Origin of the sequence: Cedecea neteri NBRC 105707 = ATCC 33855 (assembly GCF_001571265.1) — a bacterium.
In the GTDB taxonomy this organism is placed as follows: Bacteria; Pseudomonadota; Gammaproteobacteria; order Enterobacterales; family Enterobacteriaceae; genus Cedecea; species Cedecea neteri.
The window spans coordinates 56,987-110,509 of the sequence record NZ_BCTL01000026.1; the positions used below are offsets into that span (position 1 = coordinate 56,987).

Annotated in this window: 49 protein-coding genes and 1 riboswitch (1 of these 50 running past the window's edge); of the genes, 25 read left to right on the top strand and 24 right to left on the bottom strand. The window is 54.2% G+C overall.

All coding sequences use genetic code 11. From position 1 onward, the window contains the following. Nucleotides 1-685, bottom strand: the 5' portion of a protein-coding gene (gene envC, locus CNE01S_RS12190; protein ID WP_061276309.1) for a murein hydrolase activator EnvC. It extends 578 nt beyond the left edge of the window; the window shows 685 of its 1,263 coding nt (coding positions 1-685); the start codon lies at nucleotides 683-685; the stop codon falls past the left edge of the window. A gap of 9 nt (nucleotides 686-694) precedes the next feature. Beyond that, on the bottom strand, nucleotides 695-2,242 hold the full coding sequence (gpmM, locus tag CNE01S_RS12195) for a 2,3-bisphosphoglycerate-independent phosphoglycerate mutase (protein WP_061276311.1): 1,548 nt from the start codon (nucleotides 2,240-2,242) through the stop codon (nucleotides 695-697). Nucleotides 2,243-2,489: 247 nt separating this feature from the next. Here gpmM and CNE01S_RS12200 point away from each other — a divergent pair, with 247 nt between their 5' ends. The 5 genes from CNE01S_RS12200 to cysE all read left to right on the top strand — a co-directional run bounded on the left by CNE01S_RS12200 (nucleotide 2,490) and on the right by cysE (nucleotide 5,631). Beyond that, complete coding sequence (locus CNE01S_RS12200) at nucleotides 2,490-2,921, top strand: rhodanese-like domain-containing protein (protein WP_061276313.1); 432 nt, start codon at nucleotides 2,490-2,492, stop codon at nucleotides 2,919-2,921. Nucleotides 2,922-2,942: 21 nt separating this feature from the next. Further along, nucleotides 2,943-3,194 carry a glutaredoxin 3 gene (gene grxC / locus CNE01S_RS12205; protein WP_008457480.1) on the top strand — a complete coding sequence of 84 codons (252 nt, stop codon included), beginning with the start codon at nucleotides 2,943-2,945 and terminating at the stop codon, nucleotides 3,192-3,194. A 56-nt stretch (nucleotides 3,195-3,250) separates the two neighbouring features. Continuing rightward, nucleotides 3,251-3,718, top strand: a complete 468-nt coding sequence (gene secB, locus CNE01S_RS12210; RefSeq protein WP_008457481.1) for a protein-export chaperone SecB — start codon at nucleotides 3,251-3,253, stop codon at nucleotides 3,716-3,718. Beyond that, nucleotides 3,718-4,737, top strand: coding sequence for an NAD(P)H-dependent glycerol-3-phosphate dehydrogenase (gpsA, locus tag CNE01S_RS12215; protein WP_061276315.1), 1,020 nt, complete (start codon nucleotides 3,718-3,720; stop codon nucleotides 4,735-4,737). The genes secB and gpsA overlap by 1 nt, the downstream gene beginning before the upstream one ends. Before the next feature lie 78 nt (nucleotides 4,738-4,815). Then, nucleotides 4,816-5,631, top strand: a complete 816-nt coding sequence (cysE, locus tag CNE01S_RS12220) for a serine O-acetyltransferase (protein ID WP_061276317.1) — start codon at nucleotides 4,816-4,818, stop codon at nucleotides 5,629-5,631. Here the strand turns inward: cysE and trmL are convergent. The 3 genes from trmL to cpxR all read right to left on the bottom strand — a co-directional run bounded on the left by trmL (nucleotide 5,628) and on the right by cpxR (nucleotide 8,269). Next, complete coding sequence (trmL, locus tag CNE01S_RS12225) at nucleotides 5,628-6,101, bottom strand: tRNA (uridine(34)/cytosine(34)/5-carboxymethylaminomethyluridine(34)-2'-O)-methyltransferase TrmL (RefSeq protein WP_061276319.1); 474 nt, start codon at nucleotides 6,099-6,101, stop codon at nucleotides 5,628-5,630. The two genes, cysE and trmL, sit on opposite strands and share 4 nt — an antisense overlap. 102 nt (nucleotides 6,102-6,203) lie before the next feature. Further along, on the bottom strand, nucleotides 6,204-7,574 hold the full coding sequence (gene cpxA, locus CNE01S_RS12230) for an envelope stress sensor histidine kinase CpxA (RefSeq protein ID WP_061276321.1): 1,371 nt from the start codon (nucleotides 7,572-7,574) through the stop codon (nucleotides 6,204-6,206). Then, the gene (gene cpxR / locus CNE01S_RS12235) at nucleotides 7,571-8,269 is read right to left on the bottom strand and encodes an envelope stress response regulator transcription factor CpxR (protein WP_039289169.1); all 699 of its coding nucleotides are present in this window, start codon (nucleotides 8,267-8,269) and stop codon (nucleotides 7,571-7,573) included. Before cpxR ends, cpxA begins: the two co-directional genes overlap by 4 nt. Before the next feature lie 151 nt (nucleotides 8,270-8,420). Between cpxR and cpxP the strand changes: the two genes are divergently transcribed. The 5 genes from cpxP to CNE01S_RS12260 all read left to right on the top strand — a co-directional run bounded on the left by cpxP (nucleotide 8,421) and on the right by CNE01S_RS12260 (nucleotide 13,647). Then, the gene (gene cpxP, locus CNE01S_RS12240) at nucleotides 8,421-8,930 is read left to right on the top strand and encodes a cell-envelope stress modulator CpxP (RefSeq protein WP_061276323.1); all 510 of its coding nucleotides are present in this window, start codon (nucleotides 8,421-8,423) and stop codon (nucleotides 8,928-8,930) included. 123 nt (nucleotides 8,931-9,053) lie between these two features. Continuing rightward, nucleotides 9,054-9,956 carry a CDF family cation-efflux transporter FieF gene (fieF, locus tag CNE01S_RS12245; protein ID WP_061276325.1) on the top strand — a complete coding sequence of 301 codons (903 nt, stop codon included), beginning with the start codon at nucleotides 9,054-9,056 and terminating at the stop codon, nucleotides 9,954-9,956. A gap of 182 nt (nucleotides 9,957-10,138) precedes the next feature. Further along, nucleotides 10,139-11,101, top strand: coding sequence for a 6-phosphofructokinase (gene pfkA, locus CNE01S_RS12250; RefSeq protein ID WP_008457500.1), 963 nt, complete (start codon nucleotides 10,139-10,141; stop codon nucleotides 11,099-11,101). Between the two features lie 151 nt (nucleotides 11,102-11,252). Next, on the top strand, nucleotides 11,253-12,242 hold the full coding sequence (locus CNE01S_RS12255; RefSeq protein WP_061276327.1) for a sulfate ABC transporter substrate-binding protein: 990 nt from the start codon (nucleotides 11,253-11,255) through the stop codon (nucleotides 12,240-12,242). Nucleotides 12,243-12,342: 100 nt separating this feature from the next. Beyond that, complete coding sequence (locus tag CNE01S_RS12260) at nucleotides 12,343-13,647, top strand: SLC13 family permease (RefSeq protein WP_061276329.1); 1,305 nt, start codon at nucleotides 12,343-12,345, stop codon at nucleotides 13,645-13,647. Between the two features lie 48 nt (nucleotides 13,648-13,695). Here the strand turns inward: CNE01S_RS12260 and tpiA are convergent, their stop codons facing one another. Both tpiA and CNE01S_RS12270 read right to left on the bottom strand, forming a co-directional pair. After that, the gene (tpiA, locus tag CNE01S_RS12265) at nucleotides 13,696-14,463 is read right to left on the bottom strand and encodes a triose-phosphate isomerase (RefSeq protein WP_038477074.1); all 768 of its coding nucleotides are present in this window, start codon (nucleotides 14,461-14,463) and stop codon (nucleotides 13,696-13,698) included. A 108-nt stretch (nucleotides 14,464-14,571) separates the two neighbouring features. Then, entirely contained in the window at nucleotides 14,572-15,171 is a 600-nt protein-coding gene (locus tag CNE01S_RS12270; RefSeq protein WP_061276332.1) for a DUF1454 family protein, read from the bottom strand. A 117-nt stretch (nucleotides 15,172-15,288) separates the two neighbouring features. Here CNE01S_RS12270 and CNE01S_RS12275 point away from each other — a divergent pair, with 117 nt between their 5' ends. Beyond that, nucleotides 15,289-15,708 carry a DUF805 domain-containing protein gene (locus CNE01S_RS12275; RefSeq protein WP_061276333.1) on the top strand — a complete coding sequence of 140 codons (420 nt, stop codon included), beginning with the start codon at nucleotides 15,289-15,291 and terminating at the stop codon, nucleotides 15,706-15,708. A gap of 1 nt (nucleotide 15,709) precedes the next feature. On the opposite strand, the gene fpr is transcribed toward CNE01S_RS12275, so the two are convergent. The 4 genes from fpr to CNE01S_RS12295 all read right to left on the bottom strand — a co-directional run bounded on the left by fpr (nucleotide 15,710) and on the right by CNE01S_RS12295 (nucleotide 20,063). Continuing rightward, the gene (fpr, locus tag CNE01S_RS12280; RefSeq protein WP_061276335.1) at nucleotides 15,710-16,456 is read right to left on the bottom strand and encodes a ferredoxin--NADP(+) reductase; all 747 of its coding nucleotides are present in this window, start codon (nucleotides 16,454-16,456) and stop codon (nucleotides 15,710-15,712) included. A 99-nt stretch (nucleotides 16,457-16,555) separates the two neighbouring features. Next, the gene (gene glpX / locus CNE01S_RS12285; protein WP_061276337.1) at nucleotides 16,556-17,566 is read right to left on the bottom strand and encodes a class II fructose-bisphosphatase; all 1,011 of its coding nucleotides are present in this window, start codon (nucleotides 17,564-17,566) and stop codon (nucleotides 16,556-16,558) included. Nucleotides 17,567-17,672: 106 nt separating this feature from the next. Next, on the bottom strand, nucleotides 17,673-19,187 hold the full coding sequence (glpK, locus tag CNE01S_RS12290) for a glycerol kinase GlpK (RefSeq protein ID WP_008457520.1): 1,515 nt from the start codon (nucleotides 19,185-19,187) through the stop codon (nucleotides 17,673-17,675). Nucleotides 19,188-19,208: 21 nt separating this feature from the next. Continuing rightward, the gene (locus tag CNE01S_RS12295; protein ID WP_061276339.1) at nucleotides 19,209-20,063 is read right to left on the bottom strand and encodes an MIP/aquaporin family protein; all 855 of its coding nucleotides are present in this window, start codon (nucleotides 20,061-20,063) and stop codon (nucleotides 19,209-19,211) included. 435 nt (nucleotides 20,064-20,498) lie between these two features. Here CNE01S_RS12295 and zapB point away from each other — a divergent pair, with 435 nt between their 5' ends. Then, on the top strand, nucleotides 20,499-20,738 hold the full coding sequence (zapB, locus tag CNE01S_RS12300; RefSeq protein WP_008457532.1) for a septal ring assembly protein ZapB: 240 nt from the start codon (nucleotides 20,499-20,501) through the stop codon (nucleotides 20,736-20,738). Between the two features lie 62 nt (nucleotides 20,739-20,800). Here the strand turns inward: zapB and rraA are convergent, their stop codons facing one another. From rraA to priA, 7 genes are all read right to left on the bottom strand, one after another. Further along, nucleotides 20,801-21,286, bottom strand: coding sequence for a ribonuclease E activity regulator RraA (gene rraA / locus CNE01S_RS12305; RefSeq protein WP_008457535.1), 486 nt, complete (start codon nucleotides 21,284-21,286; stop codon nucleotides 20,801-20,803). Nucleotides 21,287-21,381: 95 nt separating this feature from the next. After that, complete coding sequence (gene menA / locus CNE01S_RS12310; RefSeq protein WP_061276341.1) at nucleotides 21,382-22,308, bottom strand: 1,4-dihydroxy-2-naphthoate polyprenyltransferase; 927 nt, start codon at nucleotides 22,306-22,308, stop codon at nucleotides 21,382-21,384. Nucleotides 22,309-22,385: 77 nt separating this feature from the next. After that, the gene (gene hslU / locus CNE01S_RS12315) at nucleotides 22,386-23,720 is read right to left on the bottom strand and encodes an ATP-dependent protease ATPase subunit HslU (RefSeq protein ID WP_038477050.1); all 1,335 of its coding nucleotides are present in this window, start codon (nucleotides 23,718-23,720) and stop codon (nucleotides 22,386-22,388) included. 9 nt (nucleotides 23,721-23,729) lie between these two features. Beyond that, the gene (hslV, locus tag CNE01S_RS12320; RefSeq protein ID WP_038477047.1) at nucleotides 23,730-24,260 is read right to left on the bottom strand and encodes an ATP-dependent protease subunit HslV; all 531 of its coding nucleotides are present in this window, start codon (nucleotides 24,258-24,260) and stop codon (nucleotides 23,730-23,732) included. Between the two features lie 89 nt (nucleotides 24,261-24,349). After that, nucleotides 24,350-25,390: a cell division protein FtsN gene (gene ftsN, locus CNE01S_RS12325; protein WP_061276343.1), complete on the bottom strand. Its 1,041-nt coding sequence runs from the start codon at nucleotides 25,388-25,390 to the stop codon at nucleotides 24,350-24,352. 89 nt (nucleotides 25,391-25,479) lie between these two features. Beyond that, nucleotides 25,480-26,514, bottom strand: coding sequence for a DNA-binding transcriptional regulator CytR (cytR, locus tag CNE01S_RS12330; RefSeq protein WP_061276345.1), 1,035 nt, complete (start codon nucleotides 26,512-26,514; stop codon nucleotides 25,480-25,482). 161 nt (nucleotides 26,515-26,675) lie between these two features. Then, nucleotides 26,676-28,874 carry a primosomal protein N' gene (priA, locus tag CNE01S_RS12335; RefSeq protein ID WP_061276346.1) on the bottom strand — a complete coding sequence of 733 codons (2,199 nt, stop codon included), beginning with the start codon at nucleotides 28,872-28,874 and terminating at the stop codon, nucleotides 26,676-26,678. Between the two features lie 206 nt (nucleotides 28,875-29,080). Here priA and rpmE point away from each other — a divergent pair, with 206 nt between their 5' ends. Further along, entirely contained in the window at nucleotides 29,081-29,296 is a 216-nt protein-coding gene (gene rpmE / locus CNE01S_RS12340; protein WP_008457552.1) for a 50S ribosomal protein L31, read from the top strand. Between the two features lie 105 nt (nucleotides 29,297-29,401). Here the strand turns inward: rpmE and metJ are convergent, their stop codons facing one another. Then, the gene (gene metJ, locus CNE01S_RS12345) at nucleotides 29,402-29,719 is read right to left on the bottom strand and encodes a met regulon transcriptional regulator MetJ (protein ID WP_008457553.1); all 318 of its coding nucleotides are present in this window, start codon (nucleotides 29,717-29,719) and stop codon (nucleotides 29,402-29,404) included. A gap of 276 nt (nucleotides 29,720-29,995) precedes the next feature. Between metJ and metB the strand changes: the two genes are divergently transcribed. From metB to metF, 3 genes are all read left to right on the top strand, one after another. Further along, nucleotides 29,996-31,156, top strand: coding sequence for a cystathionine gamma-synthase (gene metB, locus CNE01S_RS12350; RefSeq protein ID WP_061276348.1), 1,161 nt, complete (start codon nucleotides 29,996-29,998; stop codon nucleotides 31,154-31,156). Between the two features lie 2 nt (nucleotides 31,157-31,158). Next, the gene (locus tag CNE01S_RS12355; protein ID WP_061276351.1) at nucleotides 31,159-33,591 is read left to right on the top strand and encodes a bifunctional aspartate kinase/homoserine dehydrogenase II; all 2,433 of its coding nucleotides are present in this window, start codon (nucleotides 31,159-31,161) and stop codon (nucleotides 33,589-33,591) included. 228 nt (nucleotides 33,592-33,819) lie between these two features. Next, nucleotides 33,820-34,710, top strand: a complete 891-nt coding sequence (gene metF / locus CNE01S_RS12360) for a methylenetetrahydrofolate reductase (RefSeq protein WP_061276353.1) — start codon at nucleotides 33,820-33,822, stop codon at nucleotides 34,708-34,710. Between the two features lie 70 nt (nucleotides 34,711-34,780). Here the strand turns inward: metF and CNE01S_RS12365 are convergent, their stop codons facing one another. The 3 genes from CNE01S_RS12365 to argE all read right to left on the bottom strand — a co-directional run bounded on the left by CNE01S_RS12365 (nucleotide 34,781) and on the right by argE (nucleotide 40,891). Then, a complete protein-coding gene (locus tag CNE01S_RS12365; protein WP_061276354.1) occupies nucleotides 34,781-36,514 on the bottom strand; it encodes a phosphoethanolamine transferase CptA in 1,734 nt (577 codons plus the stop codon). A 338-nt stretch (nucleotides 36,515-36,852) separates the two neighbouring features. Beyond that, nucleotides 36,853-39,504 (bottom strand): phosphoenolpyruvate carboxylase, encoded by a 2,652-nt coding sequence (ppc, locus tag CNE01S_RS12370; RefSeq protein ID WP_061276356.1) that lies wholly within the window; start codon nucleotides 39,502-39,504, stop codon nucleotides 36,853-36,855. A 235-nt stretch (nucleotides 39,505-39,739) separates the two neighbouring features. Next, entirely contained in the window at nucleotides 39,740-40,891 is a 1,152-nt protein-coding gene (gene argE / locus CNE01S_RS12375) for an acetylornithine deacetylase (protein ID WP_061276357.1), read from the bottom strand. A 186-nt stretch (nucleotides 40,892-41,077) separates the two neighbouring features. On the opposite strand from argE, the gene argC reads away from it, so the two are divergent. From argC to oxyR, 5 genes are all read left to right on the top strand, one after another. Continuing rightward, complete coding sequence (gene argC / locus CNE01S_RS12380; protein WP_061276359.1) at nucleotides 41,078-42,082, top strand: N-acetyl-gamma-glutamyl-phosphate reductase; 1,005 nt, start codon at nucleotides 41,078-41,080, stop codon at nucleotides 42,080-42,082. 16 nt (nucleotides 42,083-42,098) lie between these two features. Beyond that, the gene (gene argB / locus CNE01S_RS12385; protein WP_096754164.1) at nucleotides 42,099-42,875 is read left to right on the top strand and encodes an acetylglutamate kinase; all 777 of its coding nucleotides are present in this window, start codon (nucleotides 42,099-42,101) and stop codon (nucleotides 42,873-42,875) included. A 30-nt stretch (nucleotides 42,876-42,905) separates the two neighbouring features. Beyond that, a complete protein-coding gene (locus CNE01S_RS12390; protein WP_061276363.1) occupies nucleotides 42,906-44,123 on the top strand; it encodes an argininosuccinate synthase in 1,218 nt (405 codons plus the stop codon). A 77-nt stretch (nucleotides 44,124-44,200) separates the two neighbouring features. After that, nucleotides 44,201-45,574 (top strand): argininosuccinate lyase, encoded by a 1,374-nt coding sequence (argH, locus tag CNE01S_RS12395; protein WP_061276365.1) that lies wholly within the window; start codon nucleotides 44,201-44,203, stop codon nucleotides 45,572-45,574. A 242-nt stretch (nucleotides 45,575-45,816) separates the two neighbouring features. Beyond that, entirely contained in the window at nucleotides 45,817-46,734 is a 918-nt protein-coding gene (oxyR, locus tag CNE01S_RS12400) for a DNA-binding transcriptional regulator OxyR (RefSeq protein ID WP_061276366.1), read from the top strand. On the opposite strand, the gene sthA is transcribed toward oxyR, so the two are convergent. Beyond that, nucleotides 46,717-48,117, bottom strand: coding sequence for a Si-specific NAD(P)(+) transhydrogenase (gene sthA, locus CNE01S_RS12405; protein ID WP_061276369.1), 1,401 nt, complete (start codon nucleotides 48,115-48,117; stop codon nucleotides 46,717-46,719). The genes oxyR and sthA overlap by 18 nt on opposite strands. 196 nt (nucleotides 48,118-48,313) lie before the next feature. On the opposite strand from sthA, the gene fabR reads away from it, so the two are divergent. Next, nucleotides 48,314-48,955 carry an HTH-type transcriptional repressor FabR gene (gene fabR, locus CNE01S_RS12410; RefSeq protein WP_039289193.1) on the top strand — a complete coding sequence of 214 codons (642 nt, stop codon included), beginning with the start codon at nucleotides 48,314-48,316 and terminating at the stop codon, nucleotides 48,953-48,955. An 11-nt stretch (nucleotides 48,956-48,966) separates the two neighbouring features. Next, the gene (locus tag CNE01S_RS12415; RefSeq protein WP_061276371.1) at nucleotides 48,967-49,323 is read left to right on the top strand and encodes a YijD family membrane protein; all 357 of its coding nucleotides are present in this window, start codon (nucleotides 48,967-48,969) and stop codon (nucleotides 49,321-49,323) included. Between the two features lie 40 nt (nucleotides 49,324-49,363). On the opposite strand, the gene trmA is transcribed toward CNE01S_RS12415, so the two are convergent. Next, complete coding sequence (gene trmA / locus CNE01S_RS12420; RefSeq protein WP_061276373.1) at nucleotides 49,364-50,464, bottom strand: tRNA (uridine(54)-C5)-methyltransferase TrmA; 1,101 nt, start codon at nucleotides 50,462-50,464, stop codon at nucleotides 49,364-49,366. 124 nt (nucleotides 50,465-50,588) lie between these two features. Next, nucleotides 50,589-50,776, top strand: a riboswitch (cobalamin riboswitch). A 69-nt stretch (nucleotides 50,777-50,845) separates the two neighbouring features. Between trmA and btuB the strand changes: the two genes are divergently transcribed. Both btuB and murI read left to right on the top strand, forming a co-directional pair. After that, nucleotides 50,846-52,687, top strand: coding sequence for a TonB-dependent vitamin B12 receptor BtuB (gene btuB / locus CNE01S_RS12425; protein ID WP_061276386.1), 1,842 nt, complete (start codon nucleotides 50,846-50,848; stop codon nucleotides 52,685-52,687). After that, nucleotides 52,632-53,483: a glutamate racemase gene (gene murI, locus CNE01S_RS12430; RefSeq protein ID WP_072279136.1), complete on the top strand. Its 852-nt coding sequence runs from the start codon at nucleotides 52,632-52,634 to the stop codon at nucleotides 53,481-53,483. The genes btuB and murI overlap by 56 nt, the downstream gene beginning before the upstream one ends. The last annotated feature ends 40 nt before the right edge of the window (nucleotides 53,484-53,523 follow it).

Sequence of the window (53,523 nt, forward strand, 5' to 3'; positions counted from 1 at the left end):
CACTCAGCTTCTGCTGATCCTGCTGAATGGAGGATTCCAGGCCTGCCAGCGTCTTTTTGCGTTCGTTGCGGGCGCTCTCCAGCTTGGCCTGCTGCGCCTGCTGGTCGTACAGCAACGTTTGCTGCTCGCTTTGCTTACTTTCCAGCTCGGTTTTCTGCTGCGCAGCTTCCGCTTTGGTCTGCTTTAACTCTTCGATAGTCTGCTGACGGGCGGTGTTAAGGTAGCCGAAATAGGCCTGCAGCCGCTGGCCTCGTTGGCTTTCTTCACCGCTGAGAATCAGCTGAATACCGGTATGCTGACCCTGACGAAACGCTGCATCCAGCTGAGCGGCCAGGTTACGTTCCTGAGTCGCTTGCTGTTTTTGAAGTTTTGCAAGTGAGTTGTTCAGCGTCGCGATTTGATTGTTTAAATCCGCGAGAGTGTTCTGGGTTTCACGCAGCTTGCGGCTGGCCGCAGAAATTGCTTCTTCCTGCGCTTTTAGCTGAGCGAGTAAAACGGAACGCTGCTGCTGTTGCTGACGCACCGCGCGCTCTTTAGCGGCGATATCCTGTTGAATGGATTGCAGCTGCTGCTTGTCGTCAGCGTGGCTGGAAAAAGGCAATAACAAGACGCCAGCGCTAAACACGCTGGCGTAGATAACGGGCTTCACAGCCCATGTCTTTGAAAAAATCGCCTTTCCCCTCATGGGGAGGGATTATTCCACGATGAACAGCGGCTTGCCAGTCATCTCGTGCGGGATTTCCATTCCCATCAGGCTCAACATGGTTGGCGCGATGTCAGAGAGCTTGCCGCCAGCGACAGCTTTCAGGTTTTTCTCACCTACGTAAATCAGCGGAACTGGCAGGCTGGTATGCGCAGTATGTGCCTGGCCGGTAGCCGGGTCGCGCATTTGCTCTGCGTTACCGTGGTCTGCGGTGATCAACAGCTCGCCGCCAACGGCCTCAACGGCTTTAACCACCTGGGCAACGCAGTTATCCAGTGCCTCAACGGCGGAAATCGCAGCATCATAGACGCCGGTATGACCAACCATGTCACCGTTCGGGTAGTTGCAGATGATGGTATCGTACTTGCCGCTGTTGATGGCGCTTAGCAGCTTATCGGTCAATTCAGCGGAGCTCATTTCAGGCTGCAAATCGTAGGTCGCGACTTTGGGAGAATTTACCAGAATGCGGTCTTCGCCCGCGAACGGCTCTTCAACCCCGCCGTTATAGAAGAAGGTCACGTGGGCGTATTTTTCTGTTTCGGAGATGCGCAGCTGGGTTTTGTTGTGTTTCGCCATCCACTCGCCGAAGGTATTGGTCAGTGAAGCTGGTGGGTAAGCGCAGGCTGTTTTGATATCGGCTGCATATTCGGTCAGCATCACGAAGTCGCCAAACTGCACCACTTTTTTACGGCTGAAACCGTCGAAATTGGCGTTAACAAAGGCTCGGGTAATCTGGCGGGCACGGTCAGCGCGGAAATTCATGAAGATCAGCGCATCGCCGTCGTTCATGATTGATTCGGCTTCGCCTGCGGCACGAATCACGGTTGGTTTAACGAATTCATCGTTTTCGTCGCGGGCGTAAGCGGCTTCCAAACCGGCAACCGCATTGTCTGCCTGGAATTCACCTTTGGCCTGAGTCATCAGGTCGTAAGCCAGCTCAACGCGATCCCAGCGGTTGTCACGGTCCATTGCGTAATAGCGGCCAATCAGCGTTGCTACACGGCCTTTGCCCAGAGCAGCAAACTTGTCGGCAAATTTCTTCAGGGAAGACTCTGCGCTGCGTGGCGGCGTGTCGCGGCCATCAAGGAAAGCATGCAGATAGATAGCTTCTGCCCCGCGTTCGGCTGCCAGCTCGATCATCGCCAAAATATGGTCTTCATGGCTGTGAACACCGCCAGCGGAAACCAGGCCCATGATATGTACCGCTTTACCGGCGGCAACGGCTTTGTCGACTGCACCAGTCAATACCGGGTTAGCAAAGAAAGTACGTTCTTTAATTTCAACATCCAGGCGAGTCAGATCCTGGTAGACGATGCGGCCAGCACCGAGGTTGACGTGGCCGACTTCGGAGTTACCCATTTGCCCGTCAGGTAGGCCGACTTCCAGCCCTGATGCGTTGATCAAAGTATGTGGACGCTGGGCCCACAGGCTATCCATCACCGGCGTTTTAGCATTAACAATCGCGTTATCCTGTTGCTCTTCGCGGTGGCCATAGCCATCGAGAATCACCAGGACCATAGGTTTTTTAGTAACCGACATTGCAACAACCTCTGAGTCTAAGACAAAATTTGCGTAATTTTACTACAGCCGATCCGGGCGAATAGCCGCAGAAGATCAAAGAAAGGGGCTGGATGGCGATCGGATTTCATCAGTCTGGTTCTTTTTTTTCGTAACAGCCCGCAGAATCCACATAACATTATTCAGACTGGCTGTAATTGCCACAACGCGAAGGTATACTCCCCACCTGGTTTTCTCATCATTACTTAGTCGGGAGTTACTACCCCCCATGCAAGAAATTATGCAATTCGTTGGCCGCCACCCCATACTTAGTCTGGCGTGGGTTGGCCTGCTGGCCGCGGTACTTTTCATGACCTTTAAAGGTCTGGCTTCTAAAGTCAAAGTGATCACCCGTGGTGAGGCCACTCGCTTAATTAACAAAGAAGATGCGGTGGTTGTTGATGTACGCCAGCGTGATGATTTCCGTAAGGGCCACATTGCGAATTCACTGAACGTGCTACCAACTGAAATCAAAAGCGGCAACTTTGGTGAACTTGAAAAACACAAAGCCAAACCCATTATTGTGGTATGCGCTAACGGTGTTTCTTCACAAGAATCAGCGGCTTTGTTGAACAAAGCTGGTTTTGAGCAGGTTGCGCTGTTAAAAGAAGGTATTGCTGGCTGGAGCGGGGAAAACCTGCCGCTGGTTCGCGGTAAATAATCTGGAAAACTGAGGTAAACCATGGCGAATATTGAGATCTACACCAAAGCGACTTGTCCTTTTTGCCACCGTGCAAAGGCCCTGCTGAATGAAAAAGGCGTGGCGTTCCAGGAATTACCTATTGATGGTGATGCCGCTAAGCGGGAAGAGATGATCAAACGCAGTGGGCGTACCACGGTACCGCAGATTTTTATTGACGCACAGCACATTGGCGGTTGCGATGACTTGTACGCACTGGACGCGCGTGGTGGACTCGATCCCCTGCTGAGCTAGTGCGGTTTGTCTGCCGTGTATCGCAGAGTAAGGACGTTTAAATTTAAGGGTTAACAATGTCAGAACAAAACAATACAGAAATGGGTTTCCAGATTCAGCGTGTTTACACCAAGGATGTCTCTTTCGAAGCACCTAACGCACCGCACGTTTTCCAGAAAGACTGGCAGCCAGAAGTAAAACTGGATCTGGATACTGCGTCCAGTCAACTGGCTGAAAATGTTTATGAAGTTGTGCTGCGCGTAACCGTGACCGCTACGCTGGGCGAAGACACCGCTTTCCTGTGCGAAGTTCAGCAGGCGGGTATCTTCTCCGTTGACGGTATCGAAGGCACGCAGCTGGCGCATTGCCTGGGCGCATACTGCCCGAACATTCTGTTCCCATATGCGCGTGAATGTATCACTAGCCTGGTTTCTCGCGGTACTTTCCCTCAGCTGAACCTTGCACCGGTTAACTTCGATGCACTGTTCATGAACTATCTGCAGCAGCAAGCTGGCGAAGGTGCTGAAAACCATCAGGATGCCTGATGAACAGCCTTAATGCTTCAATGACTGTTATCGGTGCCGGCTCTTACGGCACCGCTCTCGCTATTACTCTTGCGAGGAATGGCCACCACGTTGTGTTGTGGGGCCATGATGCCAAACATATCGCTACGCTGCAGGCCGATCGTTGCAACGTAGCTTTCCTGCCCGATGTTCCTTTTCCCGATACACTGCATCTTGAGAGTGATTTAGCCGTCGCGCTGTCTGCCAGCCGCAATATTCTGGTGGTCGTACCGAGCCATGTGTTCGGGCAAGTGTTACGCCAAATCAAGCCGCTGATGCGCCCGGATGCACGTATTGTGTGGGCGACAAAAGGGCTGGAAGCTGAAACGGGGCGATTACTGCAGGATGTGGCTCGCGAGGCTCTGGGGGATGATGTTCCTCTGGCAGTCATTTCTGGCCCGACATTCGCGAAAGAGCTGGCAGCAGGCTTACCGACGGCGATTGCTCTTGCGGCGACCGACGAGCAGTTTGCAGAGGATCTCCAGCATCTGCTGCACTGCGGCAAAAGCTTCCGCGTATACAGCAATCCCGATTTCATCGGCGTTCAGCTGGGCGGGGCGGTTAAAAACGTTATCGCTATTGGCGCAGGGATGTCGGATGGCATCGGGTTTGGTGCTAACGCACGTACCGCGCTTATCACGCGTGGCCTTGCAGAGATGACGCGTCTGGGTAGTGCGCTCGGTGCTTCACCGGAAACCTTTATGGGCATGGCCGGTTTGGGCGATCTGGTGCTGACCTGTACCGACAATCAGTCTCGTAACCGTCGCTTCGGCATGATGCTCGGTCAGGGGATGGATGTGGACGGCGCGCAGCAGAAGATTGGCCAGGTGGTTGAAGGTTATCGCAATACCAAAGAAGTTCGCGAGCTGGCGGCTCGGGTAGGCGTCGAAATGCCAATAACCGAGGAAATTTATCAGGTATTGTATTGCGGAAAAAATGCGCGCGAGGCAGCATTAACGTTGCTTGGTCGTACTCGTAAGGATGAACGAAGCGGCAATTGAGGGATCGCTTAATACACCGCAATAACTTAAACGTCCCGACCCTGGTGTCGGGCGTTGTTTTTATGTCTGGAGAGAGCAATGTCGTCAGAAGAACTGGATTTGGTGTGGAGCAATATTAAAGCCGAAGCGCGAGCGCTTGCGGATTGTGAACCCATGTTGGCCAGTTTTTATCATGCGACGCTCCTCAAGCACGATAACCTTGGTAACGCGCTCAGCTACATGCTGGCCAATAAGTTAGCTTCGCCGATTATGCCGGCTATCGCGATTCGCGAAGTTGTCGAAGAGGCCTACGCAGCCGATCCGCAGATGATTGCCTCTGCAGCTTGCGACATCCAGGCGGTGCGCACGCGTGATCCTGCGGTAGACAAGTATTCAACGCCGCTGCTTTATCTCAAAGGTTTTCATGCGCTCCAGGCATATCGAATTGGCCACTGGCTCTGGTTACAAGGGCGGCAGGCGCTGGCCATCTTCCTGCAGAACCAGGTTTCAGTCTCTTTTCAGGTAGATATTCACCCGGCGGCAAAAATCGGCTGTGGCATCATGCTCGATCATGCCACGGGGATTGTTATCGGTGAGACTGCGGTCGTTGAAAACGATGTTTCTATTCTGCAGTCGGTCACGCTGGGCGGTACCGGTAAAACCAGCGGCGATCGCCACCCGAAAATTCGCGAAGGCGTGATGATTGGCGCGGGTGCCAAGATCCTCGGCAATATTGAGGTCGGAATCGGTGCGAAAATTGGCGCAGGCTCCGTCGTACTACAGCCTGTTCCGCCTCATACCACGGCTGCTGGCGTACCGGCACGCATCGTGGGCACGCCTGGAAGTGATAAGCCAGCGATAGATATGGATCAGCACTTCAACGGCGCTGGCTTTGAGTACGGCGACGGCATTTAACTTCTGAGAACGGCGCCCTGATACCCTAGCTGTCGCCAGGCCTCATAGACCACCACGGACACCGAGTTAGAGAGGTTCATGCTGCGGCTGTCCGGCATCATGGGTATACGGATCTTTTGCTCGGGCGGCATCGCGTTCAGTATCTCCGCTGGCAGCCCGCGAGTTTCCGGGCCAAACATCAAATAATCCCCTGCCTGATAGCTCACAGCACTGTGGGCGGGTGTTCCTTTGGTCGTTAAGGCAAACAGACGTTGAGGCTTCTCAGCCTCCAGAAAGGCGTTGTAGTCGGTATGGCGCAGAACTGTCGTAAATTCGTGATAATCCAGCCCGGCGCGGCGCAGGCGCTTATCGTCCCAGGGAAAGCCCATCGGCTCAATAATGTGCAGACGAAAACCGGTGTTGGCGCACAGGCGGATAATGTTCCCGGTATTGGGCGGAATTTCTGGCTCAAACAAAACGATATTTAACATACAACCCCCATCAACTAGGGGCGCAGAATAGCAAAATTGCTATTGGGCAGAAACGAAAACAGGCTCCGTAGAGCCTGTTATTGCTAATGTCGATTCTGTTTGTCAGCGGTGATAGAGCGGCAGCCAGAGCGTCAGGCGAAGACCACCTAGCGGACTGTCGTCGGCTTTTACCCAGCCACGATGCTGCTGCACGGCGGTTTCAACGATGGCCAGGCCGAGCCCTGTGCCGCCCGACTCGCGATCGCGCGCTTCATCCGTACGATAGAACGGACGGAAAATCTGCTCTCTGTCCTCAGGGCTAACGCCCGGGCCATCATCGTCAACGGTGACGGTAATACCTTGATTATCGACTGAGAAATTCACCGCTATTTTGGTGTGCGAGTAGCGCAGGGCGTTACGGACAATGTTCTCTAGCGCGCTTTCCAGCGCATTCGGGTTACCGTACATTAGCCACGGGCCTGGTGGGTAGGTGACCTCCAGCGATTTGCCCATTTGCTCGGCTTCGAAGGCGGCGTTATCCAGCATCTCTGTCCAGATTTGGTTGGCTTTCATCGTCTCGCTAACCAGCGCATTTTTTTGCTGGTTGCGCGACATGACCAGCAGGTCATTAATCATGCCGTCCAGGCGCTGGGCTTCCGTTTCAATGCGTGCCAGCTCTTTGCTCTCACCGCTGCGGCGACGCAGTAGCGCGGTGCCAAGCTGCAGGCGGGTCAGCGGCGTGCGGAGTTCATGAGAGATATCAGACAGCAATCTTTGCTGTGCCGTCATCATTCGTTCCAGCGCCGTCACCATTTGGTTAAAGCTCGCACCCGCGGCCTGGAATTCCTGTGGCCCCGCCTCGAGTTCCGGATGTTGGCGCAGGTTACCCTGGGCTACTTCATCTGCCGCGTTTTTCAGCTTACGAGCCGGTTTGGCAAGGCTCCATGCCAGCCAGAGTAACAGCGGAGAACTCACCAACATGGTGACAATCAGCAGCAACAAAGGGCGGTCGAACAGCAGGTTGATGAAGTCAGATTGCGAACTGCTGGCCGGGCGAATCAGGTAAAGTTGGTAGTTATCTTCACCGTCTCGCACCGAAAATGGCCCAACTAGTTCAACCCGGCCATATTTCTTTTTCTGGGGATGGTCGGCGTTATCGGACTGGCCGATAAAGTTTCGGATGATCTGCATTTCGTTGCGTTGGGCGCCAATGACGCGCCCTTCGCTGGTGACCAGCAGCAGACGCTGGCCAGGAGGTGCCCATTTGTCGATTGCACGGAACAAGCGCCGCCACCACATCAAATCATTCGGTGGATCGGTTGCCAGCTCAGCTTCGACGTGTTGCTCAATCATGTAGCCCTGACGTTGCTCATTTTCCATCAGCTCGGTCATCTGGCGTGAATCCAGCTTTGGCAGCATCAAAACTAACATCAGTACCAGAGCCAGCGTCAGCCAGAAGATGGCAAAAATGCGCGCGGTAAGGCTACTTATCATGAAGCGGAAACCATCAGATAGCCACGGCCACGTAAGGTTTTAAACCACGGATGGCCGTCTTTGCGATCCGGCAATTTACGACGCAGATTGGAAATATGCATGTCAATTGCACGGTCGAACGGCGTCAAGCGTTTACCCAGGACTTCCTGGCTCAGGTGTTCACGAGAAACCACCTGACCCAGATGCTGGGCAAGGAGATACAGCAGCGTGAACTCGGTACCGGTTAAGTCTAACGCCTGCCCATCGAAGCTGGCTTCCTGGCGGCCTGGATTGAGGCTCAGCCCATCGACTTCTACCGTCGGTGAACTGCTGTCGCTGTTTTGTTGCTGCTCGCTCCAGTGTGAACGACGCAGGATGGCGCGAATACGGGCGACCAACTCACGATCGTTAAAAGGTTTTGGTAAGTAGTCATCGGCACCCAGCTCAAGGCCGAGTACGCGGTCAAGTTCGCTACCGCGTGCGGTAAGCATAATGACGGGTGTCTGGTGTGTCTGGCGAAGCTCTTTCAAAGTATCAATGCCGTTTTTCTTGGGCATCATTACGTCAAGCAATAACAGGTCGATGCTGTCGTCCAGAAGCGTCAACGCTTGCTCACCATCGTGAGCAACAACCACGTCAAAACCTTCCATGTCGAGCAATTCCTTTAGCAGGGAAGTCAGCTCTCGGTCATCATCAACTAACAGGATTTTATTCATTGTGAAATTACCTCCGAGGCAGAAATTACGTCATCAAGGCGCGCTAATCCATGACTTTACGTTGTTTTACACCCCCTGACGCTAGTTTGCAGCGGGAATCGTAGACTGGCTCTCGTTGAATCGCAGCACACACAGATTTTGGGAGCAAGTGATGCGCAATGTTACCGCTGTCGTCATGGCCTCAACACTGGCAGTTATCTCGTTAGCCAGCCAGGCCGCTGATTTGCCGACCGGCGTTAACTGGCCACAAAGCGACAATCTGGCGAAACGAAACAACGCTCAGAATCACATGTTTGACGGCATAAATTTGACTGAGCAACAACGCCAACAGATGCGAGATCTTATGCACCGGGCAAGGCATGATAGCCCACCCGTTAATGTTAGCGAAATGGAGATCATGCATCGCCTGATCACCGCAGATAAATTTGATGAAGTGGCAGTGAAAGCTCAGGCTGAAAAAATGGCACAAGAACAGGTTGCCCGCCAGGTCGAGATGGCAAAAGTACGCAACCAAATGTACCACTTACTCAGTCCGGAACAGCAGGCCGCTTTAAATGAGAAACACCAGCAGCGCATGGATAATCTCCGTGAACTGTCGGAACTGCAGCAGGGTGCTTCGCTGCAGGCCATGAGTAGTAGCAGTACCCGTAGTAACCAGTAACAAACCCTGTTTTCCTTGCCATAGACACCATCCCTGTCTTCCCCGCCTCACCAGGCGGGTTTTTTTTGCCCGATGCTCAGGTCTGATCCGCTATACTAGCGGCATTCACCTGCGGGAGCCCCCATGAATCAACAATATGGGCAGCTGGTTAGCCGGGCTGCAATCGCGGCGACCGTCATGGCGTCGTTGCTACTTTTAATAAAAATTTTCGCCTGGTGGTATACCGGTTCGGTCAGTATTCTGGCGGCACTGGTGGACTCACTGGTCGATATCGCTGCTTCATTGACGAACTTGCTTGTGGTGCGTTATTCACTCCAGCCCGCAGATGAAGAACATACATTCGGCCACGGCAAAGCGGAATCGCTGGCCGCTCTCGCACAAAGCATGTTCATCTCAGGCTCGGCCCTGTTCCTGTTTTTAACCGGTATTCAGCATCTGGCTGACCCTTCCCCGATGAAAGATCCTGGCATTGGCGTGGCGGTGACGGTTGTGGCACTGATAAGCACCTTAATTTTGGTGACGTTCCAGCGTTGGGTGGTGAGAAAAACGCAAAGCCAGGCCGTCCGGGCCGATATGCTTCATTATCAGTCTGATGTTATGATGAATGGCGCAATTCTTATTGCGCTAGGCTTATCCTGGTATGGCTGGCATCGTGCTGATTCGCTGTTTGCTTTGGGTATTGGCGTGTACATTTTGTATAGCGCGCTGCAAATGGGCTATGAAGCGGTGCAATCGCTGCTTGATCGGGCGTTACCAGACGAGGAACGTCAGGCTATTATTGATATCGTGAATGCGTGGCCTGGCGTTAGAGGAGCCCACGATCTCCGAACGCGGCAGTCAGGGCCGACCCGCTTTATACAGCTTCATATTGAGATGGAAGATAATTTACCGCTGGTTCAGGCGCATGTTGTTGCCGAACAGGTGGAGCAGGCGATTCTGCATCGTTTCCCAGGATCGGATGTGATTATCCACCAGGATCCTTGCTCTGTTGTTCCGACGGGACGGCAGGGGCATTTCGAGCTTTAGTTTTACGTTGGAAAGTTGGCGCTGACTGGCAGTTTTTGCATAATGTACCGCCATTTGGCCTGACCTGAATCAATTCAGCTGGGAGCCGTTGTTATACTATTTGGGCAGCGTCGAAGCTTCGGATTGCCCGCAGCGTTTTCCGGCAACAGGATTAATTTTGCTTTCAAAGTTCAGAGGTAGTCATGATCAAAAAAATTGGTGTGTTGACGAGTGGCGGTGATGCGCCGGGCATGAACGCGGCGATCCGCGGTGTGGTGCGTGCAGCGCTGTCAGAAGGTCTGGAAGTCATGGGGGTCTATGATGGCTACCTGGGTCTGTACGAAGATCGCATGGTGCAGCTGGACCGCTACAGCGTGTCCGACATGATCAACCGTGGCGGTACATTCCTTGGTTCTGCTCGCTTCCCTGAGTTCCGCGATGAAAACATTCGCGCCGTGGCTATCGAAAACCTGAAAAAACGCGGCATTGATGCGCTGGTGGTGATCGGCGGTGACGGTTCTTACATGGGGGCGATGCGCCTGACCGAAATGGGCTTCCCTTGCATCGGTCTGCCAGGCACGATTGATAACGATATCAAAGGCACCGACTACACCATCGGTTACTTCACCGCACTGGAAACCGTGGTTGAAGCGATTGACCGCCTGCGTGATACCTCCTCTTCACACCAGCGTATCTCCATCGTTGAAGTGATGGGGCGTTACTGCGGTGACCTGACCCTGGCTGCGGCTATCGCCGGCGGCTGTGAGTTTGTGGTTCTGCCGGAAGTTGAATTCAGCCGCGAAGATCTGGTGGCAGAAATTAAAGCCGGGATCGCCAAAGGTAAAAAACACGCCATTGTTGCTATTACCGAGCACATTTGCGATGTCGACGAACTGGCTAAATACATCGAAACCGAAACCAAGCGCGAAACCCGTGCTACCGTTCTGGGCCATATCCAGCGCGGCGGCTCCCCGGTAGCGTATGACCGTATCCTGGCGTCCCGCATGGGGGCTTACTCCATTGAGCTGCTGCTGCAGGGCTTTGGCGGCCGCTGCGTCGGCATCCAGAACGAAAAACTGGTTCACCATGACATCATCGACGCGATTGAAAACATGAAGCGTCCGTTCAAAGGTGACTGGCTGGATTGCGCTAAAAAGCTGTACTAAGCCAAGCTGCAGTCAGCAAAAACCGGGCATGGCCCGGTTTTTTATTGCCGGTTATATCGCCAAAAGTTATAGCCAATCTTTTTTTATTCTTTAATCCTTGAAATAGTTTCTGGCACGCTGGCTTCATCAAACTTCATAAAGAGAGCGAGCGATGAACAAGTGGGGCGTGGGTTTAACATTACTTTTGGCTTCTGGTGGCGTACTGGCGAAGGATATTCAGTTACTCAACGTGTCTTACGATCCGACTCGTGAACTGTATGAAGAGTACAACAAAGCATTCAGCGCACACTGGAAGCAGCAAACCGGTGATACGGTCACCGTGCGCCAGTCTCACGGCGGCTCCGGGAAACAGGCAACCTCGGTCATCAACGGTATTGAAGCCGATGTCGTGACCCTGGCTCTGGCCTATGACGTTGATGCCATCGCCGAGCGCGGGCGCATTGATAAAAACTGGATCAAGCGTTTGCCGGACAACTCCGCGCCATACACCTCCACCATTGTGTTCCTGGTGCGTAAAGGCAACCCTAAACAAATTCATGACTGGAACGACCTGATTAAACCCGGCGTTTCCGTCATCACGCCAAACCCGAAAAGCTCCGGCGGGGCACGCTGGAATTACTTAGCCGCATGGGGTTATGCGCTCCACCATAACAATAACGATCAGGCTAAAGCGCAGGACTTCGTTAAAGCCTTATTCAAAAACGTCGAGGTGCTGGACTCCGGTGCCCGTGGCTCGACTAACACCTTTGTTGAACGCGGTATTGGCGATGTGCTGATTGCGTGGGAAAACGAGGCCTTACTGGCTACCAACGAGCTGGGCAAAGACAAATTCGAGATTGTGACCCCGAGCGAATCTATCCTTGCGGAACCGACTGTGTCTGTAGTGGATAAAGTTGTTGAGAAGAAAGGGACTCAGGCGGTGGCGGAAGCTTACCTGAAGTATCTCTACTCGCCTGAAGGTCAGGAAATTGCGGCGAAAAATTACTATCGTCCACGTAACCCTGACGTTGCGAAAAAGTATGAAAAAGAGTTCCCGAAACTGAAGCTCTACACGATTGATGAAGAGTTTGGCGGCTGGACCAAAGCGCAGAAAGATCACTTCTCTAACGGCGGCAGCTTCGACCAAATCAGCAAGCGTTGATCTTAAGTGGCCCTACGGGGCCATTTTTGTTTCCGCTGTCTGACATTTACTCGCTGGATATCTTCCCGTAGAGTGCTGAAAAACTCTACAGGAGACAGGTATGTCGCTCTGGATGTCAGATCCGTTTTTCCTGCCCGGCATTATTATCCTCATCACCATTGTCCTTTGGGCCACGTCTGCGCTCCCGGAATACCTGACTGCACTGTTATTTTTCGCCGCGGCGATGGTAGCTAAGATAGCCCCGGCCGAAGTGATTTTTAGCGGTTTCGCCTCGTCGGCTTTCTGGCTGGTATTCAGCGGTTTTGTGCTGGGAATTGCGATTCGCAAAACAGGTCTGGCCGATCGGGTTGCGCGGGCGCTTTCCGCCCGGCTGACGGACTCCTGGATCCACATGGTAGGCAGCGTCGTACTGTTAAGCTATGCGCTGGCATTTGTCATGCCTTCAAATATGGGGCGTATTGCCCTGCTGATGCCGATTGTTGCGGCGATGGCGAAAAGAGCGTCCGTCGGCGAAGGCACTCGAGCCTGGTACGGTCTGGCGCTGGCCGTGGGGTTTGGCACTTTCCAGCTCTCGGCCACGATTTTACCCGCTAACGTGCCGAATCTGGTGATGAGCGGGGCGGCTGAAGGGTCTTATGGCCTGCACCTTAACTATTTGCCTTATTTGCTGCTGCATACTCCGGTGCTCGGTCTTCTGAAGGGATTAGTGCTGATAGGCCTGATTGCCTGGTTATTTCCCGGCAAGCCGTTGCCGCCGAAGCAAATTGAGACTCCAGGGCCGATGAGCATCGAAGAAAAACGGCTGGCGTGGCTGCTGGTTGTTGTGCTCGGGCTGTGGATCACCGAGAGCTGGCATGGGATTGGCCCCGCATGGATTGGGCTGATTGCCGCCTGCGTGACGCTGTTGCCGCGTATTGGATTTATTAGCGGCGAGGAGTTTGCGAGTGGCGTAAATGTGCGCACCTGTTTTTATGTGGCGGGCATTCTGGCTCTGGCCACGACCGTGACCCATATCGGCCTTGGAGCACTCGTGGGCGAGAAACTGATGGCTATTATGCCGCTGGATGCCAGCAGTCCCTTTACCAGCTTTGTCGCGCTCACCGGCATCACCAGTTTGCTTAACTTTATTGTCACCGCAAACGGCGTGCCCGCACTTTATACCACCTTCGCGGAAAGTTTCTCGCAGGCGACCGGTTTCCCACTTTTGTCGGTAATTATGATTCAGGTGCTGGGGTACTCAACGCCACTCCTGCCGTATATGGCGTCGCCAATTGTGGTGGCTATGGGGCTGGGAAAAGTCCCAGCGAGGGAGGGGATGAAGCTTTGCCTGGCACTGGCCGTGGTGACGTTTTTGATTTTGCTGCCGCTGGACTATGGCTGGTTTCAGTTGCTGCACAAAATCTAAAAAAAACGGCTCCGCAAGCGGAGCCGTTCATCAATATTGTTCGCGTAATTACGCTTTTTTCGCTTCAGCTGCTGCTTTAACGATAACCGCAAAAGCGTCCGCTTTCAGGGATGCACCGCCAACCAGCGCGCCGTCGATGTCCGGCTGAGCAAACAGCTCTGCTGCGTTTTTATCGTTAACGGAACCGCCGTACTGGATGATCACTTGCTCTGCTACTTTAGCGTCAGCTTTAGCAATGTGGTCACGGATAAATTTGTGTACTGCCTGAGCCTGAGCTGGGGTTGCAGATTTACCAGTGCCGATAGCCCAAATTGGTTCGTACGCGATTACCGCACCTTCGAATGCTGCTGCGCCCTGAGTTTTCAGTACGGCGTCGATCTGGCGTGCGCAAACTTCTTCAGTTTTGCCCGCTTCGTTTTCAGCTTCGCTTTCACCGATGCACAGAACCGGCACCAGGCCTGCTGCTTTCAGCACGGCAAATTTCTTCGCGATGAATTCGTCAGACTCTGCGTGATAGGTACGACGCTCAGAGTGGCCGATGATGATGTATTTAGCACCGATATCTTTCAGCATGTCTGCAGAAACTTCACCGGTGAACGCGCCGGACAGGTTAACGTCTACGTTCTGCGCGCCAAGAATGATGTGGCTACCGGAAGCAGCGTGTTTGGCCAGGTCCAGGTACATGGTTGGTGGGGCGATGGCAACGCCGCAGCCGTCCACGCCAGACAGCTCTTTACGCAGGTTAGCGATAAGCTCGTTAACCATGTGTTTGCTGCCGTTCAGTTTCCAGTTACCCATCACTAAAGGATGTCGCATTTTAATTCTCCACGCGGTAAGCAATAAAAAGAATCACTGCCCGTTGGGCAGCTTGGTCTGTGAAACAGTATAGAGAGTCAGCGGGTGAAAGGCTTTGCTTTTTGTCATTTATTCGCCGCTGTTTAACGTCTCGGATAGCGTTAGCTTAATCGGTTCAACGGCGAAAGTTAGCCCTTTTTCGCCGTTATCTGCCACTACATAGCGAATGGCACCGTCGTTTTGAGCGAAATAGCGTTTATTTTTGCCGTCGCTGAGTAGTTTGGTCAGTTTCTGCTGGCTTTGCGCTTTTGAAAGCGTTGGCGTGAAGCTGCGGATAATCGCGGCCATATACTCCAGCGCCTTGCCACGGGCGGCCTTTTGCTCTGGCCCCTGAATGGGTAGCCACGTTATCTGCATCGATTTAATTTTTAAGGTACCGAGTTCCAGGGCTGCAGATGCATAAAGGTTTTCGTTGATCTTGGTGGCGGCGCGGGTCAGATTGGCTTTGTCGCGGCTCTTTTCTACGGCACGAAATTCATTCAGCGGCAGCGACGGATTATCGATATCAAATTTACCGCGAAACTGGGTAATGGTCAGATCGAAAGTGGGTGCGCCGGGCAGCAGATAGGGCGCCGCCGGAAGCTGAGAAGCTGCGTCTGACGCAGGATCTGCCCAGCTCACCGCCAAAGGCAGCGCCAGCAGCACAAGGGCAGGCAGCAGGTATTTCATCGACACACTTCTCCTGATGGATTCATCATCCCGATTAAATCGGCAATCCGTTGGCTTGTCAAAACGGGCGGTGACCAGGGTACACTACGCCGTGATAAAATAATAAGGACCTTACCCATGACCATACAGCAATGGTTGTTCTCTTTTAAAGGGCGTATTGGACGCCGCGATTTTTGGATTTGGATCGGCGCGTGGATAGTCGGGCTGATAATTCTGTTTACCCTGGCCGGAGCCGAAATCATGCCGTATTCCACGGCGGGCTTCTTCCTCTCCGGCTCGCTGATTCCTACTGCGGCGGTGATTGTGAAGCGCCTGCACGACAGGGATAAAAAAGGCTGGTGGGCGCTGCTGTTTATTCCTGCCTGGCTGCTGGTGGCGGGAAACTGGGAAACATTTGGCACCCTGTGGCAGTGGGGATTAGGGCGTTTTATCCCGACGCTTATTTTCGTCATGGTGCTGATGGACCTGGGCGCTTTTGTGGGCACCCAGGGCGAAAACCGTTTCGGGAAAGAGACCAGCGAAGTTAAATTCCGCTGATTTACCAGTAATGTTCGGCGGTCATATGGCCAGGTCTGCGGCGCAGATGTTTGGCCATTTGCCGGGTATCTTTCAGAAGCTGTTGCGTGTCGCGCACCATTTGCGGGTTACCGCACAGCATCACATGGCTGGTGTCGATATCCATCGGTAAACCAACGGCCGCCTCAAGCTCGCCGCTTTCAATCAGTGCCGGAACGCGCCCGGTAAGCGAACCTGGTACGGTTTCGCGGCTGACCACGGTTTGAATACGCAGTTTCCCCTGATAGCGCTCCTGTAACTCAAGCATGAGCGGGAGATAGCTCAAGTCGCCGGCGTAGCGCACCGCGTGAAGCAGAACGATATTCTCAAAACGCTCAAGGTCTTTACCTTCCTGCAGAATAGACAGATAAGGCCCCAGCGCGGTGCCGGTTGCCAGCATCCAGAGCGTCTTGCATTCGGGGATTTCCTCGAGCACGAAGAACCCGGCAGCTTCGCTTACCAGCTGTACTTCATCGCCTGGCTGGAGCGCATGCAGGCGAGGGCTGAGTTTGCCTTCGGGAACGGTAACCAGATAGAACTCAAGATCGGGATTACTTGGGGCGTTAACGTAGGAGTAGGCGCGCTGAACGCGTTCGCCGTCTATCTCAAGCCCAAGCTTGGTAAATTGCCCGGCGGTAAACGCATGTACCGGCGCGTGAACCGTCAGGCTGAAGAGAGAATCCGTCCAGTTTTGAACCCTGGTAACTTTACCTGTAACCCACTCCGCCATGTTGTACTCCCGTCGTTGCTTTTTACCTATCTTCACCAGAATGTGAGGGCATTTCCAGCCCAAACGAGCCGGAAAGCTCGAACCAACAAACGAGAAACGTTACAGAATATGCTTCTGTACCTCGGTATCTTTACGATCGAGATAGTGAATAGACTGAATGCGGCGAATCGTGCGGGATTTACCCCGAATCAGCAGGGTTTCCGTGGTGGCCATGTTGCCCTTACGGGTGATGCCTTCCAGCAGGTCACCTTTGGTGATGCCTGTCGCGGAGAAAATAACGTTGTCATTACGCGCCATTTCATCAAGCTTTAACACCAGCCCGGCCTCGATGCCCATCGCTTTGCAGCGCGCCAGTTCTTGCTCACCAATGCGACGATTCTCTTCGCTGTCGCCTTTTACGTGGTGACGAGCCAGCAGTCGACCCTGCATATCGCCGTCCAGCGCGCGGATAACTGCTGCTGAAACCACGCCTTCCGGTGCGCCACCGATCCCATAGAGAACGTCAACTTCGCTGTCCGGCATGCAGGTCAGGATAGAGGCGGCAACATCGCCGTCAGGAATGGCGAACACGCGCACGCCAAGCTTTTGCATCTCTTTAATCGTTTCGTCGTGGCGTGGTTTTGCCAGAATGGTGACTGTCAGCTCGCTAAGCGGCTTTTCCAGCGCAGATGCGATGTTGCGGAGATTATCTTCAAGGCTGAGATTAAGGTCGATCGCGCCTTTGGCTCCCGGCCCAACAATCAGTTTCTCCATATACATATCGGGCGCATTCAGAAACGTGCCTTTATCACCCACTGCGAGAACCGCCAGGGCGTTGGCCTGACCCATCGCCGTCATACGCGTGCCTTCAATCGGATCAACGGCAATATCCACCGCATCGCCTTTGCCGGTCCCGACCTTTTCACCAATGTAGAGCATCGGTGCTTCGTCGATTTCACCTTCACCGATGACGATTTCTCCGTCGATATTGATTTGGTTAAGGACGATACGCATGGCGTTTACCGCCGCGCCATCGGCCACATTCTTATCGCCACGGCCAAGCCATTTATAGCCAGCAAGGGCGGCAGCTTCGGTCACGCGGGAAAATTCGATGGCAAGTTCTCGTTTCATAGCAGACTCATTTAGCAAACAGAATTGCCGGGGAGTTTAGCACAGGCGGGGAAGATGACGGGTAAGGCAGAAACTGAAAGGCCCCTTTTCAGGGGCCTTGAAACGATTACTTCTCTTCGTGATCTTCCCAGGCAAGGGCGCGTTTAACCGCCTTTTGCCAGCCAGCGTAGCGGTAATTACGCTCGGTGGTTTCGATACCCGGGCGGAACTCTTTCTCGATGACGGATTTCTCCTGCAGCTCGTCGAGGTTCTGCCAGAAGCCCACGGCCAGGCCGGCCAGGTAGGCGGCACCCAGCGCGGTGACTTCGCGAACTTCAGGGCGCTCAACGCGAGTGCCCAGAATGTCGGACTGGAACTGCATCAGGAAGTTATTGGCTACCGCACCACCGTCCACGCGTAGCGCATGCAGGCGAATACCGGAGTCTGCCTGCATTGCTTCCAGTACGTCACGAGTCTGGTAGGCGATGGATTCCAGCGTGGCGCGAATAATATGGTTTGAGTTCACGCCGCGGGTCAGGCCGAAAATAGCCCCGCGTGCATACGGGTCCCAGTAAGGTGCGCCGAGACCGGTGAACGCAGGCACAACGTACACGCCGTTGGTATCCTTCACCTTGTTGGCAAAGTACTCGGAGTCGAACGCATCGCCAATCAGCTTCATTTCGTCGCGCAGCCACTGAATGGATGCGCCCGCCATGAACACCGCACCTTCCAGCGCGTAGTTCACTTCACCTTTCGGGCCGCAGGCGATGGTCGTCAGCAGACCATTCGTGGAGGCAACGGCTTTCTCACCGGTGTTCATCAGCATAAAGCAGCCGGTACCGTAGGTGTTCTTCGCCATCCCTTCTTTCACGCACAGCTGACCAAACAGCGCGGCTTGTTGGTCACCGGCGATCCCGGCAATAGGAATACGTGTGCCGCCCTTACCGCCGATGTTGGTCTGACCATAGACTTCGGAAGACTTGCGCACTTCCGGCAGCATGGCGCGAGGAATATCCAGCGCTTCCAGCATGCGGTCATCCCAGTCCAGCTCGTGGATGTTAAACAGCATGGTACGAGAGGCGTTGGTGTAGTCGGTGACGTGTACACGGCCCTGAGTCATCTTCCAGATGAGCCAGGTATCGACGGTACCGAACAATAGTTCGCCACGGCGAGCACGCTCGCGGGAACCTTCGACGTGGTCGAGGATCCATTTTACTTTAGTGCCGGAGAAGTACGGGTCCACCACCAGGCCGGTGTTGTGACGCACATACTCTTCCATACCGTTGCGCTTCAGCTCTTCGCAGATATCAGCGGTACGGCGGCACTGCCAGACGATTGCGTTGTAAATTGGCTTACCGGTTTCTCGCTCCCACACCACGGTGGTTTCACGCTGGTTGGTGATGCCGATGGCCGCGATTTCGTCGGAGTTGATGTCGGCTTTCGCCAGCACTTCTACCAGCGTGGAGCTTTGGGTGGCCCAGATTTCCATCGGGTCGTGCTCTACCCAGCCTGGCTTAGGATAGATTTGCTCGAATTCACGCTGCGCGACGCTGATGATGTTGGCGTCATGATCCAGGACAACGGCACGCGAGCTGGTTGTTCCCTGGTCGAGAGCGACGATGTATTTTTTTTCTGTAGTCATAATCATGTCCTGAAGTCAGTATTACAGTGCTTTTTGCTGAGAGGTCACCTTGCTGTCCGGCTTGTCTTCTTCGACAACGCAGACATCGCATGGCAGGTGGCGACCAATCAATTTACGGTAGCCGAATGCGCCGAGGGATGCGCCGACAATAGGCGCAAACAGCGGCACCAGGAAGTAAGGAATGTCTTTCCCACCGGTGAAGGCGACGTCGCCCCAGCCAGCCAGCCACGCGAAGGTCTTCGGTCCCAGGTCACGAGCAGGGTTCATCGCAAACCCGGTCAACGGCCCCATTGATGCGCCGATAACCGCGATCAGCAGGCCAATCAGCAGCGGAGCCAGCGGGCCACGCGGCACGCCATTGCCATCGTCGGTCAGCGCCAGAATGACGCCCATCAGGATGGCAGTGATCACCATTTCTACGGCGAATGCCTGAACGAAGTTAATGTGTGGGTTCGGATAAGTGGAAAATATACCGGCCAAATCCAAACTTTCTACGCTGCCGCGCACCATATGATGCGTTTGTTCGTAGTCGAGGAACAGATTGTAATATAAGCCATAAACCAACGCGGCGGCGCAGAATGCGCCAAGGAACTGTGAAATAATAAACGGCACGACTTTGCGTCCGTCAAAACAAGCGAACAGCCAGAGTGCGATCGTTACTGCCGGATTAAGATGTGCGCCGGAAACCCCTGCGGTCATATAGATGGCCATCGCCACCCCTAAGCCCCAGATGATACTGATCTCCCACTGCCCGAAGGTGGCACCGGCCACTTTCAATGCAGCAACACATCCCACACCGAAGAAGATCAACAACGCGGTACCCATGAATTCGGCGATGCACTGGCCTTTTAAGGTTGTTGTAGCGGTCTGACTCATAGTGGGGTCCTGAAGGCAAATTGATGATTATTGTTGTCGAGCATCCTTGTCACCTTTATGCCATGTAGGCATGGTGTTAATTTATCGTTAACGAGCACAAACGAGAAATATCGAACTTTAAATGTGCGTGGTGCGTCAAGAAAATGAGCGTTTTCGCGCTAAAAAATGAGCGGTGCTTCATGGGAACGCAGGGAGGATTACGTGTTTTGTTAACGTGCTTTTTAACAATTAGAGCCGGTCTCGACGCGTGGCTTTCAGCATAGGCTGAAAAACGTCATGTTACGCAAAGAGCGCGGTAAGCCGCTGGACACGGGCATCCAGGCTACTTACAATCGAGTTACGCTACGTGTTATGCATACGTTCATAAAGGCGTCGCCGAAGAATCGGGACGAGGATAGCCATCCATCAACGCCTTGCCATTCAGGAGAGTTCGAAATGTCATTTGAAGTGTTTGAGAAACTGGAAGCAAAAGTTCAGCAGGCGGTTGACACGATTACGTTGTTACAGATGGAAATCGAAGAGCTGAAAGAGAAGAATAACGGTCTGGCTCAGGAAGTTCAGCAGGCACAAAGCAACCATGAAGAGCTGGTGCGTGAAAACAGCAGCCTGAAAGAACAACAGCACGTCTGGCAGGAGCGTTTGCACGCGCTGCTGGGCAAAATGGAAGAAGTGTAATTTCGCTTCCGACAAAAAAGAACGGGCGCCTCAGGCGCCCGTTATGCTAGCCATCGGCTGGATTATTCAATGTCCAGCGGATCTTCGGAGAGAATGATGCCGGTATTATCGGCATACAGATGGTCCCCTGAGAAGAAGGTCACGCCACCAAAATTGACGCGAACATCGCTTTCGCCGATGCCTTCACCCGCGGAGCCAGCCGGAATGGCGGCAATTGCCTGGATGCCAATATCCAGCTCTTCCAGATCGTCCACCTGACGTACCGCGCCGTAAACCACAATGCCTTCCCACTCGTTTTGCAGCGCAAGACGAGCCAGTTCTGCATCAATCAGCGCGCGGCGTACCGAACCACCGCCGTCTACCAACAGGACTCGCCCACGGCCATTCTCTTCGAGCAGATCGTACAGCAACCCGTTGTCCTCGAAACATTTCACCGTGATGATTTGCCCACCAAATGACGAGCGGCCACCAAAGTTAGAGAACAACGGCTCAACGACGTTGACCTCTTCCTGGTAGATGTCACAAAGCTCAGAAGTATCGTATTTCATAGGATTAAGGTTCATTTGCTGCAGGAGTTGTCAGTATATCGCGTTCTGTTAACTGTTGGCAAAATCATCAATTGTTAATTGATATTTGTCAGTCATCAGGCGACGGTGCTGAGTACGACGCCCAGAGCAAACAGCAGATTCGTCAGCAATGCAGCTTTAACGGTACGTTCCAGCATCGGGCGCATCGCAACGGGATCTTGTTCCCGCACGACATAGGCAGCCTGCTTGAGCAGAAGCGGCGCTGCCAGAACAAATAGCCATCCCCACAGGCTCTTGAGCCAGATAAGGTTAAACAGGGCGAGGCAGACCAGAGAACCGATGAGCAGACCGGCATGATAACGGCGTGCAACAGTGGGCCCCAGGCGCACGGCGAGCGTACTTTTACCGTTTTCACGGTCGCTGTCGATATCACGTAGATTATTGATGTTCAGCACGGCCGTTGCGAGCAGACCGCAGGCGGTAGCGGGCAGAATGACCAACGGCGCCAGCGAATGAGCCTGCAGATACCAGGTCCCTGCGACGCTAATCCAGCCGAAGAACACCAGCACAGAAATATCCCCCAGCCCCATATAACCGTAAGGGCGGGTGCCTACGGTGTAGGTAATGGCGGCGACGATAGACAGTACGCCAAGCAGCAGGAAGCCCATGAAGTCCGCAAAGGTGTGACAGGCGAGGGCGACCAGCGACAGGCCCGACAGACAAATAAGGATGACGGTGATGACCAGCGCACGTTTCATCTGCGCCTGAGTAATCATCCCTTTCTGCATCCCGCGCAGCGGCCCAATGCGATCCTCTTTGTCGCTGCCTTTAACCGCATCGCCGTAGTCATTGGCGAGGTTAGACAGGATTTGCAGCAGCCCGGCGGTCAACAGCGCCAGCAGCGCCACGGCAGGGTCAAATACGCCTTGCCAGTAGGCCAGGGCCGAGCCGCAGACGATGGAAGCAAATGCCAGAGGCAGCGTGCGTGGGCGAAGACTTTCCAGCCAGGCCTGGGTGACACTTGTAGGTTGCGAATCGCTCATTATTTGGTTGCCAACTTAGATAAAAAAATGGAGGGCATAAGCCCTCCACTTCAAATGAAGAAAATGCGTTAGCCGGATTATAGGATAAAACGGCTCAGGTCTTCATCTGCAACCAACTCATCCAGATGTTTGCCGACGTATTCGGCGTCGATCAGGATGGACTGGCCATCTAACTCGCTGGCGTCATAGGAGATATCTTCCATCAGACGTTCAAGTACGGTGTGCAGACGACGAGCACCGATGTTTTCGGTTGATTCGTTCACCTGCCAGGCCGCCTGAGCAATACGACGGATACCGTCCTCGGTAAAGTCGATGTTCACGCCTTCGGTCGCCATCAGCGCTTTGTACTGTACGGTCACAGAGGCGTTTGGCTCGGTCAGGATGCGTTCAAAGTCGTCAACCGTCAGCGCCTGCAGCTCAACGCGAATCGGCAGACGACCCTGCAGCTCAGGAATAAGGTCTGACGGGCTGGCAACCTGGAATGCGCCGGACGCGATGAATAGAATGTGGTCAGTTTTCACCATGCCGTGCTTGGTGGAGACGGTGCAGCCTTCTACCAGCGGCAGCAGGTCACGCTGTACGCCTTCGCGGGACACATCCGGGCCGGAGCTATTGCCACCGCGCTTACAAATTTTGTCGATTTCGTCGATAAACACGATCCCGTGCTGCTCAACCGCGTCGATGGCGTCCTGCTTCAGCTCTTCCGGGTTCACCAGTTTCGCCGCTTCTTCTTCCACCAGCAGCTTCATCGCATCTTTGATTTTCAGCTTGCGTGGTTTCTGCTTTTGGCCGCCCAGGTTCTGGAACATGGACTGCAGCTGGCTGGTCATTTCTTCCATGCCAGGAGGAGCCATGATTTCGACACCCATTGGTGCCGCGGCGAGATCGATTTCAATCTCTTTGTCATCCAACTGGCCTTCACGCAGTTTCTTGCGGAACGACTGGCGAGCCGCAGAAGGTTCCTGCTGAGCTTCAGACTGGCCCCAGTTATTCTTCGCTGGCGGGATCAGCACGTCGAGAATACGCTCTTCGGCCATCTCTTCGGCGCGGTAGCGGTTCTTTTCGATAGACTGCATGCGTACCATTTTGACTGCGGCATCGGTTAGATCGCGGATAATAGAGTCCACTTCTTTACCCACATAGCCTACTTCGGTGAATTTGGTCGCTTCAACCTTGATGAACGGCGCGTTGGCCAATTTTGCCAGACGGCGGGCAATTTCGGTTTTACCCACGCCGGTTGGGCCGATCATCAGAATATTTTTAGGGGTAACTTCATGGCGCAGCTCTTCATCAAGCTGCATACGGCGCCAGCGGTTACGTAAGGCGATAGCGACGGAGCGCTTAGCGTTGTCCTGGCCGATAATGTGTTTATTCAGCTCGCTAACAATTTCGCGTGGGGTCATTTCAGACATGGGAGATCCTTACGCTTTAGACGGTAATTCTTCGATGGTATGGAAGTGGTTGGTATAAACGCAGATATCACCTGCAATATCCAACGCTTTCACGGCGATATCGCGCGCGCCCATTTCGGTATTTTCCAGAAGGGCACGGGCTGCGGCCTGGGCGTACGGGCCGCCTGAGCCAATGGCAATCAGATCGTTTTCAGGCTGGATGACATCGCCGTTACCGGTGATGATCAGAGAGGAATTCTCGTCAGCCACGGCCAGCAGCGCTTCCAGCTTGCGCAGCATGCGGTCGGTACGCCAGTCCTTCGCCAGCTCAACGGCGGCTTTAACCAGGTGACCCTGGTGCATTTCCAGCTTGCGCTCAAAAAGTTCGAACAGCGTGAAGGCATCCGCAGTACCGCCGGCAAAACCCGCGATCACTTTATCGTTGTACAGGCGACGTACTTTTTTGACGTTACCTTTCATGACGGTATTACCCAGCGTGGCCTGGCCATCGCCGGCAATAACCACATGGCCGTTACGACGTACACTTACTATTGTTGTCACGATCGGACCCCTTTTGCATCAGCTAAACAGGAGCCCTGCGCGGTGCGCAGGGCCTAATGCCATTATAAATGGGGGGCAATTTTGGGGTTTCAACCCCCGGCGGCAAGACGAATACAGCTGTTATGTCCAGCCATCTTCAGCCGATTGATGGTGCCGTCGGCATTGTCTTTACCTTTGATTGGCCCAATGACGACGCGGTTCCAGCCGTTATTGGTGGTAATGCGGGAGTCAAAACCTTCAAATGCCAGCTGAGCACGAACGGTTTCCGCCTGCTCGCTGCCTTTAAACGAACCACACTGCACCATCCAGCGTTTTTCGTCTTTTTTCTCCTGAGCCGCAGGAGCCTGCTTAGCCACTTCCGGTTCACGCGTTATTGGCGCAGGCTGAGCTTCACGCTGAACCGGTTTGGTTTGCTGTGGCGCTTTTTGCTGGCTGTGCGGCGGCGTCTGCAGCAGATCCTGATAAGGCTGCTGATTATTTGCCGTTGAGGTTTTCGGCTGTTGCTGCGGCACGGCTTTTGGCTGCTGATAAGGCTGCGTGGTTTGCTGTGTGTTACGTGGCTGCTGGTATGGCTGCTCCGCTACACGCTGCTGAACGCGAGGCTGCTGCGTTTGCGTATTCCACTGCTGCTGTGCAGGCTGAGTTTGCTGAACAATCTGTTTCTGGCGCTGCAGCGTTTGCTGGCGCTGGGCAGGGGTTTGCTCATTCCACGGCACTTCATTCAGCTGCGTTGGCTGCTGGCGCATATCAGCCTGCATTTGCTCCAGCAACTGACGCTGTTCGTTGGTGAGCTGATTTTGGTTCATGACTTCGCCGCCGGCGGTAGGTTCGGTAGGTGCACGTACGCCAGGCTGGCGGTTCTCCAGCTCTTTAATGTAACGCCAGCGCTCTTCCGGTTTTGGCGGCAGGCCATTGCCGGTCACTTTGTGGCCGGGAAGCGCGTCAATCTCTTCTTTCTTATGGTGAGTAATAAAGTAAAGAGCACCGACAAAGGCCACCACGACTGCGGCCGCAATGGCAACCATCGTCGGAGAGACGGAGGGCAGACTACGTTGCTTTTTGCGGGGTGTACTTTTTTTGCGCCGCGTCCCTGCCGATTGCCCGCGGCTTACATAATCTCGTTGTGCCACTATCGTTTCGCTGTCTTTATTCGTTTATCAGTCCGCCATGTTACTTAAGGGGCGGGGCTTTGACCAGTTTATGCAGTCTTAAAAACGGCTCAATTTCTGCTGCCGGGCGCGGCGGTGCTGCCTCGCTCAATAAGATCGCAGTCCAGCAGGCGTGAGCCGCTGTTAACGTTTTGGCCGTTCATGTTGTCCAGCAATAGCAGCATAGCTTCCTTACCAATATCGAAACGGGGTTGTGCGACGGTGGTGAGGGGCGGGTCACAGAACTGCGACAAGGCGATGTCATCGAAGCCCATAATTGATAAATCTTCCGGCACTTTCAGCCCGCTACGCTTCGCCTGAGACAGCGCACCTAGCGCCATCACGTCGCTATGGCAGAAGATGGCGGTTGGGGGTTCCGGTAGAGCAATAAGCTGTGCCAGCGCTGCGGCGCCTGCTTCATAGGTGAAATCACCGCGTGCAATATAGTGAGGATCGACGACGATGCCGTTGCGGCGAAGTGCCTGAACGTATCCCTGTAAACGATAATGGCAAAGCGGCATTTCTTCGGGACCGGCGATACAGGCGATGCGCTTATGCCCAAGCTCTTGCAGATAGTAAACGGCGTTAAAGGCGGCGGTCAGGTTGTCGATATGCACCGTGGGCAGCTCCAGCTCAGGTGCAAATTCATTGGCCATTACCATCGGCGGCAGGTTGCGTTGCTCTTCTTTGCTGGCGTCAAACGGCAGGCGCGAGCCCAGCAGCAACATGCCATCAATTTGTTTGGTGATGATCAGATCGATAAAGGTTTTTTCCTGCTGATTTTGATGGGCGCAATCGCCAATCAGCACGAGGTAGCCGTGTGAAGCTGCGGTGACTTCAATACCGCGAATGATTTCGCTGAAAAACGGATCGCAGATATCCGGCACGATGACCAGAATAGTGCGTGATTCGCTGCGCTTGATGTTACGCCCCAGAGAATGAGGCAAATACCCCACTTCAATCGCCGCCTGTTCCACGCGATTACGGGTGCTTTGTGAAACTTTGTCTGGGTTCATTAAGGCGCGGGATACCGTTGCAGTAGACACTTTTGCCTGCACGGCGACATCTTTCATGGTGGCATTCACCACCGGTTTCTTCGGCTTCACTTCTTCTCCTCACATGCACGCCGCTATCGTCAACACTCCTGTGTGTCTGACAGTCATCACATTCTTAGCAGAAGTTGGCTGTAAGCGGTTACAAATTTTTCACAAGAAATGTGATGAGTATTAGATTTTTCGATCGGCTTCGCATAACCAGCCCGATTGTGCTACCCGTCGATAGGGTCGACATCCAGCATCCATTTCACTTTCCGGGCTTCGGGCAGCGTGTTAATTAGCGTGAGTGAGTGGCTGACCAGCTTTTGCAGGCGCGCGCGCGATGGGTGCTGCAGCAAGATTTGCCAGCGAAAACGCCCGCCGCGTTTTGGCTGCAGAGAAGGAACCGGCCCCATGATCCAGAGCTGCTCGTCGCGGAGCGGGCTGGCTTCCAGCAGATTACGCAACTGCTGCAAAAATAGCGGTGCCTGGTGGTTGTTCTGATCTTCGGCCCGAATCAAAACATGGCTGGTGTACGGCGGCAAAAACACCGTTTGGCGCTCGTTCAATGCCTGGCTGGAAAATGCATCGTAGCCTTTGGTCAGCAGCGTTTGCAGCAAAGGATGTTCAGGATGGTGCGTTTGCAGCAGGACTTCACCTTGCTTACCGGCTCGGCCCGCTCGGCCAGACACCTGGACGTAGAGCTGGGCAAAACGCTCGGCGGCGCGGAAATCTGCGGAGAAAAGCGCGCCGTCTACGTCGAGTAAGGCGACCAGCGTGACATCAGGGAAGTGGTGGCCTTTAGCCAGCATCTGGGTGCCGATAAGAATACGTGCGCCGCCGCGGTGAACTTCGGCCAACTGCTGTTCCAGCGCCCCTTTACGGCTGGTAGTGTCGCGATCGATACGGGAAATCGGTACGTTCGGGAACAGTGGCTCAAGGCTGTGTTCAAGCTGTTCGGTGCCCATGCCAACCGGCACCAGATGCGTGGAGCCGCACTGCGGGCACTGCTGCGGGATCGCACGCTGGCTGTCGCAATGGTGGCAACGCAGGTGGCGCTGGCCCTGGTGCAGCGTGTAGTAATGATCGCACCGTGCGCATTCCGCAATCCAACCGCATTCGTGGCAGAGCAGGGCAGGCGCGAAACCGCGGCGGTTAAGGAAAAGGATCACCTGGTTATCCGCGGCAAGATGCTCGCCGATCTTTTTAAGAAGCGCAGGGGCTAAGCCTGCTTTGAGCTGCTGCCCTTTGAGATCGACAACCTGCTGGTGAGCCGGGCGTGCGTTCCCGGCACGTTTGGTCAGGCGTAACTGGCGATATTTTCCCACCTGAACATTGTGCAGGGTTTCCAGAGCGGGTGTTGCCGAGCCGAGAATGATCGGAATATTTTCAGCATGTGCCCGGTAAACGGCTAAGTCGCGGGCGTGATAGCGCCAGCCTTCTTGCTGTTTATAGGAGCTGTCATGTTCTTCATCGATGACGATGACGCCGAGACGGCAGAACGGTGTGAACAGAGAGGAGCGGGTGCCGATGACGATGGCCGCCTCACCGCTGCGCGCTTTTAGCCACACGCTGAGTCTTTCGCTATCATTAAGCCCGGAGTGCAGGACTTCAACCGGCGCGTTAAAGCGTTCCCGGAAGCGGGCGATGGTTTGCGGTGTAAGGCCAATTTCCGGAACCAGCACTAAGGCCTGATTCCCCTGCGCCAGCACGTTTTCCAGCACGCTGAGGTAAACCTCAGTTTTGCCGGAGCCAGTGATGCCTGCGAGCAGCCAGGCTGAGAAATGGTCAGATTCGCTGTGGATTGCGCCCACGGCGGTGGCCTGTTCCGTATTCAGTCTCAGCCGTTCACCGGAAACGGCATAGTTTCCCCGCCAGTCTGCTTCCGCAGGTGCCGCGCTTTTTAAATCACACAGGCCTTTTGTTCTGAGCGCTTGTAACCCTGGTTCACTGATTTCCAGCTCGCCGATTTGATGGCGCCAGACTATGTTGTGCCGCAGCGCCGCCAGCGCCTGCTGTTGCTTAGGTGCGCGTTTGAGACTGTTCAGGTCAACGGCTTTGCCTTCTTCTGTAGCAAACCAGTACCAGAGCGGAGCATGATGCGCGGGTTTCCCCTGGCGCAGAAGGATCGGCAGAGCGTGAAAGAGCACCTCGCCAATCGGGTGATGGTAATACTCCGCGGCCCATAGCAACACGCGCCAGAGTGACGGCGTGAAGAGCGAACGGCCATCAAGCACTTCGCCAACGGGTTTGAGTTTTTCGAGCGGAAGATCGCTCGACTGGCTGACCGACATGACGATACCGACAGCTTCGCGTTGCTTACCAAACGGTACCTGAACGCGGCAGCCTGCGCTAACCTGTACGCCTTCTGGCAGCAGATAGTCGAAGGTACGGGCCAGCGGAACCGGCAGTGCAACGTGGGCTACGGGCATGAAAGCATCCAGGCTGAAAAAAATGACGTATTAGTGTACACTGTGTGCTTGCAAAATTGCGGATCAGTTTGCACCGGCTGAGTAATTTCTGTATGATTCGCCGCCTTTGATGCGCAGTTTTGGTATCGAAAAACCTAATTTATTAACATCGCGTGGTGTCTGGCGTTAGGGCTGGAAGAGCGACGCGGCCTTTACCGAGGTTTACCATGAAAAAAGATATCCATCCTAAATACGAAGAAATTACTGCAAACTGCTCTTGCGGTAATGTTATCAAGATCCGCTCCACCGTAGGTCACGATCTGAACCTGGACGTATGTGGTCAGTGCCACCCGTTCTACACTGGTAAACAGCGTGATGTTGCTACCGGCGGCCGTGTTGATCGCTTCAACAAGCGCTTCAGCGTACCAGGCGCGAAAAAATAAGTTTCGCACACTGGAAAGAGAAAGGCGCCCTGAAGGCGCCTTTTTTGTGTCTGTTATCCGGCAAACAATAAGAAAAGGCGCCCGCAGACGCCTTAACCACAAGTCTTAATATTCCCACGTATCCGGATCGATCCCCAGTTCACGCATGATGACCTTGGCATCTTCCGGGATTTCATCGCTGCGTTCTTTACGCAGGTCAGCATCGTTCGGCAGCGGTTGGCCGGTGAACGCGTGCAAAAAAGCTTCACACAGCAGTTCACTGTTGGTCGCATGACGCAGGTTATTCACCTGGCGACGCGTGCGCTCGTCGGTGAGGATCTTCAACACTTTCAGAGGAATGGAAACCGTAATTTTCTTTACTTGTTCACTCTTCTTACCGTGCTCAGCGTAGGGGCTGATATATTCGCCGCTCCATTCAGCCATGAGATACCTTAATCCTCTTAATCTATGAAAATGTGCCAAAGCCGGATGAATCCACGGCGTTGACGATTATCTCTTTTAGTGTACAGCGTAGGATAACCCTTTCCTGAGCGCGAAACTCAGACGCATACACTCTAAAACGCATAATTTTAACGGCTATTTGCCTTTTGCTCAATCTATACGCAAAGAAGTTTAGATGTCCAGATGTATTGACGTCTATACTGCGGTTGTTTACTCTGATGCCTGACTTTTATTCGACCAGCAAGGATCGGGCACACCATGACGCGTAAACAGGCAACCATCGCAGTTCGTAGCGGTTTGAATGATGACGAGCAATACGGCTGCGTCGTTCCACCTATCCATCTGTCCAGCACCTATAACTTTACCGGCTTTAATGAACCGCGTGCCCATGACTATTCACGCCGGGGTAACCCAACGCGCGACGTTGTACAGCGGGCGTTGGCTGAGCTGGAAGGTGGAGCAGGGGCAGTAATGACCAATACCGGCATGTCCGCCATTCACCTGGTCACCACCGTATTCCTCAAACCTGGCGACCTGCTGGTTGCGCCTCACGACTGTTATGGGGGCAGCTATCGTCTGTTTGATAGTCTTGCAAAACGTGGGGCTTATCGCGTTTTATTCGTCGATCAGAACGATGAAGAAGCTTTAAAATCTGCGCTGGCGGAAAAACCAAAGCTGGTGCTGGTAGAAAGTCCAAGTAATCCATTGTTGCGCGTCGTGGATATTGCGAAAATCTGCGCCGCAGCACGTGAAGTAGGCGCGATTAGCGTGGTGGATAACACCTTCCTGAGCCCGGCACTGCAAAACCCGCTGGCGCTTGGAGCCGATCTGGTTCTTCACTCTTGCACCAAGTATCTCAACGGCCATTCGGACGTGGTTGCAGGCGTGGTGATTGCAAAAGATCCTGCCACGGTCACCGAACTGGCATGGTGGGCGAATAACATTGGCGTGACCGGCAGCGCATTTGACAGCTACCTGCTGCTGCGCGGCCTGCGTACCTTATCGCCGCGTATGGAAGTGGCTCAGCGTAATGCTTTAGCTATTGTTGAACTTCTCAAGCAGCAACCGCTGGTGAAAAAGCTGTATCATCCTTCACTGCCGGAAAACCAGGGCCACGAGATTGCCGCCCGTCAGCAAAAAGGGTTTGGCGCGATGCTTAGCTTTGAGCTGGACGGTGACGAGCAAACGCTGCGTCGTTTCTTGGGGGCGCTGTCGCTGTTTACCCTGGCTGAATCGCTGGGGGGTGTGGAAAGCTTGATTTCTCACGCCGCAACCATGACCCATGCGGGCATGGCGCCGGAGGCGCGGGCCGCCGCCGGCATTTCTGAGACGCTGCTACGCGTTTCAACAGGTATAGAAGATAGTGAAGATTTAATTGCCGATCTGGAAAATGCCTTCCGGGTCGCTGCCGAGGGGTAAGCATGAGTGTTTCAGCACCAGCAGGGACGCCGGTTCGTCAGCTGCACAAGTTTGGGGGCAGCAGTCTTGCCGATGTGAAATGTTACCTGCGCGTGGCGGGTATCATGACCGAATATTCCAGACCGGGTGACATGATGGTGGTTTCGGCCGCCGGCAGTACCACTAACCAGTTGATTAACTGGCTCAAGCTGAGCCAGAGCGACAGGCTTTCCGCGCATCAGGTGCAGCAAACGCTGCGCCGCTATCAGAGCGATCTTATTAGTGGCCTGCTTCCGGCGGAAGTGGCCGATGGCCTGATAGCCGGGTTTATTCACGACCTTGAGCGCCTTGCTGTTCTGCTGGACGGCAAAATGACCGATGCCGTTTATGCAGAAGTTGTTGGTCATGGGGAAGTCTGGTCGGCGCGTTTGATGGCCGCGGTGCTGAATCATCAGGGCGTAGAAGCCGCCTGGCTGGACGCCCGTGATTTTATGCGCGCTGAACGTGCGGCGCAGCCACAGGTTGATGAAGGCCGTTCCTGGCCGCTGCTGCAAAACTTGCTTGCCCAACACCCGAATAAACGCCTGGTCGTGACCGGCTTCATCTGCAGCAACGAAGCCGGTGAAACCGTCCTGCTGGGGCGTAACGGTTCTGACTATTCAGCTACGCAGATTGGAGCGTTGGCCGGTGTTTCCCGCGTGACTATCTGGAGCGACGTGGCCGGGGTTTACAGCGCCGACCCGCGTAAGGTTAAAGACGCTTGCCTGCTGCCGCTCCTGCGTCTCGATGAAGCCAGCGAGCTGGCTCGTCTCGCCGCGCCGGTACTGCACGCTCGTACATTACAGCCCGTATCCGGAAGCGATATCGACCTGCAACTGCGCTGCAGCTACTCGCCAGAGCAAGGCTCGACCCGTATTGAGCGCGTTCTGGCGTCCGGCACGGGTGCCCGCATTGTGACCAGCCATGACGATGTTTGCCTGATCGAGTATCAGGTGCCGTCGCATCAGGATTTCAAGCTGGCGCAAAAAGAGCTGGATCTGATTCTCAAGCGCGGTCAGGTGCGTCCGCTGTCGATTGGCGTGCATCCCGACCGTAATCTGCTGCAGCTTTGCTACACCTCGGAAGTCGCCAACAGCGTGCTGCAACTTCTTCAGGATGCCAGTTTGCAGGGCGAGCTTCGCCTGCGTGAAGGCCTGGCTCTGGTGGCAATGGTCGGGGCCGGCGTTTGCCGTAACCCGCTGCATAGCCACCGCTTCTGGCAGCAGTTGAAAGATCACCCGGTGGAGTTTATCTGGCAGTCGGAAGACGGCATTAGCCTGGTGGCCGTGCTGCGCGTAGGCCCAACGGAAAGCCTGATTCAGGGCTTACACAAGTCGCTGTTTCGTGCGGAGAAGCGTATTGGCCTGATGCTATTCGGCAAAGGCAATATTGGTTCCCGCTGGCTTGAGTTGTTTGCCCGTGAGCAGGAAGTGCTCTCCGCCCGTACCGGCTTTGAGTTTGTGCTTGCCGGCGTGGTCGATAGCAGCCGTAGCTTGCTGAATTACGAAGGTCTGGACGCCAGCCGCGCGTTGGCCTTCTTCAATGACGAGGCCGTCCAGCAGGATGAAGAGTCGTTGTTCCTGTGGATGCGCGCTCACCCTTACGATGATTTAGTTGTGCTGGACGTGACCGCCAGCGAGCAGCTCGCCGATCAATATCTGGACTTCGCCAGCCATGGTTTCCATGTGATCAGCGCCAACAAGCTTGCCGGCGCGGGGAATGGCCAGAAATATCGCCAGATTCGTGATGCGTTTGAGAAAACGGGCCGCCACTGGCTGTATAACGCCACGGTGGGCGCAGGGCTGCCGGTTAACCATACGGTTCGCGACCTGCGCGACAGCGGCGATGCCATTTTGGCTATCAGCGGTATTTTCTCGGGGACGCTTTCATGGCTGTTTCTGCAGTTTGACGGCACCGTGCCGTTTACCGAGCTGGTGGATCAAGCCTGGCAGCAGGGGCTGACCGAGCCGGATCCACGCGTTGATCTTTCCGGTAAAGACGTGATGCGTAAGCTGGTGATCCTTGCCCGCGAAGCGGGTTACGACATCGAGCCGGATCAGGTTCGGGTGGAATCTCTGGTACCTTCAGGCTGTGAAGGTGGCTCCATCGACCACTTCTTTGAAAATGGCGATGAGCTGAACGAGCAAATGCTGCAACGGCTGGAAGCCGCGCAGGAAATGGGGCTGGTGCTGCGTTATGTGGCCCGGTTTGATGCGAACGGTAAGGCGCGCGTAGGGGTCGAAGCCGTGCGGGCTGAACATCCGCTTGCCGCTCTGCTGCCGTGTGACAACGTCTTCGCGATTGAAAGCCGCTGGTACCGTGATAACCCGCTGGTGATCCGCGGGCCTGGCGCCGGTCGTGATGTTACCGCCGGTGCCATCCAGTCCGATCTGAACCGCCTGGCGCAGCTGCTGTAGTTTCTTTCCCGCACTCTCTTTCTTCGGGAGAGAGTGCGTTTTCTCGCTCCTCGTTCTCCGCCCGCCCTGAAAAAAATTCATCTTATGTGAGAATTCCTCCACATTTTGTGGTGACATTTTCATTGACGACTCTCGCCTTTTCGGTCATCTTTCTATCTGGACGTCTAAACGTCTGGATAGCAATAAAACGCCACCACACGATAATGATGCGATTGACGAGGTAAGGGTATGAGTTTTTTTCACGCGAATCAGCGGGAAGCGCTGAACCAGAGTTTGGCCGAAGTGGCCGGGCATATTCATGTTTCCTTTGAGTTTTTCCCGCCTCGCAGCAGTGAAATGGAACAGACCCTGTGGAAGTCTATCGACAGGCTGAGCATTCTGAAGCCAACGTTTGTTTCCGTGACCTACGGTGCGAACTCCGGTGAACGCGACCGTACCCACAGCATTATTAAAGGCATTAAAGAGCGAACCGGCCTTGAAGCTGCACCGCATCTGACCTGCGTCGATGCAACGCGTGATGAACTGCGCACGATTGCGCAGGACTACTGGAACAACGGCATCCGCCATATCGTTGCGTTGCGTGGTGACCTGCCGGCTGGCAGCGGTAAGCCGGACATGTATGCTTCTGACCTGGTCGGGCTGCTCAAGGACGTGGGCGACTTCGATATTTCCGTTGCGGCCTACCCGGAAGTTCACCCCGAAGCTAAAAGTGCCCAGGCGGATTTACTCAGCCTGCGCCGTAAAATAGAGGCTGGCGCTAACCGCGCGATCACTCAATTCTTCTTCGATGTTGAAAGCTACCTTCGCTTCCGCGATCGCTGCGCGGCCACAGGCATTGATGTTGAGATCATCCCAGGTATTCTGCCTGTTTCAAACTTCAGACAGGCGAAGAAATTTGCCGATATGACCAACGTGCGTATTCCGTCCTGGATGGCACAAATGTTTGAAGGCCTGGATAACGATGCAGAAACACGTCAGCTGGTAGGCGCGAACATCGCCATGGATATGGTTAAAATTCTGAGCCGGGAGGGTGTGAAGGATTTTCACTTCTATACGTTGAACCGAGCGGAAATGAGCTATGCGATCTGCCACACTTTAGGCGTACGGCCGAAGCTGTAGACATTCATTAATTTAAAAAAAAGCCCCGCTCATCTCTGAGCGGGGCTTTTTGCTTTATGGGCAAAAGGCGTTATTGATTACTGCCGCTATCACCGTAAGGCAGCGAGTCATAATCCCGCAGCGCGTTTTTCTCATACGGATTGCCAATCCAGCGGGTCGCTTCGACAAACTGCGGGCTGGCGATGGCTCGTGTCGCGTCGTAGCCGTCATAGCTTAAGCCAGCCAAATCAGACCAGGTATGAATCAGTTCTGAGCTGCTGTACTTGCGGTTTATATCTCCCGAGAAGTCACGCGGGTGGGCTTGCTGCCAGGTCGGTGACGTCCAGACGATAAACGGTATGGTGTACATATGGCGCGTAGGGTTGTTTTCGTTCCGCCCCTGAGTCTGATGCGGCGGTGTGTCGTAAACCTCTTCCCCGTGATCGGAGAAATAAAGCAAGAAGCCGTTAGGATCGCTGGCCTTGTAGTCTTTGATCAGCGTGGAAACCACGTGGTCATTAAACAGGTTGGCGTTATCGTAGCTGTTGTAGGCTTCTTGCTGATCTTTGGTTAACCCTGCAGGTAAATCGTCAGTTTTGCCATCAAATTTGTTCCAGTTTTCCGGGTAGCGGAAGTCGTAACGAATATGCGTGCCGAGCAGATGCACGATAATGAATTTCTTCGGTGCAGGGTCGGCCAGAACCTCTTTAAACGGCGCGAGGACGTTAGTGTCGTATTCGCGCGCGCTCTGGGTACGCTGCTGGTTCATATAATATTGTTTGTCGGTCTGTTTCGAGAATACGGCCAGCATGGTGTTGCGTTCCGTCATGGTCTGCTGGTTGGTGATCCAGAATGTTTTGTACCCGGCCTGCTTCATCAGATTCATCAGCGAAGGCTTAGTCAGGTAGAGGTCCGGATCCTTCTCGTCTGCAAACGTCAGCGCCTGCTGCAGAATTTCAATGGTGTAAGGACGCGAAGTGACGACGTTATTAAACACCGTCATTTGCGGGTCAGTTTTATGCAGCTCATCCAGTTCCGGCGTTGTCTGGCGGTGGTAGCCGTAAAGGCTCATGCGACCACGCTGAGTTGACTCACCAATAACCAGCACCAAAGTGCGCGGCGCGTTACCGGAGGCGTCTTTCAGGTTAGCCAAAGGCGGCAGCGCATTGTTGGACGTTAGCAGGTTATTCAGGCTGTCCAACTGCTGGCGATATTCGGTATAGGCAACGATAAACTGCCACGGAGCAGCAGGCTCAAGGCGATAAGAAATGCTGGAGAATGACTCCCCGATGCTGCGTTTGTTGATGAGCCATTCTTTGCCTACCGGGTTCAGCACCAGGCCAAACAGAATGGCGAATGAAACCAGCCAGCGCCACGGGTTTGGAATATAAACCGGGCGCAGACGTGTCCAAAGAAAGATGGCTACTAACGTATAGGCAAGCGTAATCAACAGCAGTTTCAGGCTGAAATACTGGCTCAGATATTCGCTGGCTTCGTTGGCGTTTGTTTCGAACATCACAAACAGAACGCTTTGTGAGAATTCCTGCCCGTAAACAACGTAATAACCCAGGGCGGCTATAGAGGCGGCCCAAAGGATAACGCCGATGACGGCGGCAATAATGCGCGTACGTTGCGGGAACAGAAATACCGGAATAAACCACAGAGAACTAAACAGTAAAGAGTCTCGCAGCCCCGTGGTACCGCTGTAGCCTGTCGTTAATATGGCAATCTGCAAAACTGAGGAAAAATACCAAAAGTAGAGTAAAACCCATCCAAGGGCTTTAATGCTGAACTTGCGTTCAGACTGGTTGGTTTTGAAGTGCATACTTATGCCTGTGCTATTAAATTATCATTAACCGTAATGAGAAAACCTTAAGTAAGCCTTAGTTATGAACGCTACGGTGGCTGTACTCACGAAAAAAGCCACCCATTATTGGGTGACTTTTGCGCACAATATAGAAAATCTGTCGGAACAATGACAGCGTAATTTTAGGCTTGTTCCGGGGATATTTATGCTGCCAATACTTTTGGTTTGTTGTTGTTTATTTGTTGAAGATGGCGAGGGGAATAACCGTGTTAAGCACAGTGAATGATGATGAGCGATTTCATTAGCCAGAAACAAAAGCCCCCGCATTTGCGGGGGCTTTGGCGAAACTAAAAATATTAGCCAGTATTACGCATTCCGGCGGCAACGCCGGCTATGGTGACCATCAGGGCTTGCTCTACGCGGGCATCAGGCGCTTCGCCTTTCTCTTCCGACTGGCGTGAGCGGTGCAACAGCTCGGCCTGCAGGACGTTCAGCGGATCGGTATAGATATTACGCAGGGTAATAGACTCGGCAATCCACGGTAAATCTTCCATCAGGTGCGAGTCGTTGGCGATATCCAACACGACTTTGATGTCTGCTTCCAACTGGTCACGCAGCTGTTTACCCAGTTTCCACAGCTCGGGCTTCACCAGGCGCTGATCGTAGTATTCCGCCAGCCAAAGGTCGGCTTTCGCAAACACCATCTCCAGCATACCGAGGCGAGTGGAGAAGAACGGCCAGTCGCGGCACATTGTTTCCAGTTCGCTTTGCTTGCCTTCTTCCACGACTTTTTGCAGAGCCGCGCCCGCGCCCAGCCAGGCCGGCAGCATCAGGCGGTTCTGGGTCCATGCGAAGATCCACGGAATCGCACGTAAAGATTCTACCCCACCGTTTGGACGGCGTTTCGCCGGGCGGGAACCCAACGGCAGTTTGCCCAATTCCAGCTCCGGCGTAGCGGAACGGAAATACGGCACGAAGTCTTTGTTCTCCCGAATATAGCCGCGGTACATCTCGCACGATGTCGCGGAAAGTGAGTTCATGATCTGAATCCACTCTTTCTTCGGCTCCGGCGGCGGCAGCAGGTTAGCTTCAAGGATCGCGCTGGTGTAAAGCGACAGGCTGCTGATGGTGATTTCCGGCAGGCCGTATTTAAAGCGAATCATCTCGCCTTGCTCGGTTACGCGCAGGCCGCCTTTCAGGCTGCCCGGTGGCTGAGAAAGCAGGGCCGCGTGCGCTGGTGCACCGCCACGGCCGATGGAGCCGCCGCGACCGTGGAACAGCGTCAGGGCGATACCGGCTTTCTCACAGGTTTTAATCAGCGCATCCTGCGCTTCGTACTGCGCCCAGGATGCGGCCATTACGCCCGCGTCTTTCGCCGAGTCGGAATAGCCAATCATCACCATCTGTTTGCCCTGGATAAAGCCACGGTACCAGTCGATGTTCAGCAACTGGGTCATGACGTCGTCGGCGTTATTCAGGTCGTCGAGGGTTTCAAACAGCGGTGCAACCGGCAGGGCGAAGGTACAGCCCGCTTCTTTCAGCAGTAGGTGAACGGCCAGCACGTCGGACGGCGTTTTGGCCATCGAAATAACGTAGGCGGCGATAGAGCCACGCGGGGCTTCGGCCACCACTTTACAGGTTTCCAGCACTTCGCGGGTTTCTTCGCTTGGCTCCCACTGGCGGGGCAGCAGGGGACGCTTGGAGTTCAGTTCGCGGATCAGGAAGGCTTGCTTATCAGCCTCTGACCAGCTTTCGTAGTCGCCGATGCCAATGTAGCGGGTCATTTCGCCCAGCGCTTCGCTGTGGCGGGTGCTTTCCTGGCGAATATCAATACGTACCAGCGGCACGCCGAAGCATTTCACGCGGCGCAGGGTATCCAGCAACTGCCCGTTAGCGATGATGCCCATGCCGCAGGCCTGCAGGGATTGATAACAGGCGTATAGCGGATCCCAAAGCTGCTCGTTTTGAATGAGCAGACCTTCCGGCTTTGGAAGGCGCTGGCCTTTCAGACGGGCCTCAAGCCAGGCCTGAGTGGCGAGCAGCTGCTGGCGCAGGCCTTTCATGATGTGGCGGTAAGGTTCCTGCCCGGCGTCTGGTCCTGCCAGTTCGCTAAGCTCTGCCGTGCATTCCACCATCGACAGCTCTGAAACCAGCACCGCGATATCGCGCAGGAACAGGTCAGTGGCTTTCCAGCGGCTGAGCAGCAGGACATGACGGGTGATTTCGGACGTGACGTTCGGGTTACCGTCGCGGTCGCCGCCCATCCAGGAGGTAAAGCGTACCGGAACGAAGTCCACCGGCAGCTTATAGTTCAGATTTTCTTCGAGCTGTTCGTTAAGCTCACGCAGGTAATTTGGCACCCCTTCCCAGAGGCTGTTTTCCACCACCGCGAAGCCCCATTTGGCTTCGTCGACCGGAGAAGGGCGATGCTTACGAATTTCGTCGGTATGCCATGCCTGAGCCACTAGCTGACGAAGGCGGCGCATGATCTGGTTGCGCTCGTAGTCGGCGAGATCGCCGTGGTCGAGTTGCTTCAGGCAGCTGTTCACTTCAACCAGTTTGTGAATCAGGGTGCGGCGAGTGATCTCGGTAGGGTGAGCGGTAAGTACCAGCTCCAGAGAAAGAGACTCAACGGCCGCCCGAATGTCCGCTTCGCCGATGCCCGGCTGATCTTTTAGTTTTTGCAGCGTTTTAGCGATAACTTCCGGGTTGCTGACCGCTTCGCCCGTCGCGGAGATGCTGTGGTATTGCTCTGCGGTGTTGGCAAGATTAAGGAACTGGCTAAAAGCACGGGCGACGGGGAGCAGTTCATCATTTGAGAGGTTCTGCAGCGTGCTCAGCAGCTCCTGACGATGGGCTTCATTACCGGCGCGGGAGGACTTGGATAACTTACGGATCGTTTCTACGCGGTCGAGAATATTTTCCCCCAGCGCATCTTTGATGGTATCTCCGAGCAGTTTTCCGAGCATGCTGACATTACTTCGCAAAGCAGAATAGCGTTCGTTCATATGACTCCAGCCCAATCTATTATGTAACTTAATTTCACCCGTGAAGGTTCAACACCGCCTTTTATAAAGCCACGTCATAAACCATTCGTCAATTGCTACGAAATCGTTTCAGCAAACGAGGAAATGACGCGAATTTATGAAATTTAATTACCAACTTCGCTCATAAGCATTTCTTATAAGAATAGCGATTATTCCAGATTAAAAAGGGGGTAAAACCCCCTTTCACCGCGATTAATCAATGCCAACAAAAATGATGTACTACCTGAGTAATTAACTCCCGAGTTGGCTTGATAAAGCGGGTATCAATGTATTCATCCGGCTGGTGCGCCTGGTTGATGGAGCCAGGGCCAAGAACCAGCGTTGGGCATACGGTCTGGATAAACGGCGCTTCGGTGCAGTAGTTCACCACTTCCGTTTGCGCGCCGAGCAGCTTCTCAACGACCTGCACGAGCTGGTGGTCCGGCGGGCATTCGTAGCCTGGAATCGGCGGATGCAGTTCAGAGACCGTCAGGCGGCCAGGCCAGCGCTGGCTTACGGGTTCTAATGCTTCAGTCAGTAAACCGTTCAGATCGTTTAATGTCATGCCCGGCAGCGGGCGAATGTCCATGTGAAGTTCGCAACATGCACAAATGCGGTTTGCCGCGTCGCCGCCGTTGATATGACCCAGGTTAAGGGTCGGATACGGCACGGTGAAGGCATCATGGTGATAGCGATCTTTCAGGGTATTGCGCAGCGTGAGGATATGGCCGATGGCATCGTGCATCAGTTCAATGGCGTTGACGCCGCGCGCGGGATCGCTCGAGTGGCCGGACTGCCCGAGAATACGAATGGCGTTCGACAAGTGGCCTTTATGCGCGCGCACCGGTTGTAACGATGTTGGCTCACCGATGATCGCGCAGTCCGGACGTAACGAGGTTGTTTCAGAGAAATAGCGTGCCCCTGCCATGGTGGTCTCTTCATCGGCGGTGGCCAGAATATAGAGCGGCTTTTTCAGGGTTGTCACATCCACGTCGCGCAGCGCATCCAGAATGAACGCGAAGAATCCTTTCATATCGGCAGTACCCAGGCCGTAAAGCTTGTTGTCGTGCTCGGCCAGGGTAAACGGGTCCCGCGTCCAGCGGCCATCGTCAAACGGCACGGTGTCGGTATGCCCCGCCAGCAGCAGGCCGCCAGCGCCCTGGCCGCTGCTCGCCAGCATATTGAATTTATTGCGTGTCCCCGGAACGGGCTGAATTTCAACGTTAAAACCGAGGTCGCGGAACCAGCCGGCCAGTAAATTGATTAAAGACTCATTGCTTTGATCCAGCGCGCTGTCGGTGGCGCTGATGGAAGGTGTCGCGATCAGGGCGCGGTAGATCTCGATAAAAGGCGGTAATTTCATCTTCACTGTTGACAGGCCTTAGGTTAGGATAGTATCAATATTCATGCATTAATTATGAATAAAAATACAATAACGTTGAGCGTAAAGGAACAGTTAAGCGTTCCGGTGAATAAAAAACCACGCTAACGGACGTGGGTGAAAGCGTCAGGCTGGCACTCTGAGCAGACCGAAAAGACAAGGTGAACGACCCAGATGTTGAATACGCTGATTGTGGGTGCAAGCGGTTATGCAGGCGCAGAGCTTGTAAGCTATTTGAATCGCCATCCTGATATGAACATAACCGCTTTGACGGTTTCAGCGCAAAGTTCAGATGCAGGAAAATTGATATCTGATTTGCATCCGCAGTTAAAGGGTATTGTTGATCTGCCGCTGCAGGCGATGTCGGACATCAGCGAGTTCAGCGAAGGCGTGGATGTGGTGTTCCTCGCCACTGCCCACGAAGTCAGCCACGACCTGGCCCCGCAGTTCCTGGCGGCAGGCCGCGTAGTGATCGATCTTTCCGGCGCGTTTCGCGTTAACGATCCGGCGTTTTATGAACGTTATTACGGTTTTACCCATCAACATCCTGAGCTGCTGGAAAAGGCGGTTTATGGCCTGGCAGAGTGGCAGGCCGATAAGCTGAAAGAGAGCAATTTAATTGCGGTGCCGGGATGTTATCCGACGGCGTCTCAGTTGGCGCTGAAGCCGCTGATCGACGCCGATCTGCTGGATTTGAGCCAGTGGCCGGTGATCAACGCTACCAGCGGCGTCAGCGGTGCCGGGCGCAAGGCGGCGATTTCCAACAGCTTCTGCGAAGTCAGCCTCCAACCTTACGGTGTATTTAATCATCGTCATCAGCCAGAAATCGCCACCCATCTTGGCGCGCCGGTCATTTTTACCCCGCACCTCGGCAATTTCACACGCGGCATTCTGGCGACCATTACCTGCCGCCTGAAGGCTGGCGTCACGCAGCAGAAAATTGCGGAGACGTTTAACCAGGCCTATGGCGACAAGCCGCTGGTTCGCCTGTACGAAAAAGGCGTACCGGCGCTGAAAAATGTGGTTGGTCTGCCGTTCTGTGACATTGGTTTTGCCGTACAGGATGAGCACCTGATTATCGTTGCCACCGAGGACAACCTGCTGAAAGGTGCCGCGGCGCAGGCAGTACAGTGTCTTAATATTCGTTTTGGCTTCGCCGAAACGCAGTCCCTTATTTAACCGTCTGTCAGGTGAAATGATGAATCCTTTAATTATCAAATTAGGCGGCGTACTGCTGGATAGCGAAGAAGCGCTGGAGCGCCTGTTTACCGCACTGGTGAACTATCGTCAGTCCCATCAGCGTCCGCTGGTGATTGTTCACGGCGGCGGTTGCCTGGTGGATGAACTGATGAAAAAGCTGGCGCTGCCGGTGGAAAAGAAAAATGGCCTGCGCGTAACGCCTGCCGACCAGATTGACATTATTACCGGTGCGCTGGCGGGCACGGCCAACAAGACGCTGCTGGCCTGGGCGAAGAAACATGGGATTAACGGCGTCGGCCTGAGCCTCGGCGACGGGGATAGCGTCACGGTGACTCAGCTTGACGAAGCGCTTGGCCACGTCGGCCTCGCTAAACCGGGTTCGCCAAAACTGATTAATACACTGCTGGAAAACGGCTTCTTGCCGATTGTTAGCTCCATCGGTGTGACCGTAGAAGGCGAGCTGATGAATGTGAATGCGGACCAGGCGGCGACAGCGCTTGCTGCCACGCTCGGTGCGGACCTGATTCTTCTTTCCGACGTGAGCGGCATCCTGGACGGCAAAGGCCAGCGCATCGCTGAGATGACGGCGGCCAAAGCTGAACAGCTGATTGAGCAAGGCATTATTACCGACGGCATGATTGTGAAAGTGAACGCGGCGCTGGATGCGGCCCGTACCCTGGGGCGTCCGGTGGATATTGCCTCATGGCGCCACGCGGATCAGCTACCCTCTTTATTCAACGGCGTGGCTATCGGCACCCGGATTCTGGCATAGACAAAGAATAGTTTTAACAAGGACAAGACAATGCAAAATCACGGCATCAAAAAAATCGTTCTCGCATACTCTGGCGGCCTCGACACTTCAGCCATCATTCCTTGGCTGAAAGAAAACTACGGCGGCTGCGAAGTTGTCGCCTGCGTGGTAGATATCGGCCAGGATCGTGAAGATCTGAAAGGCGTTGAGCAGAAAGCGCTGCGCTCCGGGGCTTCTGAGTGCTACGTGGTCGATGCGCGTGAAGAGTTTATCAGCGACTATGTTTACCCTGTGCTACAGACCGGGGCACTGTATGAAGGCAGCTACCTGCTCGGCACCTCTATGGCACGTCCGCTGATCGCTAAGGCGCTGGTAGATGTAGCGAACAAAGTGGGCGCAGATGCGCTGTGCCACGGTGCGACCGGTAAAGGTAACGACCAGGTACGTTTTGAATCTACCTGGGCCGCGCTGGCTCCACATCTGAAGGTTGTTGCGCCGTGGCGTGAGTGGAACCTGCGTTCTCGTGAAGCGCTGCTCGACTACCTGAAAGAGCGTGATATCCCGACAACGGCCTCGCTGGAAAAAATCTACAGCCGTGACGAAAACGCCTGGCATATTTCTACCGAAGGCGGCGTGCTGGAAAGCCCGTGGAATGCCCCGAACAAAGATTGCTGGGTGTGGACCGTTGACCCGCAGGAAGCGCCGGATCAGGCCGAGCAGGTGACCGTTACCGTTAAACAGGGCAAAGTTGTTGCCGTAAACGGCGAAGCGATGAGCCCGTTCAAGTGCCTGGAAACCCTGAATGCGATTGGTTCTAAGCACGGTATTGGCCGTATCGATATCGTAGAAAACCGTCTGGTGGGCATTAAGTCCCGTGGCTGCTATGAAACCCCAGGGGGCACGATTATTATGGCCGCGCTGCGTGGTGTTGAGCAGCTGGTGCTGGATCGCGATTCCTTCAAATGGCGTGAGCAGCTGGGTCTCGAAATGTCCTACGTTGTGTACGATGGCCGCTGGTTTGCACCGCTGCGTAAATCTCTGCAGGCCTCTGCCGAGTCGCTGGCGGAAGAAGTGAACGGCGAAGTCGTGCTGCAGTTGTATAAAGGTCAGGTGACGGCGATTCAGAAAAAATCACCGAACAGCCTGTATAGCGAAGAGTTTGCGACCTTTGGCGAAGATGAAGTTTACGATCACAGCCATGCTGGCGGCTTTATCCGTCTGTTCTCGCTCTCTTCTCGTATCCGTGCGCTGAACGAACTTAAGAAGTAATTTTTACCCTCACGCGTTCCCTGGCTGGGCGTGCGTGAGGGGCAAACAAATATCAATATGATGAATGGAGCATGACTATGGCACTTTGGGGTGGGCGTTTTACTCAGGCAGCCGATCGGCGGTTTAAGCAATTCAATGACTCTCTACGCTTTGACTATCGCCTGGCTGAGCAAGACATCGTAGGTTCTGTCGCCTGGTCCAAAGCGTTGGTTACCGTGGGCGTGCTGACTGAAGCTGAACAACAGCAGCTTGAGCAGGCCCTGAAAGTCTTGCTGGAAGAAGTACAGGTTAATCCGCAGGCTATTCTGGAAAGCGATGCGGAAGATATTCACAGCTGGGTGGAAGGCAAGCTTATCGATAAAGTCGGTGCGCTGGGTAAAAAACTCCATACCGGCCGTAGCCGCAACGACCAGGTCGCTACCGATCTGAAGCTGTGGTGCAAAATGCAAATCAGCGAACTGCTGGCGGCCACTCGCGAGGTTCAGCAGGCATTAATTGAAACAGCTGAAGCCAATCAGGATGCCGTGATGCCGGGCTATACGCACCTGCAGCGCGCGCAGCCGGTGACTTTTGCCCACTGGTGCCTGGCCTACGTTGAGATGCTGGCTCGCGACGAAAGCCGTTTGCAAAGTACTCTGCAGCGCCTGGACGTCAGCCCGCTGGGCAGCGGCGCGCTGGCAGGTACTGCTTATGAAATTGACCGCGAACAGCTTGCCGGCTGGTTAGGTTTTGCTTCCGCGACCCGCAACAGCCTCGACAGCGTCTCTGACCGCGATCATGTACTGGAATTGCTGTCCAACGCTTCTATCGGCATGGTTCACCTGTCCCGTTTTGCAGAAGACTTAATCTTCTTCAACACTGGAGAAGCCGGTTTTGTTGAGCTGTCCGATCGCGTGACTTCCGGTTCTTCACTGATGCCGCAGAAGAAAAACCCGGATGCGCTGGAGCTGATCCGCGGCAAGTGCGGCCGCGTGCAGGGCGCGCTAACCGGCATGATGATGACCCTGAAAGGTCTGCCGCTGGCGTATAATAAAGATATGCAAGAAGACAAAGAAGGCCTGTTCGACGCGCTCGATACCTGGCTTGATTGTCTGCATATGTCGGTGCTGGTGCTGGACGGCATTCAGGTTAAACGTCCTCGCTGCCAGGAAGCTGCCGAGCAGGGCTATGCCAACGCCACCGAGCTGGCGGATTACCTGGTCGCCAAAGGCGTACCGTTCCGTGAAGCTCACCACATTGTAGGCGAGGCCGTCGTCGAAGCGATTAAACAAGGTAAAGCGCTGGAAGCCTTAACCCTGGCCGATCTGCAGAAGTTCAGCGCGGTTATTGGCGACGATGTGTATCCGATTCTGTCACTGCAGTCCTGCCTCGACAAACGTGCCGCGAAAGGCGGTGTTTCACCCAAGCAGGTTGCTCAGGCTATCGCCGACGCGAAGCAGCGCCTGGTCTAATCTCCTCGAAATTTGAACAAAAAAAAGCGGACATACTGTCCGCTAAAAGTTCACGTTGGCTTTAATAATTCGTCAGGTTCAGAGAACAGAGAGTCTCTGCAGCCGCACGTCGTTCTGGGGTAAGTCAGAGCGATGCGCCTTGCTGTTGCTGGCTATTATTCACCAACATCGCTTGATAGGGATAATCGTTCGTTGCTATGCTATCTATCGCCATGAACTATCGTGGCGCAGGAGGATAGAGAATGAATATTCGAGATCTTGAATACCTGGTGGCGCTGGCCGAGCACCGCCATTTTCGTCGGGCAGCGGATGCCTGTCACGTTAGCCAGCCGACGCTGAGCGGCCAGATTCGCAAGCTGGAAGATGAACTTGGCGTAATGCTGCTGGAGCGTACCAGCCGTAAAGTGCTGTTCACCCAGGCAGGTTTGCTGCTGGTGGATCAGGCGCGGACGGTGCTGCGTGAAGTCAAAGTGTTGAAGGAGATGGCAAGCCAGCAGGGCGAAGCCATGTCCGGGCCGCTGCATATCGGCCTGATCCCAACCGTAGGTCCTTACCTGCTACCGCAAATTATTCCGATGCTGCATCAGAGCTTCCCTAAGCTGGAAATGTATCTGCACGAAGCCCAAACCCACCAGCTGCTGGCGCAGCTCGACAGCGGCAAGCTGGACTGTGCCATTCTGGCGCTGGTAAAAGAGAGCGAAGCGTTTATCGAGGTGCCGCTGTTTGATGAGCCGATGGTGCTGGCGGTTTATCAGGATCATCCGTGGGCGAACCGCGACCGCGTGCCGATGTCCGATTTGGCCGGTGAAAAGCTGCTGATGCTGGAAGACGGGCACTGCCTGCGCGATCAGGCTATGGGCTTTTGCTTTGAAGCGGGCGCGGATGAAGATACCCATTTCCGGGCAACAAGCTTAGAGACGCTGCGTAACATGGTCGCTGCAGGAAGTGGCATTACGCTCTTGCCAGCCCTGGCCGTGCCGCATGAACGTCAGCGCGACGGTGTTGTTTATCTGCCGTGTTATAAACCAGAGCCGCGTCGTACTATCGGCCTGGTTTATCGTCCTGGGTCACCGCTGCGTAGCCGCTATGAGCAGCTGGCAGAGGCCATCCGCACACAAATGGATGGCCATTTCGACTCAGCGCTAAAACAGGCGATTTAAGCCGTTAAGCGCCGCTACCCGATAGGCTTCCGCCATCGTTGGGTAGTTAAAGGTGGTGTTAACGAAGTACTCAATGGTGTTACCGCCACCTTTTTGCTCCATAATTGCCTGGCCGATGTGAATAATTTCGGCCGCGCGCTCGCCAAAGCAGTGGATCCCCAGAATTTCTTTCGTCTCACGGTGGAACAGAATTTTCAGCGTCCCGACGTTCATACCCACGATTTGCGCCCGCGCGAGATGCTTAAACTGCGCACGACCCACTTCGTAAGGCACTTTCATCGAGGTCAGCTGTTGTTCCGTTTTGCCCACGGAGCTGATTTCCGGAATGGTGTAAATGCCGGTCGGGATATCTTCGATCAGATGACCCGTGGCTTCTCCTTTCACCAGTGCCTGAGCGGCGATGCGTCCCTGGTCGTAGGCTGCTGAAGCCAGACTTGGATAACCAATAACATCACCCACCGCGTAAATATGCGGCAGCGCGGTCTGGTACATGCTGTTGACCTTGATAAGTCCACGGCTGTCCGCTTCCAGGCCGATGTTCTCCAGCGCCAGCGAATCTGTATTCCCGGTACGTCCGTTGGCGTAAAGCAGGCAATCTGCCTTCACTTTTTTGCCGGACTTCAGAGAGACAATCACGCCGTCGTCCACGCCTTCAATCTTTTCAAACTCTTCGTTGTGGCGGATAACCACGCCGCTGTTCCAGAAGTGGTAGGAGAGCGAGTCCGACATTTCCTGATCGAGGAAAGCGAGCAGGCGATCGCGAGTGTTGATCAGATCAACTTTGACGTTCATCCCGCGGAAGATCGAAGCATATTCGCAGCCGATCACCCCGGCACCATAGATGATCACATGGCGCGGTTCATGATGCAGGCTGAGAATAGAGTCGCTGTCATAGATACGCGGATGGGTAAAATCAACTTCTGGCGGGCGGTAGGGCCGGGAACCGCAGGCGATCACAAATTTCTCGGCGGTATAGGTTTCGACCGACCCATCGTGACACAGAAGCTCGATAGTGTGCTCATCGACAAAGTGCGCATCGCCCTGCAGCATCTCGCAGCGGTTACGCTCGTAAAAGCCCTGGCGCATGCGGGTTTGCTGGTTAATCACGCTGTCGGCGTGGTTAAGGATGTCGGCAAAAGAAGAACGGAGAAGGTGAGTGTGGTCGCTGTATAACGGGTTTTGATTGAATTCAATAATGCGGCTGACGGCGTGGCGGAGGGCTTTCGAAGGGATGGTGCCCCAATGGGTGCAGCCGCCGCCGACATTGTGGTAGCGCTCAATCACCGCTACCCTGGCTCCTTGTTTCACCAGCCCCATGGCGGCACCTTCGCCTCCGGGACCGGAACCAATCACTATTGCGTCATAATCGTAGGTTTGTGGCATGGTCAGGCTTACCTGTTTTTATACATAAAGGCAACACGATGGTAACATCAACCGGGCATTTCCCCAATTCTCGTTGTGCTTTTTCCCGCCTGGACAGGTCAATGTTCCGTAAACAATCATTCACAATACACTATAAAAGCGGTAGCTTGATTCTCTGATATAGTTCCAGCTCTGTTTGAAGGATTCAGGCAATATGATGGGTGTAAGAGCGCAACAAAAAGAGAGAACCAGGCGTTCTTTAGTCGAGGCAGCATTTAGCCAGCTAAGCGCCGAAAGAAGCTTTGCCAGCCTGAGCCTGCGTGAAGTTGCCCGCGAAGCCGGTATTGCGCCAACGTCATTTTATCGCCATTTCCGCGATGTTGATGAACTCGGTCTTACAATGGTAGACGAAAGTGGCCTGATGCTGCGGCAGTTAATGCGGCAGGCGCGGCAGCGCATCGCCAAAGGCGGCAGTGTGATCCGTACGTCAGTGTCAACGTTCATGGAGTTTATCGGCAATAACCCTAACGCTTTCCGCTTGTTGCTGCGTGAACGCTCGGGCACGTCTGCGGCGTTTCGTGCCGCGGTTGCCCGCGAAATTCAGCACTTTATTGCGGAACTTGCCGACTATTTAGAACTCGAAAATCGCATGCCTCGCAGCTTCACCGAAGCGCAGGCCGAAGCGATGGTCACGATTGTGTTTAGTGCAGGTGCCGAAGCGCTGGACGTTGATATCGAACAGCGTCGCCAGCTCGAAGAGCGACTGGTGTTGCAGTTACGTATGATCTCAAAAGGAGCGTACTACTGGTATCGCCGGGAACAAGAAAAAATGGCACTGGCTCATTTATCCGAAGAGTGAAGGAACGAGCAATGAAACAGTTACAAGATAGAGGTACGCTGGCGCTGGCGTTTATCGCTGGTCTGTCGATTAACGGATCTTTTGCCGCGCTGTTCAGCTCGGTTGTTCCGTTCTCGATATTCCCTATTATCGCTCTGGTGCTGGCGGTTTACTGCCTGCATCAGCGCTATCAGAACCGTACGATGCCAGTTGGGTTACCGAGCCTTGCGGCGGCCTGTTTTGTGTTAGGCGTGCTGCTTTTCAGCTCAGTGGTTCGCGTTGAATACCCGGTAATTGGATCTAACTTTGTGCCTTCGATTCTGTCGGTGGTTCTGCTGTTCTGGATTGTGTTTAAAGTTCGTTCCCGCAAATCAGAAGCGGCTGAGTAAGCCCGATAAAAAGCAAAAAGGACGCCGAGGCGTCCTTTTTCTATTTGCGCGTTAGCAGCACGCCGCATTCCATATGATGTGTGTACGGGAACTGGTCAAACAGCGCCAGCCGGGCGATGTTGTGAGTCTGGGATAATGTCTCCAGGTTCTCGCACAGCGTCTGTGGGTTGCAGGAGATATAAAGGATGTGCGGGTAGGCCTGCACCATTTTTACCGTGTCAGCATCCAGACCACTGCGCGGCGGATCGACAAAAATGGTCTCGCACTGATAGCTCTTAAGATCGATTCCCTGCAGGCGGTTAAATTCCCTCACGCCATTCATTGCCTGGGTGAACTCTTCCGCCGCCATGCGGATGATTTGCACGTTATCAATATTGTTGGCCGCGATGTTGTACTGCGCTGCTGCAACAGAAGGTTTAGCAATTTCGGTTGCCAGCACCCGGTCGAAGTTGCGGGCCAGCGCCAGCGAGAAGTTACCGTTCCCGCAGTAGAGTTCCAGTAGATCGCCGCTTGCGTTTTCTGTCGCGCTCAGCGCCCACTCCAGCATCTGAATATTCATGGCGGCGTTTGGCTGGGTGAAGCTGTTCTCAACCTGGCGGTAAATCATCTCTTTGCCGTCAACCGGCAGACGCTCGTCGATAAAATCCTGGTCCAGCTCAATTTTGGTTTTCGTCGCGCGACCGATCAGGTGCACGTTGAAGCCTCGGGCACGCAGGCTGTCGCGCAGCGTCCGGGCGTGCTGCTGCCATTCATCATCCAGTTTGCGGTGGTAGAGCAAAGACACTACGGCCTGATTGCTCAGCGTTGTCAGGTAGTCAATTTGGAAAAGCTTGTGGCGCAGAGCTGGAATATCACGAACGCCGTCCAGCATGGCTGGCATCAGGGCGTTGATAAGCTCACTGGCCGCCGGGAAGCTGTTGACCCGGATGCGGCTTTTGGTCTGCTGATCGAACATGATGTGATAAAGGTCATCACCTTCATGCCAAATGCGGAACTCGGCTCGCATACGGTAGTGGCTTACCGGTGAGCGGAATACCTCCGGGGCCGGTGCGGCAAAAGGCGCCATCATGCCTTCGAGGCGAGTGACTTTTTCCGCCAGTTGCGCGTCGTACTGATCTGTCGGGAGGTGTTCAGGGGTCATGGCTAGCCATCCAGTCGGTCAATGAATACAAACTACGCGGCGATTGTAGGGATTCAACTCACGATGTCCAGCCCGATCGCGTTAAGAAGTTCGGCCGGAAGTCTGGACATCCGTATAAGCCTAACGGTAGCATGGCTTTTCCGGCCTCCTGAGAGTTAAAAGGGAACCCAGTGTGATTCTGGGGCTGACGCGCAGCGGTAAGGAACGGCAAGATGAGCGCACTAAGCAGACACTGCTTTCTTATATAAGCGGGAAGTCCTCATCTTATTTAAGCCCCCAAGCCCGAAGACCTGCCGGAATGACGTCGCAAGTGATATGGCTATCGCGTGCTATTTGCCATATCTGCGGCATCCTATTCGAAAGCGGATGCTTATATAAATGATGATAAAGAAGGTTTCGCTGTTGACGGCTTTGTCCGCAACGGCTTTTTCAGTTTGGGCGCAGGACAGCAACACTGACAATACCCTGGTAGTGACTGCGAATCGTTTTCAGCAGCCGGTGAATAGCGTTCTGGCGCCGACTTCGGTGGTCACACGTGAAGATATCGACCGCTGGCAGTCAAAAGATTTAAACGACGTGATGCGCAGATTGCCGGGCGTGGATATCGCTCAGAACGGCGGCCTTGGCCAAAGCTCCTCGTTTTTTGTCCGTGGTACAGAGGCTCGTCATGTGTTGGTTCTGATTGATGGTATCCCGGTGCCACGTTCTGGAATTGCCAACACAATCGATATCGGTCAGATTCCTGTCTCATTGGTACAGCGCATTGAATATATTCGCGGGCCACGTTCTGCCGTTTATGGTTCCGGTGCGATTGGCGGCGTAGTTAACATTATTACGATGGAGGATAACGAACGTTCTCAGATCAATGCGGGCGTGGGAACGCATGGTTATCAACAGTACGATGGGACCTTTAATCATCGCTTTGGTGATACGCTGGTGACTGCCGCGGGGGCATACCAAACAACGAAGGGCTTTAATGTTCAGCCAAGCTCTCCATATAGCGGTGACAGCGATCGCGATGGCTATAGAAATGCGTTGTTCTGGGGCGGTGTTCAGCACAAGTTTAATGATAATTTCTCCGGTTTTTTCCGCAGTTATGGTTACTCGGCGAATGCCGATTACGATCAAGGATCCTGGGGCTATGCTGGTGGCAATGATGAACACCAGAATGATACCCAATCATGGGATACCGGCCTGCATTTCAACTCTGGCGCCTATTCTTCTCAACTGGTGGCCAACTATCAGCGTATCAAAGATTACAACTACAGCAGCCTGAATGGGCGCTATGCGCCGGGATCAACGCTGGATAAGACGGAGCAGCGCTATATTCAGTGGGGAAACAATCTTGCCGTTGGCCACGGGGCCGTTAGCGGTGGTATTGACTGGAAGCAAGAGAAGCTTCAATCAAGCGGTACAGCGAGCACCGATGTCTACAAGCGTGATACCACCGGGCTGTATCTCACTGGGCAACAGCAAATAGACAGTGTGACGCTTGAAGCTTCCGGGCGTGAAGACCATGACCAGCAGTTTGGTTGGCACGGTACCTGGCAAACTGCCGCGGGATGGGAGTTTGTTGATGGCTACCGGGCGACGTTGTCCTACGGCACTGGATTTCTGGCTCCGTCGCTTGGGGAGCAATTTGGCGCTGAGCGTTTTGGTATTGCCTCTAACCCTAACCTGAAGCCGGAAGAGTCAAAACAGTGGGAAACAGGACTGGAAGGGCTGACCGGCCCAGTTGACTGGCGCCTTTCCGCTTATCGCTATGAGATTCAAAACCTCATCAGCTATAACAATAATGCTTATTACAACGTCAAGGCTGCGACGATTAAAGGAGTGGAGTGGACGGGTAACGTGACGACAGGTCCGATCGATCATCATCTTACGTTGCAATATATAGATCCACGAGATGATGAGACGAATAAAGTCCTCTACCGCCGGGCGAAACAGCAGGTGAAATATGAAGTCACTGGGCAAGTCTACGATTTAGGGTGGAACGTCGCTTACCAGTACATCGGGCAGCGCTACGATAACGACTTTGATAATGGACGTGATGTAAAAATGGGCGGGGTTAGCCTGTGGGATGTTGGTTTGTCTTATCCGGTCACCTCACATCTTACAGTTCGTGGTAAAATAGCTAACCTGTTCGATAAAGATTACGAGACGGTTTATGGCTATCAAACTGCAGGACGGGAATACACCTTGTCTGGCAGCTACACCTTCTGATGCACATCCCACCGTGCTGGTTTTTGACTCCGGCGTCGGTGGGTTGTCCGTCTACAATGAGATTCGGCAGCTTCTGCCGGATCTTCATTACATCTACGCTTTCGACAACGTGGCGTTTCCTTACGGCGAAAAGAGCGAAGAGTTCATCGTCGACCGGGTAGTCTCAATAGTGACTGCCGTGCAGCAGCACTATCCTTTAGCCCTCGCTGTTATCGCCTGTAATACCGCAAGTACTGTTTCTCTCCCCGCCTTACGTGAAAAGTTCGACTTCCCTGTTGTTGGCGTTGTGCCTGCCATTAAACCGGCTGCGCGTTTGACGACAAATGGGGTTGTGGGTCTGCTGGCAACTCGCGGTACGGTAAAGCGGCCTTATACCCACGAGCTTATCTCCCGGTTCGCGACCGAATGCAAGATTGAAATGCTGGGGTCCGCCGAGCTGGTGGAACTGGCAGAGGCCAAACTTCATGGTGAGCCTGTGCCGCTGGACGAGCTGCGTAAAATCTTGCGCCCATGGTTGCGGATGTCTGAGCCGCCGGACACAGTTGTATTAGGCTGCACGCATTTCCCTCTATTACAGGAAGAGTTGCTGGAAGTGTTGCCTGAAGGCACGAGACTGATTGATTCAGGTGCCGCGATTGCAAGGCGTACCGTTTGGTTACTGGAGCATGAAGCGCCGGATGCAGCGTCCGCAGATCAGAATATTGCTTATTGTATGGCGTTCACGCCTGAAACTGTGCAATTAATGCCCGTTTTACAACGTTACGGCTTTGAAAGGCTCGAAAAACTGGCACTTTAGTGCCGTTTTGAGTAAAAAAACGGCGCTTGAAAGTTTTTTT

Excerpts from the sequence above, each read along its gene's own strand:
- cpxA (WP_061276321.1), bottom strand. The coding sequence starts at position 7,574 with ATGATAAGTAGCCTTACCGCGCGCATTTTTGCCATCTTCTGGCTGACG.
- tpiA (WP_038477074.1), bottom strand. The coding sequence starts at position 14,463 with ATGCGACATCCTTTAGTGATGGGTAACTGGAAACTGAACGGCAGCAAA.
- gpsA (WP_061276315.1), top strand. The coding sequence starts at position 3,718 with ATGAACAGCCTTAATGCTTCAATGACTGTTATCGGTGCCGGCTCTTAC.
- hslU (WP_038477050.1), bottom strand. The coding sequence starts at position 23,720 with ATGTCTGAAATGACCCCACGCGAAATTGTTAGCGAGCTGAATAAACAC.
- metJ (WP_008457553.1), bottom strand. The coding sequence starts at position 29,719 with ATGGCTGAATGGAGCGGCGAATATATCAGCCCCTACGCTGAGCACGGT.
- oxyR (WP_061276366.1), top strand. The coding sequence starts at position 45,817 with ATGAATATTCGAGATCTTGAATACCTGGTGGCGCTGGCCGAGCACCGC.
- ppc (WP_061276356.1), bottom strand. The coding sequence starts at position 39,504 with ATGAACGAACGCTATTCTGCTTTGCGAAGTAATGTCAGCATGCTCGGA.
- cpxP (WP_061276323.1), top strand. The coding sequence starts at position 8,421 with ATGCGCAATGTTACCGCTGTCGTCATGGCCTCAACACTGGCAGTTATC.
- argC (WP_061276359.1), top strand. The coding sequence starts at position 41,078 with ATGTTGAATACGCTGATTGTGGGTGCAAGCGGTTATGCAGGCGCAGAG.
- cpxR (WP_039289169.1), bottom strand. The coding sequence starts at position 8,269 with ATGAATAAAATCCTGTTAGTTGATGATGACCGAGAGCTGACTTCCCTG.
- fabR (WP_039289193.1), top strand. The coding sequence starts at position 48,314 with ATGGGTGTAAGAGCGCAACAAAAAGAGAGAACCAGGCGTTCTTTAGTC.
- CNE01S_RS12365 (WP_061276354.1), bottom strand. The coding sequence starts at position 36,514 with ATGCACTTCAAAACCAACCAGTCTGAACGCAAGTTCAGCATTAAAGCC.
- metF (WP_061276353.1), top strand. The coding sequence starts at position 33,820 with ATGAGTTTTTTTCACGCGAATCAGCGGGAAGCGCTGAACCAGAGTTTG.
- CNE01S_RS12255 (WP_061276327.1), top strand. The coding sequence starts at position 11,253 with ATGAACAAGTGGGGCGTGGGTTTAACATTACTTTTGGCTTCTGGTGGC.
- rpmE (WP_008457552.1), top strand. The coding sequence starts at position 29,081 with ATGAAAAAAGATATCCATCCTAAATACGAAGAAATTACTGCAAACTGC.
- CNE01S_RS12275 (WP_061276333.1), top strand. The coding sequence starts at position 15,289 with ATGACCATACAGCAATGGTTGTTCTCTTTTAAAGGGCGTATTGGACGC.
- CNE01S_RS12270 (WP_061276332.1), bottom strand. The coding sequence starts at position 15,171 with ATGAAATACCTGCTGCCTGCCCTTGTGCTGCTGGCGCTGCCTTTGGCG.
- argB (WP_096754164.1), top strand. The coding sequence starts at position 42,099 with ATGATGAATCCTTTAATTATCAAATTAGGCGGCGTACTGCTGGATAGC.
- glpK (WP_008457520.1), bottom strand. The coding sequence starts at position 19,187 with ATGACTACAGAAAAAAAATACATCGTCGCTCTCGACCAGGGAACAACC.
- priA (WP_061276346.1), bottom strand. The coding sequence starts at position 28,874 with ATGCCCGTAGCCCACGTTGCACTGCCGGTTCCGCTGGCCCGTACCTTC.
- rraA (WP_008457535.1), bottom strand. The coding sequence starts at position 21,286 with ATGAAATACGATACTTCTGAGCTTTGTGACATCTACCAGGAAGAGGTC.
- CNE01S_RS12295 (WP_061276339.1), bottom strand. The coding sequence starts at position 20,063 with ATGAGTCAGACCGCTACAACAACCTTAAAAGGCCAGTGCATCGCCGAA.
- glpX (WP_061276337.1), bottom strand. The coding sequence starts at position 17,566 with ATGAAACGAGAACTTGCCATCGAATTTTCCCGCGTGACCGAAGCTGCC.
- fpr (WP_061276335.1), bottom strand. The coding sequence starts at position 16,456 with ATGGCGGAGTGGGTTACAGGTAAAGTTACCAGGGTTCAAAACTGGACG.
- CNE01S_RS12415 (WP_061276371.1), top strand. The coding sequence starts at position 48,967 with ATGAAACAGTTACAAGATAGAGGTACGCTGGCGCTGGCGTTTATCGCT.
- btuB (WP_061276386.1), top strand. The coding sequence starts at position 50,846 with ATGATAAAGAAGGTTTCGCTGTTGACGGCTTTGTCCGCAACGGCTTTT.
- fieF (WP_061276325.1), top strand. The coding sequence starts at position 9,054 with ATGAATCAACAATATGGGCAGCTGGTTAGCCGGGCTGCAATCGCGGCG.
- CNE01S_RS12200 (WP_061276313.1), top strand. The coding sequence starts at position 2,490 with ATGCAAGAAATTATGCAATTCGTTGGCCGCCACCCCATACTTAGTCTG.
- murI (WP_072279136.1), top strand. The coding sequence starts at position 52,632 with ATGGCTATCAAACTGCAGGACGGGAATACACCTTGTCTGGCAGCTACA.
- sthA (WP_061276369.1), bottom strand. The coding sequence starts at position 48,117 with ATGCCACAAACCTACGATTATGACGCAATAGTGATTGGTTCCGGTCCC.
- CNE01S_RS12355 (WP_061276351.1), top strand. The coding sequence starts at position 31,159 with ATGAGTGTTTCAGCACCAGCAGGGACGCCGGTTCGTCAGCTGCACAAG.
- argH (WP_061276365.1), top strand. The coding sequence starts at position 44,201 with ATGGCACTTTGGGGTGGGCGTTTTACTCAGGCAGCCGATCGGCGGTTT.
- grxC (WP_008457480.1), top strand. The coding sequence starts at position 2,943 with ATGGCGAATATTGAGATCTACACCAAAGCGACTTGTCCTTTTTGCCAC.
- zapB (WP_008457532.1), top strand. The coding sequence starts at position 20,499 with ATGTCATTTGAAGTGTTTGAGAAACTGGAAGCAAAAGTTCAGCAGGCG.
- pfkA (WP_008457500.1), top strand. The coding sequence starts at position 10,139 with ATGATCAAAAAAATTGGTGTGTTGACGAGTGGCGGTGATGCGCCGGGC.
- cysE (WP_061276317.1), top strand. The coding sequence starts at position 4,816 with ATGTCGTCAGAAGAACTGGATTTGGTGTGGAGCAATATTAAAGCCGAA.
- trmA (WP_061276373.1), bottom strand. The coding sequence starts at position 50,464 with ATGACCCCTGAACACCTCCCGACAGATCAGTACGACGCGCAACTGGCG.
- CNE01S_RS12390 (WP_061276363.1), top strand. The coding sequence starts at position 42,906 with ATGCAAAATCACGGCATCAAAAAAATCGTTCTCGCATACTCTGGCGGC.
- metB (WP_061276348.1), top strand. The coding sequence starts at position 29,996 with ATGACGCGTAAACAGGCAACCATCGCAGTTCGTAGCGGTTTGAATGAT.
- menA (WP_061276341.1), bottom strand. The coding sequence starts at position 22,308 with ATGAGCGATTCGCAACCTACAAGTGTCACCCAGGCCTGGCTGGAAAGT.
- CNE01S_RS12260 (WP_061276329.1), top strand. The coding sequence starts at position 12,343 with ATGTCGCTCTGGATGTCAGATCCGTTTTTCCTGCCCGGCATTATTATC.
- trmL (WP_061276319.1), bottom strand. The coding sequence starts at position 6,101 with ATGTTAAATATCGTTTTGTTTGAGCCAGAAATTCCGCCCAATACCGGG.
- gpmM (WP_061276311.1), bottom strand. The coding sequence starts at position 2,242 with ATGTCGGTTACTAAAAAACCTATGGTCCTGGTGATTCTCGATGGCTAT.
- secB (WP_008457481.1), top strand. The coding sequence starts at position 3,251 with ATGTCAGAACAAAACAATACAGAAATGGGTTTCCAGATTCAGCGTGTT.